The following is a 57671-nucleotide window of genomic DNA, read 5'->3' on the forward strand; positions in this document are numbered from 1 at the left end:
AGTAAAGAAACGATTCCCGCTATCCAGCCCTTTAATTTTTGTCTGCTTAACCAGATCAGACCCATTGCTAAAAATAATAAAATCATCCCCGCAAACGATACGTACATTTTAAACATGGATATGCTCATTTTATTTCACCCCTAATTTATAGAATCTGCTTAGGAACACCACATATTATACCATAAGCAATTCATATAATTATATCAAGATGTATAAGCTTGTAAAAAAAACCGGAACAGAGGGGGCCGCTCCGTTCCGGGTGACTAGATAATACCCTTGCAGACTCTATCCACGAATGCTTGTGCGATTTATTGTATGCGAGAATGCAACGTTCTGTATCCTCATCTGCCTACTGACCTAATTAATTATCGAATAAATTATTCATGGTTTGAGGATTCATTGGAACTTTATTCTTAACAATTGCTTCTACGATCTTATCCTCTTTATCCTTGGAAACAGGTTTGTTCGCTAATCTAGATAAGCGTTGGATAAGTTCGCGGACCGTTTTTTCATCAGAAAAGTCAGCGTGTTTTACGGAATCTGCCACCTGGTAAATCTCCTCAGGGGATATGTTCGCTTTTTGATTGATTTTATCGAACATGCCTTTTTGAAAATTATTCACTACATTTCCTCCTTGATTCTTTATTTCAACATAGTATATGCAAGGAGAAAGAATGCGTGTGAATCAGGAGTACAGATCCTTAAGCATCTGATCAAGTCCGGCCATCTCTTCACGCTTGTCTCTTGTCATCAATTGAGTGACCGCATCTTTAGGATTTTTATTTTCAAAAAGAATCTGGTAAATCCCTGAAGTGATCGGCATTTCAACCGCTTGTTCTTCAGCAATCTGATACGCGGCCTTAACTGTACGCACCCCTTCAACAACCATGCCCATTTCACTTAGGACATCATCAAGCTGGTGTCCTTTACCCAGCAAGTTTCCAGCACGCCAGTTCCTGCTATGGACACTTGTACACGTAACAATCAAGTCACCAACACCGGATAATCCTAAGAAACTAATCGGGTTCGCTCCTAGCGATGTTCCTAATCGGGTAATTTCAGCAAGTCCTCTTGTGATAAGGGCTGATTTAGCATTGTCACCATACCCCAACCCATCTGAGATACCTGCGCCTAGGGCGATAATATTCTTTAATGCTCCGCCTAATTCAAGCCCTAACACATCTTGACTTGTATACACTCTAAATGTATCACTATTGAATAGATTTTGAGCATGTTTACTCTTCTCTGGATTCTTCGCCGCAACTGTTACCGTTGTCGGGTGTCGCAATGCAACTTCTTCAGCATGGCTTGGACCCGATAGAACAACGATATCGTCGGAAGGATATTCCGGAAATTCTTCAACAATCATTTCCGATACGCGCTTCAATGTAACGGGCTCAATTCCTTTCGTTGCGTGAATGATCGTTGCTCCGTCCGGTAAGACATGTTGTAAAGAACGGGTCACTTCCCGGATTGCCTTTGCTGGAACAACAATTAAGACAGCCTCCGTTCCCTTCACTGCCTCATTTAAGTCAGAGAAGGCTTGGATTCCTTCAGGTAATTCTACATCTAAATATCTTTCATTGCGCTTTGTATTGTTAATCGCTTCAGCTTGCTCCGCCCGGTGGCTCCACAATCTTACGGAATGACCATTATCAGCTAAAACGATACTTAAGGCGGTCCCCCAGCTTCCTGCACCTAACACTGCAATTTTTTTCATATAACTTTCTCCTCTCTACTGACGTCTTCTTACAAAAATGTTGATCGGTGTGCCAGTATAGTCAATCGCTTCCCTAATTTTATTTTCTAAAAATCGCTTATACGAGAAATGCATTAACTCCGGATCATTAACAAAGATTACAAAGGAAGGGGGCTTCACAGAAACCTGTGTCGCATAGAGAACCTTCAAACGCTTCCCTTTAAATGTCGGAGTTGGGTTCACCGCAATTGCATCCATAATCACATCGTTCAACAAATTGGTAGGTATCCGTTTTGCATGGTTCTCACTGACCATTTTAACAACTGGAAGCAATGTGTGCAGTCGCTTTTTCGTCTCCGCAGATAAAAATACAATCGGTGCGTAATCCAAAAATTGAAACTGCGTTCGGATGTCCTCTTCGAATTTCTGCATTGCCTTTTGATCAGATTCGACGGTATCCCATTTATTAACTACAATGACAACTGCCCGTCCTTCTTCATGGGCATAACCAGCTACTCGTTTATCCTGTTCAATGATTCCAGTTTCAGCATCAATCAAGACAAGGGCAACGTCCGCCCTTTCAATCGCCTTTAAAGTCCGCAGCACACTATATTTCTCCGTCGTCTCATATACTTTCCCGCGTTTTCGCATACCTGCCGTATCGATGATGACATAGTCCTGTCCATCCCTAGTGAATGGAGTATCAACCGCATCTCGTGTCGTCCCTTCCATATTACTTACGATGACACGGTCTTCATTTAAGAGTGCATTTACTAAGGAGGACTTACCGACATTCGGCCGCCCGATTACACTGAAGTAAATCGTTTCATCATCATCTTCTGGTTCTTCTTCTGGAGGAAAATGGCGAATCACTTCATCCAGTAAATCACCAAGACCGAGACCATGGGCGCCTGAAATAGGAAAGGGCTCTCCAAATCCAAGAGAATAATATTCGTAAATAGTTTCTTGCATCTCTGGATTATCTATTTTATTCACACCTAAAACAATCGGTTTATTGGATTTAAATAATAGTTTAGCAACTTCCTCATCCGCTCCAGTGATTCCTTCTTTACCATTTACTAGAAAAATAATAACATCTGCCTCATCGATTGCAATTTCGGCTTGTTGGCGCATTTGAACAAGCAATGGTTCGTCGCCCGCTTCAATTCCTCCTGTATCGATGAGATTAAATTCTCTATTCAGCCATTCCGCTTGCGAATAGATCCGGTCTCTTGTAACACCGGGAATATCTTCTACAATTGAAATTCTTTCACCGACTAATCGGTTAAATATCGTTGATTTGCCTACATTAGGTCTTCCAACTATTGCAACTACTGATTTTCTCATGAAAGGAACTTCCCTTCTACAACATACTTTATTACTTCATTCATTCTAGCAAAATCAACTCATATAAACAATTTTTAACCGAAATCAATGTTTTACAATGATGTACAATTCCTCACTTAATGAATGAACAATTCCATCTGTTATCGCTTCTAGATTGGCAGCGAACGTTTCCATTTCCTGCTTTGATTCACAAATAAAGATTGGTGCGCCTCCATTAACTTTCGACGGGTTTGTTGTAATGACAGCAAGTACCGCTTTTTCGATATTCATCATTCATCCCTCATTTCATGATGGGCTTTTGACTCGGAAGGCATTCGGATGGCAGTTTCTAGGATTGGAACTGCACCAATAATCCTAATGGCAAGATCAATATCACGATTTTGCGGGAGAATAAACATCCCGATTCTCCCGTCATTCAAATCCCGCTTCATGATCGGGGTTAAAGCAGGTGTTCCCGAATCACGAAAAACTCCAAGGGAAACGGACACATCGTGAAGCATTGCTTGTCGCTGCCCTAAATTGGCTAGTGTCTGCACGACATTCCGGTTTTTCGGATAGATGATGAATCCGGCACCGTATTTCAATATTTCTTCACGTCTTTCTTTTAACCCAATATTCATAATATAAATATTATCAACATACAAACCCGCACCATCAAACTTCAATGGGGTATATTCGATATTAGCGATGCTTTTAATCGTTTTTCCACTCATTAGGCGTAACGATAGAAGGACGGAAACAACACCTCCAACGATCGCAATCGGAAGGCCGAAATAAATATACAATACTGTAGAAATAAGCGCCGTGAAAATACAAAGATAATTTCTGCTTTCAAATGAAATTGCGATCCCTTCAATATACGCTTTCCCACGAGGGACAAGCTCCAAGGGATCAATCTCAGTCAATGTATTCCTTTCCATATTACGTACATCCCGAAATTGCGTGGCGGCAACCGTTAGTAACGTAACTGCCGTATATTCTCGCTCAATTAAAGCAGGAACTGCAATCGCCCCTAAAGAAGCCGCAATAAATCCAAGGGAAACGTGAATGATTTTCCCGTGAAGATAGGTTGGATACTGTCTATAATCAGTTCTCAACATTAGAATCCTTGCCATCGTACCGACAAACACGCCAAATAAAATGGCATACTTATATTCGTCCATATTCTCACTCCTTGGCATTCAGTCTGCCAAAAAAGCGAGTCTGGTATACACCAAGAAAAAGGTCCTCCTTTCGCAGGAAGACCTTTCATTATTATTTATATTTGTCGAGCTGATCGCCAATAACGTCTCCAAGTTGGAATCCGGAATGGTCGTCATCTTTTTCATAATTTTTTACTTCGACTTGCTCTTTCTCCTGTTCCAATTCTTTGATACTTAAGGAAATACGTTCGTCTTCTTCGTTCACGTCAAGCACTTTAACATTTACTTGCTGACCTACTTCAAGCACTTCATCTGGTGTGCCGATATGACGGTTCGCAATCTGGGAAATGTGAACAAGTCCTTCTACTCCAGGGAATAATTCAATAAAAGCACCAAAGCTAACTAAGCGTTTAACGGTTCCTTCTAACACATCACCTTGAGAAACGCGTTCTCCGATATTTGTCCAAGGTCCTGGTAAGGTCGCTTTATGGGATAGAGAAATTCTTTCATTATCTCTGTCGACGGATAGCACTTCCACTTCAATCTTGTCACCTTCTGAAACAACATCGGAAGCTTTTTCAACATGGTAGTGAGCTAATTGGGAAATATGCACTAGTCCATCAATACCGCCGAGATCAACGAATGCACCAAACCCTGTTAGGCGTTGTACAGTTCCTTCAATTACTTGACCTTCCTCGAGGGAATCAAGAAGTTCTTTCTTTTTCTCCTCTTCTTCCTTTTCAACTACTGCACGGTGAGAGAGAATAACGCGATTTTGACTGCGGTCGAGTTCTTCTACAATCACTTCTAATGATTTACCTTCATAATCACTGAAATCTTCTACATAATATGTTTCTACGAGTGATGCGGGGATGAAACCACGTACACCTACATCAACAACAAGTCCACCCTTAACAACTTCTTTTACAACGGTTTCAAAAACTTCCTTGTTGTCATGTTTTGCTTCAAGATCTTCCCATGCTTTTTCAGCATCTACTGCCCGCTTGGACAATACTACTTCTTCATCTGTCAATTTCTTCACTTGTAGGGTAACAGAATCCCCTTCACTTACGACATCGCTTGGAAGCTCGACATGTAAGCTGGAAAGTTCACTAATTGGGACAATTCCCTCTGTTTTATAACCGATATCTACGAGAACTTGTTTTTCCTCTACTTTTACAACTGTTCCCGTAACCGTATCTCCTACATTTAATTCTGGTATTTCGTTAAATTCGTTAGTCATAACCTTAGCCCTCCTAATAGCATCATAGCGATATAAATTATTCTTTCTATAACTTCTAATAATTACATTTCTTTGTCAAGCAAAGTATTCTAATTTTGCTTATTTTTATACTTTTCCACTTCTTGTAAGATAGAGTGGACGACTTCATGGATGGAAAGGGATGTTGTATCAAGTTCAACCGCATCATCTGCCTTAACTAAGGGTGCTGTTTCACGGTTAGTGTCTATTTCATCTCTTTTCTCAATTTCAGCTTTTAATTGGTCTAAATCCGACGGGATGCCTTTTGCAATATTTTCATCATGTCGTCTTTTTGCTCTTTCATCAACAGATGCCACAAGAAATATTTTCACTTGTGCACCGGGAAGGACATGAGTACCAATATCCCGGCCATCCATCACGACACCACGGTCTTTCGCTAATTCCCGCTGCCGTTTCAGCATCTCTTGGCGCACGGCAGTAAGCTTAGCAATATAAGATACATTCGCAGATACAGGCTGGTAACGGATTTCTTCTGTCACATCTTTTCCATCCAAAATAACACGTTGTCCTGTCGAATCGTTGGCAAGTTCGATATTCGTCTCTAGTAACAAGTTTATAACCGCTGCCTCATCGGAAGGATCAACTCCATCGTTAAGCGCCTTCAACGTTAATGCACGATACATCGCACCTGTATCCACATAGATATAATTTAATTTCTCAGCTACAATTTTTGCGACCGTGCTCTTACCAGCAGCTGCCGGGCCATCAATCGCAATAGCTATATGTTCTTCCTGCATCTACAAACTTCCGTCCTCTCATAAGCATGTCTGTAATTTCTTCATAAGTATTGTAAGTAATAATCATTTCTATCTCCTGTTTATCATAGCATAATTCAATTTGGAAGGTCTACAATCTGTACTTAAGATAATTCTTTTTTTCTCATTTCCCGTTGTTTTTCAAAACAGTAACTAATGACTAATTGTTGATCCGTCGGTTTTAATCCAAGGAACTTTATTGAAGCTGTATGGATTCCGTTTCTCAGTTGCAAGAAAACGACTTGACCTGCTGTCTGTATATAATGATATTTCCCTGAGCTAAAGCTGAGTACGAGCCAGACATTAATCACTTCATGTATATCCAGTAGATCTTCCCTTGGCACGATTAATGATAAACCGCCACCGCTTATATCGGAAGTAACCGTTGTAAAAGCTTCCTCATTTTGACGATGGATAGCAACATCAATTGTTGCATCCACACGTACAAATTGTCTCCGCTGAATTCGCTCAATATCTTCTGGCTCTGGTTTACAAAGTGCTAAAGCGGGGACATTCATCTTTACTCTATCTGCCAGTGTCGTCTGAAATTGATAAACTGCTTCATCATCACCTACAAAATCAACTTTAAAAGAGGCACCTATTTGGAAAAATTTGGTCTTCCCTGTTTGTTTATGTACGGGATAATCAATAAGAAGATAGTTGTCGTTGATGTCAACAACTTTACAATAATATTCATCCGCTTGCAATCCAGGTTCTTTAAATGTTAATCCCAGCTTTGTGCCAATCTTTATCATTGGTCCTTTCATATCTTCACCACGATTCTATCTGCCTTCATGACGGAATGATTGTATATATTTATTATTACAGATTTAAGAGAAAAGGGGAAGGCTTTTTGCCTCCCCCCTTTACCTGTATTAAAAAAATATAAAATAAAGATGCAGTGGACAACTATAGTTGCTAGCAATCGCCACATCCGTTCTGGAGCTTTTTCAGGAATATTTCAATTCCTTGCCCCCGAGTTTTTCGACTTTTTCTTCTCTGCCATCCATGGCGTTAATGAAGATGCGGTACGTATCATTGTTGAATGTACCTAAGAATTCATAAGTAAGCACTTCTTCATCCACATCATTCGTAATAATCGCTAGGCCGCTTTCTTCTATTTGGACATTCGTATTAACGAATTCGCGTGCTTCTTCTTCCGTAAGTTCCGGTTCATCGATTTCTCGTTCATGATGATTACTATAATATTCGCTTGCTGTCACTCCTAAGACATCTCCATTATCTAGCGCTACTTTCACCTCTACGGAATCAGAGTAAATCCGAATGCCATCCTGATTATAATTGAACGAATACATTCCGACATTATTCAGTTCCATACTTTGATATAGTTCCATATCGTCAAAGTCAAATTGCTCCAGATATTTTTCCGCATGTTCTTGTCCATCATGCAAACTAAGCTTCTTATTTTCTACCGGACGTTCGATCAATAATGTTAACGGATAACCTCCTTTTTGAGAGAGGTCCATATAAGCGCGTTTCTCACCATTTTGATAAGATACACTGTAAATTGGAATATCGGCGCCATCTCCAGAAGGTGTAATTTCAATATTTTCTTTCGAATTGATATCGAAAATCTTTCTGCTTTTATCTAATGCTTCCTCTTCACTCAATTTTTTTCCGGGAAGATTTTCGAAGTGATCTTCTGGCTTTGTACTAACCCCGATTAAACCGGATTGGCTGTTCGCCTCAGCGTACCCCTCCACTTGCTTCTCCACAGTTTTAAACCCATCGATAATCGTGTTATCTGTTTGGTCATTGTTAACTAATGCAAGCTGAACATCCATCCACCGCAAATTATTTTCAAGTGCTAAATGCTGTACATGCCGCAATTCATCTTTAATATCATTTGCTTGTACGTAAAGATCTTCTAGAACTTTCGTTTCATCTTCAGTTAACGGGTCGTCATCCAAGTTGCGAATCGCCGTGCGGTACGTGAAATCACCAATATTCGAGAGAAACTCTTCTGTTTTATTAAATGGCAAGAGCCCGAGTGGTAATTGGGAAACATTGGAATGAGCTTCTGAAGTAATCCGCCAAATATCAACGAACTTAGGTGATAACCGTTCATGGGAGTTCATTGCCAGCACTGTTCCAATCTCATCATGCAGTAAATCCATATAATAACTAAGCTCGTGGAATGATTTTTGATAACTGTTTTCCGCCTGTATTAAAATCGCATTTTTCTCCTGGTGTTCTTGGTAGCCCCAAATGGCTGCTCCAACTAATCCGAGCGACAGAATACCAATGGTAATCCAACGAATCATACTATTCACACCTTCCTATTTACAAAAGATATGCTTACCAATTTGCTTGATCTGCGGCCTTGTCCATATCCAAGGCGAGGTTGCCGTATCCGGGTTAAAATAATAAATGGCATTGGAAGAAGGATCCCAACCATTGATTGCATCAAGCACAGCCTCTTTTGCCACTTCATTCGGTGTGAGCCAGATTTGACCATCTGCTACGGCTGTAAAAGCCCGTGGCTCAAAGATGACACCTGAGACTGTATTAGGAAAACTAGGACTCGCTACCCGGTTAAGAATTACGGCTGCAACTGCAACCTGACCTTCATATGGCTCTCCTCTTGCCTCCCCATATACCGCATTTGCCATCAATTGAATATCATTCTGTGAAAAGCCTTGCGGAACATTGACTGCGGTTGTATTATCTACCGGTACATTTTGCTCTTGTTGTTGCGCTTGGCCACCCTGTTGCTGCCCGCCTTCCGTTCCGCCGTAATGACTAAAGCGATTACCCTTGGAAATTTGTTCTTTCACATACGCTTCATTAAACTGACTCGCATTTACTAGTTTATTCTTTGTCTCCTGACCAGCGAGCCCATCAATGTTCATACCAAATTCATATTGGAAATTACGAAGAGCCCAATATGTTCCCCATCCGAAAACTCCGTCAATATTTCCGTTATAAAATCCTAAATATTGTAATCTCGCCTGTAGTTCAATAACATCATCCCCAACTGCACCATGTTGAATAACCTGGGGACTGAATGCTTGTGCCTCTTCTTTTCCGTCGAAGAATAAAGGTAATAGAAACAAACCGAAAACCATGAAAAAACTAATCTTTCTGTATCGCAAGTCTAACCCTCCTCAAAAAACGATTCGTCATGCCGAAGAATCTTTGCTTATCTTCCGCGAAATGTTAACTAAGTTATCAGAGCATAAGCGTCCGTTTACTCTCACCTTTATAAAGTGAAACTTCATTCAGTGGGGGTTTCCTTCCCTTTTACAAGCTGAAAGGTATACGAACGGTTGCACTTTGATAAAGCAATGACTTGAGGATAGCTTTTGTTGCTAATCTATTTTTATACACATTTATGAAATAAAAAGCATGTACAGCGAGGGATACTGTACATGCTTTTGTAACGACGTATTCTGTTCTTTAATTCAAATCAGGTTGATTAGCAATTTTCATGCGGTGAAGTCCGAATATCCATAAGATAATCATGAATGGAACAAGGTAGTAAATCCAATTGCTCGATACCGACTGCAAGATGTAATTATAGATTCCATGAAGTAGAAACGGGATGAAAAAAGCGAGCCCAAGATTAAATCTTGTCTTACTTACACGTGTCTTCGCTTTTCCGAAATAATAACCCATAATAACACCGAATAATGCATGCGATGATACAGGAAATATCGCTCTTGAAAAGGCATACTCAATTCCATTTGTCAGTAAATATAAGATGTTTTCCACCGAGGCGAAACCCAAACTGATTGCCACAGCATATACAATTCCATCATAATGGTCATCAAATTCGTCATGATGGTACATGGAGAACATAAAAATAAACCATTTTAAAAATTCTTCCAGTAATGCAACTTGGAAAAAGGATGTTAAGAAAATATTTAACACGAATCCTTCCTTTACAAATGCATGCTGCACAAACATAATCGGAAATACAATCAGACAGCCTAATAGAAAAGACCGTACAATTAAAGGGATTGGTTCCGTATATTCATCCTTAAGATAAAAAAAGGACATCAATGCTACAACAGGGGCAAGTCCCACAGAGAAAATAGCAATCATAGTTATAAACCTCTTTCCAAGTACAATACTTTTATCGTATCATGAAGTTATCCTATTGGAAATAGTGAAAATGTGAAGCAGGTGATTTCGTTGAAGAAAATCTTGATTATCCATACAGGTGGAACAATTTCGATGCTAGAAAATAAGGAAACTGGAGCAGTTAATGTTACAGATGAACATCCATTGACTAAACTGCAGGATCAATACAACAAATTTGCCGATGTGGATGAATTCGTTGTTTTTGACCTGCCTTCCCCACACATTACACCAAAGAACATGCTGGAACTGGCAGAGTGCATAAAACAATCCTTACCTAAATACGATGGAATTGTCATTACTCACGGAACAGATACATTGGAAGAGACGGCGTATTTCCTTGACCTTATGATCGATACTGAAAAGCCGATTATCATTACCGGTGCCATGCGATCCAGTAATGAAATCGGATCAGATGCACTCTATAATTTAATCAGTTCCCTTCGCGTTGCCTGCGCGGAACAAGCAAATGGCAAAGGTGTACTAGTTGTTATGAATGATGAAATTCATACAGCTGCAAACGTCACGAAGACCTCAACAAGCAATGTCGCAACCTTCCAAAGTCCGCAATATGGCCCAATTGGAATTGTTACGAAAGAATTGATTGTTTTCCATCACAGCATTTTAAAAAGGGAGCACTATCCTGTTACGAAAGTTGAATCTAAAGTTTTTCTTCTGAAGGCATTTGCTGGGATGGATGAGGATTTAATTCACGCGCTCCACCTAGGGAAACCGGATGGACTTGTTATTGAGGCATTTGGCCAAGGTAATTTACCAGGATCGATTATGGATGCACTTACGAAAGTTATAAATGATAATATCCCAATCATCCTCGTCTCCCGCTGTTACCAAGGAACCGTTCAGCCAACTTATGCTTATTCCGGCGGCGGTAGACAATTAAATGAAATAGGTGTAATCTTCGCTAATGGACTAACCGGCCCTAAAGCAAGAATCAAATTACTCCTTGCTTTAGAACAAACGACGAATATGGAAGAGTTGAGCAAACTATTTTCTGAACAGTAAAGGAGCTAGCAGTCGCTAGCTCCTTTATAATAGTATAAGAAACTATAAATAAAATGCTGTGATAACTTAGGTGTCTAGGGCTAGCCACGTCCAGCTCCAGCGCCCAGCAACTAGCAAACTTCACACTCCTCCAATCGATAAGTCAACATCAACTCACTTCGTTCGTTGTGTTTCCTTTATCTCATTCCGGAGTGCTCCAGTTTGTACGTTGCTAAACGGGCACTTGCGCCTTTGTGCATTATACTTTCATTGTCCGGTTCGCCGCGATCGAACGTGCAATTGCATCTCCGTGAAAACGTCCATTTTCAATAAAGATAGCATTGTTGTTAAACCCTGCCGCTACAACACCAGCTACATAGATTCCTTGTATGTTTGTTTCATACGTATCTTCATCATACGCTGGAATTCCACTCACTGGATCTGTTTCGACACCCGCGTCGTGTAAAAATTTGATATCTGGTTGGTAACCGATCATTGCGAAAACAAATTCATTATCAATACGCCGCTCGACTCCATCCACTTCATAAAAAACCGCATTTTCAGTAATTTCTTTTACATTCGCATTAAATACCATCTCGATCTCATCTTTCCTAACTAAAGAATCAAATCCCGGAAGAATCCAAGGCTTAACGCTCGAAGAATATTCCTTTCCGCGGTAAAGGACTGTCACATTTGCTCCTGCCTTATGGAGTTCGATCGCTGCATCTACTGCGGAGTTTTTCCCACCTATAATTAAAACGTCTTTATTGTAATAAGGATGTGCTTCTTTAAAGTAATGGCTAACCTTAGGCAAATCCTCACCCGGAACATTCAGACGGTTTGGTTGGTCATAATAACCTGTCGCGATAATAACAAATTTTGCTTTGTATTGTTTTTTCTCATTATGATTAGCTTCCGTATTGAGCAAAAAGCCTTTATCTTTCTTTTCAATCTTAGTAACTTCCTCGAAGGATTGAATGCGCAGCGCTTTTCTTTTTGCTACTTCTCTGTAATATACCAGTGCTTCATTTCTGACTGGCCGCTGTTTCTCGGTAATAAAAGCAATATCACCGATTTCCAGATTGTCACTGGAGCTGAAAAATGTTTGGTGTGTCGGGAATTTGTACAAGCTATTCACGACGTTTCCTTTTTCAATTAACAGAGGGTTGATACCTCTGTCTTGTAAAGCAATCGCTGCAGCCATTCCACAAGGTCCGGCTCCAACAATAATAACTTCTTCCTGTTGCATTTACTGCCACATCCTTTTCACATGCTCTAATAATATTCTACTATAATTTGCTTATCGGATAAACCAAGATGGTTAAAAACAAAAACTTATATTCTACTGAACGTCAGCAGTCTAAAAATGGTAATTGTATTTTACCCAACAGAAAAAACCCCTATCCTAAGATGATAAGAGTTTTTTTGTGATTAGCTTAATCTTATACCCAACCGCGGAACCTTGCTGCTTCGGCCATTTTACGGACCCCTATCATATAAGCAGCTAGCCGCATATCAACTTGCCTCGTTTCGGAAAGATTATAAATGTTATTAAAAGAATCAATCATAATCTCATGTAGTTTTTGATCAATTTCTTCTTCAGACCAGTAATAACCTTGGTTATTCTGTACCCATTCGAAATAGGATACTGTTACTCCACCAGCCGAAGCAAGTACGTCAGGCACTAAAAGAATATCTCGATCGGTTAAAATTTTTGTCGCTTCAGCTGTTGTAGGCCCATTGGCAGCTTCGACAATAATACTCGCTTTAATATTATGTGCATTCTCCCGAGTGATTTGATTCTCTACTGCAGCAGGAATGATAATGTCACAGTCGAGTTCAAACAACTCTTTATTCGTAATTGTATTATCGAACAGGTTGGTCACCGTGCCGAAACTGTCTCTCCTGTCAAGAAGATAGTCAATATCAAGGCCATCAGGGTCGTGCAGCGCACCGTGTGCATCCGCAATTCCCACAATCTTTGCCCCTTGATCATAAAGGAATTTCGATAGATAACTACCCGCATTTCCAAACCCTTGAATGACGATACGGGCCCCTTCAATATCAATTCCGCGTTTTTTCGCAGCTTCGTTTAGTACGATTGTAACCCCTTTTGCTGTAGCAGATTCTCTACCATGTGAACCACCAAGAACAATCGGCTTCCCGGTAATAAATCCGGGATTATTAAATTCATCAATCTTACTGTACTCATCCATCATCCAGGCCATGATCTGTGAATTCGTGAATACGTCTGGTGCCGGAATATCTTTCGTCGGTCCAACGATTTGACTGACAGCACGAACGTAACCACGACTAAGCGTTTCCAATTCACGGAAGGACATATGGCGCGGATCACAAATTATTCCACCCTTTGCTCCGCCATATGGTAAGTTGACAATACCCGCTTTCAAACTCATCCAAATAGATAAGGCTTTTACTTCTTTTTCCGTTACGTCCGGATGGAACCTGATGCCACCTTTCGTCGGGCCTACAGCATCGTTATGCTGGGCGCGATATCCAGTGAACACTTTCACCTTGCCATCATCCATACGTACCGGAATGCGAACAGTCATCATACGAAGCGGGTCTTTTAATAATTCATATACCTCATTGGAGTATCCCAACTTTTCCAAAGCCGTCATAATTACTGCTCTTGTTGAACTTAAAACATCTAGATTTTCATGATTTTCTTCGGTAGAATCTACTGCTTTATCGGCTACCATGAAATTTACCCCCTAGAATACATATATTAATAAACCTTCTACTAAGAAGTTAGTATACACTTTCACTGTAAATATGCAATTAAAATACTATGGAACACTATATTATTTGTCAGATGAAACTAGTTGTAAAAATGATTCATAATCTGTTTTACAGCCTGCTTTTCATAAATAATTTTCCCGTATTCCTTTAGACGATGGGAAGTAAGAATACTTGAATGAGAATACTCCGACATGATTGCAATGATGCTTTCTTTTTCAATCTCGGGAAGGGACTCTTCATCAAATAACATATAATAATGATCATCCAAATAATATACTTGCCCATCTTCTATTCCAAGTGGCGATAAATAGGATGCAACGTCGATTAAATCTTCAATGTCCTCAAATAAAAATATTAATTCATGGCTTTCGTCAAGTGTCACTTTCATTTCAATAAAATCTTCGTCTTCATTTTCCATATCACTCATTTGCGTCACGACTACATGCATACCTTGAGCCTGCATCATGAAAACTTGAACAAGCAGCATTCCATCAAGTTCTATATCTAATTCATCACTTGCATCATACATCATTTCACTAAATAAACTCCGGACACTAGCTGCATCGTGCCATATTTCATCACTCGTGAAACCACGCTCAATTAAATCGTCAAAAGTCAAAAATATGGTGAACTGATGACTGGATAGTCTTTCCACACGCATACAGTATCCCCCTTAAAAAATATTACTTAACAACAAAGACAACGGTCTATACATGCAGATGAAACATTGGATGTATACAATACTATATGCAATTAATCAATTTTTAGGTAGTAAGCTAATCCGTAAAGTCTGTTCCTTATTAGAGTTTATGCAACAGAGTCGTAATTTCATCCTGCCAGACATAAATTGCCGTTCCCAATCCCGCTATAACAATAATCACCGTAAAAAGAAATCGCAAGAGTGGCTTGCTTAACTTAATTTTAGTCCGTTTATTTTTCGTATGTACCTCTTTTCTCGGAGGTAAATTCAAAACATCAATCTCATTTATGGTTTGATCAGCGAACAATTCTTCATCATTTTCATTTCCTTCTTCAATATCCTGAAAAAGGGTCCTCAACTCATTCGCTTGATCTTCCTCTTTATATTCAAGCTGCGTACTCAACTTAGAAAGCACCTCACTTTTTGAAGCGAATAAATAATCCTAAAAGAAAGTCTACTATAAAATGAAGTGTAATAGTAACAAAAAGATTTTCCGTTATTAGAAAGAGGTAACCTATTAAAAGACTGATCACCAATATGGATATGAATAATACCGGTTTCCTTAAATAACGGAGATGAACGAGTGCAAATAATATACTTGCAGGTATATATCCGATTGTACTTTGGATCACACCGCGGAATAGTAGTTCCTCTGAAATTGCTACTAGTAAAGCTATACCAAAAATAAAAGAAATGGATCTGTTTCTAAAAATCCTTTCATTTATTCCGCCATCATCAACTGCAGATTCAGGCAGCAATCTAATTAATAGCAAGTCCATCCCGACGATGAATATAGCAGGTAGAACACCAAAGTAAATAACTTCCTGTGTGTCCCAAACAAATAAAGTTGTCCAATCACGAAATCGATCAAATAAAAACAAGCTTAACAAGAGAGCAATTCCAAGAAATATCCCTTGGGAAAACAATAGATTAATTTTTAGTTCCCGATCTGATAATTGTTTGATTAATTCACTTTGCTTCATGTTCTGCTCCAAGTAGTAGCTTTCGAAGTTTTCCCCTCCAATCGGTATCTTTCTGTAGACTAGGGGGTAACGCTTGAGCTTCCCATTGTTCAAGATCGATCCCACAGTTACTGCAGCACTCAAAGATTGGCGGATCATAACCCGATTGAAACTTTTTATACAACTGCTTCCGTAAGCAATCATCTGACTCAGCCCAACGAATCATCTCTTGCAACTCTTCCATTTTATACAGACTTCGTGATTGGATCCACTTGACAAGATGCTCATATACATTACGCCAATGCTCAGCTTGATAGACAACTTTCTTACCATTAATCATACCATGTTTTTCAAAATGAAACCGTAAAAATCTCCATTTTATTTCACTGATTTGAAAGAGTTCATTTAAATCATGCAGCGTTTCTTTCGTCAGTTCAATTCCTTGTTCACTCAACACTTTTAACTGTTGCATAATCATCCGGATTTCACCGGATTCTGGTAATTCATTTTCAATAATACTCTTTGGAATTGCGGCATCATAACGCCCATAGAGTAATAAACAAATACTTGGTTTTCCGTCTCGGCCTGCCCTTCCGACCTCTTGAATATATGCTTCCATTTGCGACGGAATATGATAATGAATAATTAAACGGATATTCTGCTTATTAATTCCCATTCCAAATGCACTTGTACAGCAAATTACATCAATTTGATTATTCATGAACTGTTGTTGAATCTGGATTCTATCGATTGGCTCTACGCCACCATGATAGAAAGCAACTTGAAGTTCAGGTAATTTCTCTGTTAAAATACGTGCAAGATTTTCAGCTTGGATTCTGCTCGAGAAATAAATTAAAGCAGGTCCATAATGTTTATTGAGGTATATAGTTAATAATTCAAGCTTCTCTTGATCAGAAGTTACATCTTGAATCGCAAATGTTAAATTGTTCCGATCCATTGGATAGACCCGCTTCACCATTCGGGGTCGGTCCAAGCTTTTAATAATATCCGCCTGAACAGCAGGGGTTGCTGTTGCACTTAATGCCAGCACTGGTGGATGATGCAAATTTTCAATTACCTTGCCAAGTTTTAAATAATCCGGACGGAAATCATGTCCCCATTGGGAAATACAATGGGCTTCATCGATAACGAATAAACTAATTTTAAGTTGCGACAATCGCTTGAGTAGCTGCGGCTGCTGCAATAATTCTGGAGAGATATAAAGTAATTTATAATGATGCAACTGTTCCATTACCATCTGTCTTTCGGAATAGGTGACAAAGCTATTTAACGCAACAACTCTTTTAAAGTTTTTAGCTTTCAATTCTTTTACCTGGTCGATCATCAAAGATATTAAAGGTGAAACGACAACGGTCAGACCATCCAATAACAGGGATGGCAGCTGATAACAAATCGACTTTCCAGAGCCGGTCGGTAAAATGCCAAGCACGCTTTTACCTTGCAGTACATCGGAAATAATTTCTCGTTGCCCTAGGCGGAACGAATGATATTGAAAATGTTTCTGTAATTCATTTTCCAAATGAAGGGTTTCACCCATGTCGACTTCCTCCCTCCCTCAATTTGTGATGAAAGACGAGCATTAAGCGTATTTGGAAAAAACTTATCTCTGGGTGGACATTTTCTTTAATCGTCTTCAATTTAAATGAATTCGTTTCTTGAATCGCTTGTAAAATTTCCTTCGTGTCTCTTTCCGATACATAATCCGAAAAGGGGAAAGCAGGATCATACAGTGCGATTTCAGCTAAATGATCGTAAATTGTATTAATTTTTAAGCTCCGTATGCGAGAAATCTCTTCAGGAGTAAGTCCTTGCTTGAACAAATCATATGTCTTCCCTGGTGAGCCGACTAATTTTACTGTCTGGCCAAGATCAGCAACTAGCGGGTATAGAGCGCTGTAGTCTGATTGACTTATTTCAATCTTTTGCAACAACATATGTATCATACCGACCAAGAGCAAGCGGATATCAGCTGCTTCTCTGTTATACTGGATCGCAAGTTGATCGAGACTTTTCCCGTAATGATTATATCCTGAAAATCGGTCAATGAATATTTGAGCTTCCTCTTCGGGAAAAGCAGCCAGTAACTGAACAAGTTCATCATATAATTCTTCCAAGTAACTTCTCTCATTTTCTTTAATCTGCTTATAAAATTGTCGTACAAACCGTTCAGTAGCCGGCTGATGAATAACGGGAATAAACGAGAAATTACTTTCGTTCGTATTACTTAATGTTTGAACGAGTAATAGTAATCTATTATAAAATACGTCGGCTTTATCAAAATACAGAAACCCCTGAAAATAGTGAAAGGGAATTCTGCTCTGGTGAGCGGCAAGCCACGTTTCTCCCTCAGGTAAACAGCGTACTGCTTGGCGTCCCTTTTCTTCAACAGTTTCTTCCAAGAAACCTGCTTGAATTAATGCAGTTATTTTCTCATCAAAGATTTGCTTCCTCAGCCCTCTATAAATTCCAAAGAATGCCTGGTTGGAGAAAATATGGGCATCTTGAAGGGTCTGGATGCTCCTGCTGCCTGTTAGTAAATGATAAATGCTTGATGTACTCCGCTCTTGTTTAATTTGTTTTGCTGCTGTTAAGAGTATACCGTTAAAAATCAATTATCTCACATCCATTCCTAATCATCTAATTGAAATTATTCGTGACTAGTTTTACAATAAGGAGTGTTTAATGGGGGTAAAATAAATGTATGTTATCGTGAATCAGGATACTTGTATCGCTTGTGGAAATTGCGGGGCTAATGCACCGAAGTTATTTGGATATAATGAGGAAGGGTTGTCTTTTGTTAAAATTGATGGCAATACAGGGACGAAAAAGGTAAAAAGAAGATTAAGAAACGACCTTCTATATGCTTATGAAGCTTGTCCATCTATGTCTATTCATATTAGCAAAAAGCCATTTCAAACGGACAAGTAATAGATGTTACCCAAGTCATATTATAGTAAAATTTAAAGTAACAGCCAAGTGTTTCACTAAAACTATTGAAAACTGCGAGAATCAGTTAAAATTCTCGCAGTTTTCATTTAATATCAGCGATTATATTTACAGCGGTTGGAACAGGTAGCGGTGAATTGAAGTTATAGCCTTCTAATTGATTGAACGGGAGTTGGTCAAACTGGACTTCGGTATATCCAAAGCTTTTTGCTGTTAGTAATATTGCTTCAACCATTTGAATCGTTACATCTGCTTCTTGAATAGATTCTTGTACGAACTCCACTATAACTGTTTCCCCGGCTTCTTTCACAGTGAATTCAATATCTGCATCCATCACCGGTTTAATTTGACTATCGGAGTACGACTGTTTTAGTGCATGTAATGCCTCTTCAACTGTCGAATCATTGTCCAGAGGAACAATGATATAGTTACCACCATACAAAAAATAGCTTTCCCGCTGCTTAGCGTACGTAGATAAGTCAATTGTTTGCGTCGTTTCGCTCGCGTCATTTACAAACGTTACCTCTTCAATACCATATGGAAGGAACATTTCGCCCAATAATTGTGGTAGTAATTCATTCGAATTCGAATCCTCAAGTAACTCGTTCTGCATAGTTAGGACGACTTGCTTCGTGTCGAGATCGATTGAAAACTCTGCACCCTCCAATATATAATGATCTGGTAAAAGGTCGAAAGCATTTAATATTTCATCCAACTGTGCGTAATAACTCTCCATGTCTGCTTCTTCTGGTACAAGAAAGGTTAACGGAATAACATACTCCCCTGTTGCATTATAAGTTGCAAAGTGAATGACTTCCCTGTCTGACGGTACATCGGTAAGTACCCCGCCACTAATAAGAGATATCTCCATTAGTCCCTCCCGCTCGAATGTTTCCGTACTTTCCATATTATCGTCGGAAGTATGGGACGATTCCTCTTCTATTCCGAAAATTGCACGTTCATCGGTTGCATCTGTTTCCATTGTTGTTTGTTCCGTTATGTTATGATTGACAACAAAAGGTAAGCCCAGAAGCAGAAGGAAGATCGAAAGAGCAGCAACATAAGGAATAAATCTCTTGCTCTTTCTTTGAGATTTTCCCTTGAACTGCAAAGTCAATTTTTCATATATTTCCTGTTGGGGGCGCTTGTCCTTATGCTGGGGCAGATTTTCCAATAGTTTAATTATCTTCTCATCATCTCGGTTAGTCACCCGACTCTCCCCCTTTCTTCTCTTTCGCAAACAAATTCTTCAACTTCTTTATTGCACGGTGCTGCAAGGTTTTCACATTGCTTACTGTCATATTCAGTATCTCTGCCGTTTCTTTCAGGCTATGCCCTTGTATGTAACGGAGAACAACTACTTGTTTCTGATTAATACTGCACTTATCTAGAAGGCGATACAATACTTGCATATCCTCCTGTTGGATAACGACTTCATCTGGAGCGGCCTCTGTCGTAGGGATGAATTCCGTCCATTCACCAAGATCGACTGTTTCGTTTGTATGTTTTTTCTTTCTTTTTTGCTTACGGAAGTGATCAAATACGGCATGTCTAGCTATCGAGAAAGCCCATGTTTTTTCACTGCTGTCTCCACGAAAGCGGTCATAGGATTTAATAATACGAATATATACTTCTTGAACGATATCTTCTGCCACAGTTCTGTCTTTAACCATATAGAAGACATAATTATAAATGTCCTGATGATACGTCTCATAAAAATGATTAAACAGAGCTTTCATCTGCTTCCCCCATTCCTCCTATTAGACGTCATTCCAATCAAAAACGTTTCACATTCATTTAGCGTATGTGTTTTGCTCATTCACTAATTTTAGGGTTCTAATCGACGTTCAGTTGCCCGGCGGAAAGCGAGAGGTGCCTGGACTGCGGACCTTCAGAAGTAAGTTGCACATACTACGCTGAATGAGAGTGATTAGTAGTTCTTTTTGAAAAAGCCTTTTATATTAAAATAAGGGTGTCTTGGGATGATTTGCTTTCTTTTTTAAGGTGTGAAGTCTAAATACTTTAGCGATGAAACTTGTATGTTCTAATTATAGATCATAAAAAAGGTTGGAACAAAACTTTGATGTTATGTTCCAACCTAATCTTGCCTTTTATTGCAAATCGAGGATGATTCGATCTCCACCGCTTAAGGTGTAATCTTTAGCTGGTACGTCGGATATTTCGTCGTTTACGAATAGATGCCAGCTTGTGCCTTCTTCTTCACTGATTGCGACCCGTTCAATGGAGGTCAGCTCGTCATCTTCATCTGTTTCGATATAGAACGTATCATCTAGAACTTCCAGTAAATTTGCACCATCTTCAATTTCAACTTGCTGTTCATTAATAAATTGTTCCCCATCATTGATTGAAATCGTGAGCCGGACCTCATTTTCCGGAACATCGTTCATTTCACCAGTTTCATTTGTACTAACTGTTGTTGTCGTCTCTTCATTACTGTTCCCGCATGCTGCAAGGAATAGGAGAACTGCAAAAATGATGAGAACGTTTATTAATCGTTTGTTCATTTGTAGCAACCTCACTTTGTAATCTGTTTCTTATTGGACTGGGGAATTACAAAAGTAAAAGTAGTACCTTGCAGTAACTTACTTTTCACGCGAATCGTACCTTGGTGAGCATCGATAATGTTTTTCGCAATAGCAAGTCCAAGGCCTGTCCCTTTCTTCTCTTTATTCCTTGTCCTTGATTTATCCGCTTTATAGAATCGTTCAAAGACAAACGGCAAGTCTTCTTCAGGAATACCGCTGCCATTGTCGGCAATCTCTCCAAGAAATTCTGTTTCATTCACTGTAACTTTAATATGAACATATCCTTGTTCATCAGTGTGTCGAATCGCATTATCAATCAGATTAGTGAAAACTTGTTCGACCCTGTCCGAATCAAAAGTTGCCTGATTTGTTGTGATATTCGTAGACAGTTTTACTTCTACATGATTCTCCTCGGCAACTCGTTGGAACTTCTTAATAATCCTTTCGATAAAGGGTTCTACCTCCACTGTTTCCAGGTTCAACTGAATATGTCCTGCTTCCATTCGTGCTAAATCTAATAATTCATTAACAAGTCTGCTCATTCGCAATGATTCATCATGAATGATGGCCGCAAGTTCATTTTTCTCCGATTTAGATTCTGCTACATCATCAACAATCGCTTCACTGTATCCTTGCAGCATTGCAATCGGCGTCCGCAATTCATGTGAAACATTTGCGATAAAATCTTTCCGCAGCTTATCCAGTCTCCGTTCTTCCGTCATATCTCGAATGACGGCAACTGCGCCTCGAACATAATTCTCATCGTACAATGGTGTCATCAGCATGACATAATCTCTTCCCTGTAGATGCATTTCGTGAACGACTTCTGTTTCTCCTCCGATTACTTTCTCTAAAGCCTTCCTTAATTCATCCGGTAATTTCTGTTGGTTTGCATTCGGTTCGATATTTCTTTCAAAATACCAGTCTTCGATATACTTCTCAGCTGGTGGATTGATCACAATAATATCTTCGTTACGGTTAAGCGTTATGACTCCATCAGCCATCGATTTTACAATACTTGCGAGTTGTTCCTTTTCTTGACTAACAGCATTAATATGATACTTCAGCTGTCTTCCCATCCGGTTGAATTCCCTGGCCAGATCTCCAAGCTCATCATGAGTTAAAACAGGAACTTTCGTATTAAATTCTCCTCGTGTCAAATCGGCTGCAGCTTCTCGCATTTTAATTAGCGGAGACGTTATCCGCGTTGAAAGGAATACTGCAAAGAATACAGTAAACACAATGGCAAAGCCTGCAGCAATTAAGATGATCTTCTGTGTCTCTTCCTTCGTTTGATTTACAACATCAAGGGATTGATAAATATAGACTGCACCATCATTTAAGAGTGGCTTACCAACAATTATTGCTGCCGTTGTATCGTCCGGCAGCACAATAAGTTTTTGAATTTCCCGTTCCAAGGTAATCACTTCAAGGAGATCCGGTTCATTTTCGATCCAGTCCAAATCAATAGCACTAAGTTCATTATCACTGCTCATCGACAGCCAGAAATCCCCTGTCGGATAAAGAATTGCAATCCTGCTTGCGGGATCTTTAATTAATTCGGTTGTTTCATGAATAAAACTCCGATCATCCTGCTGGTCAATGATTGTAGCAATCTTTGTAGCTGTTTCAAGCATATCCTCTTCTGCTTCATTAATATAGAAATTCTCAAAGAACTGCATGAGAAGCATAAACAGAATGAATAAAACAATAAACACAAGAAGGATAATTGTTAATGCCAATTTAATAACAATATTATTACGCCATACCATTATTCGTCCTCAACAACCTCGAATTTATAGCCGACACCCCAAACAGTAACAATCATCTTTGCAGCTTTATCTGAAACAGAACTTAACTTCTCTCTCAGTCGCTTGACATGCGTATCAACTGTACGCAGATCTCCAAAGAATTCATATTGCCATACTTCTTTCAGCAAGACTTCCCGGTTAAATACCTTATCAGGCGCTTTAGCGAGGAAACAAAGTAATTCATATTCTTTTGGTGTCAGGTTTACTTCTTCACCATCTGCGGTAACACGGTGGGCGTCATGATCAATTGTCAGATGCGGGTATACAAGAACATCTCTTGCCGAGCCATCTGCATTTGTTAATGAAGAAGAGGTCACTCTTCTTAGGATTGCTTTTACTCGTAGGACAACTTCGCGTGGACTAAATGGCTTCACAATATAATCGTCCGCCCCGACTTCAAAGCCTTGTACACGATTTGATTCTTCTCCTTTTGCTGTTAACATTATAACCGGTGTTGATTTTTGCTTTCGTAATTCCTCACATACTTCAATACCGTCCATTTCAGGCATCATGAGATCTAGGATGATACAGTCATAGTCCTCTTCCAATGCCATTTCCAAAGCTTCGTGACCATTCTCCGCTTCATCGATCTCATAATTTTCCCTTTCTAAATACATCCGAACAAGCCTGCGGATCCTTTCTTCATCATCAACTACTAAAATTCTTACATCGGTTTCCATGAATAAATTCCCCCACAATCTCTAATCTTTCATATATTCCACTAAACTCAATTATTACAAAACCCTTACATCAAATCTCTATCAATCATTATAAACGAATCTGTAATAAATGTATAAGAAAAGAGACAAATGCAGCCGAATTCTAACGATGCGGTGCATTTGTCTCTTTTTTTATTCCTGATATTTAAGCGTATGAGTGTAATCCGGCAAGGACGAGGTTCACGACAACCAAGTTAAACATAATGATACCGAAACCTACAACAGCAAGCCAACCTGATTTTTCACCGTGCCAACCACGGGATAGACGTAAGTGCAGGAAGGCAGCATAGAAGAACCATGTAACAAGTGCCCATACTTCTTTCGGATCCCAGCCCCAGAATCTGCCCCAGGCGATTTGTGCCCATATCGCAGCAAATATTAGTCCACCGAGGGTAAAGACTGGGAATCCAATTGCAACAGCACGATACATAATCTCATCAAGAAGGTCAGCTTTCACACCGCGCAGTAAAGGCTGGATTGCAGCAGCGACCCGTTTTCTTAAAATAAGTACGGTGATCCCATAGATGAGTGTACCGGTTAATAGAGACCAGATGACCGTATTAAACTTCCTGCCAGCGTCCTCTCCTTGCATCCAGGCTGGAGCTTCGAACAACGGCTCCATTACATTCTCTGAACGTAACACACCATTATTTGGAGAAACAATTGCCGGGAGGTGGTATTCTGTCTCTATAATTTGATTTCCATCTTGATATTCAAAAGTCGCTTTATAACCCGCGATATTAAATGCAGACGTGATCACGATAAAACCAATAACTATAAACAATGTATACATAACAATTTCAAGCCACGTATTCCTTTTTGTCCGCTTCGTCTGATCAATCTCCTTAATCAGGTACATTAATCCAGCAACGAAACTGATGAACAAAATACCTTGACCAATCGCTACAGTCGATACATGAATCCAGAGCCAGTAACTATTTAGTGATGGGACTAATGGAGCTACCTCTGTCGGGAACATACTCGCATAAGCAATAATTAACATTGCAATCGGTAAAGCAAATAGTCCTAAAAATCCAAGTCGATACATAAAATAAATAATAATGAATGCAAGAACCATCGCCATCCCGAGGAATGTGACAAATTCAAACATGTTTCCAAGCGGAGCATGGCCACTTGCTATCCATCTTGTAAAGAAATACGTTAATTGTGCTAAGAATCCAAGGATTGTAATAGTGATTGCAATATTGCCAGCGACTTCTTTTTTGTTTTCTTTATTACGTTTTTCACGAATTGTCGCTCCGAAAAATAGCGTCGCAATCAAATATAAGATAAAAGCAGCAAAAAGCATATTACTGCTTAAATTGACTAAATCCATCAAACACCCTCCTATAGAAGTTAGTAGACTAGACAAATAGATATACTACTTGTCTAGCTCCTGCCTATCTTCGACCATTTTTATATTCGTTTGTTCAATCGCTTTCTCTATATCTTTCGACAAGCCAAACCAGTTCTTATTCGTATGGGCAGCCAATAATACACCATCGTCTTTCGGGTGGATCCAGACTCTGCGATGTTGCCAGTACATTCCTTGAATAACACCAATCATAAAGATAGCTGCGCCAATTCCAAAGAAGATCAATGTATGGTCCACACGTAACGTCAGGCCACTGACATAATGGGTATCGAAATCCTGAATAGCAATTTTATATTCATTCTCTCCAGTTGCATCGATATTTCTACCGATACCAAGGAAACTTATTTCAGGTTCCGTTTCGTCTGGCGGGTAGACGAGCAATACAAATGCTGGATTTCTTGGATAATTTGTTTCTGAAGCCGGTGTTCCATCATCTGCTAAATAATAATCTGGATAATACTGATCAATCACTACCCTGAAATCATTATCCAGTATGTATTCTGATTCTGGATTAAATAAATCAATGGTAAAGGAATCAATCGCTTTTGCATCTTCATCATCCGTTTCATGGATTTTAAAGGTCATACTGCTGAATTCATTCTCCTGATACCCTTGTTGATATAGTGTATATCCGTCAAATTTCGCAGGTTTATTCATTTGGATGGATTCTGTTAGAATAGGTTCCAGTTCAGGTTCAGCACCTGGTATATCCTCATTTGCATCCTTATATATGACAGCATCTGTTTGGAAATTACTAGCTACCGCTCCAGTTTGTTCGATTGCATCTTTGAATCGCTCATCATCTGGATCGTGCAAGTCTAAATGAAACTTTTTGTTTTCAATATAGTATTCACCGTTTGTTCCAGGGATAACGATTGTCTCGCCTTCCCTCACCCAGACATACTCATCAGTGAACATAATCGGGGTTGTCCGTAATATTGCTGCAAGCAGAATGATAATGAGTCCGATGTGGTTGACATATGGTCCCCATCTCGAAAACCTGCCTTTTTCAGCTAAAATATGGCCGTTCTGCTCAGTTATTTTATAACGTTGTTTCTTCAATTTTTCTTTTACTTGTTCAATTTCCGCGTCACTGACTTCTTTTGATTCACTGTAAAAACGCTGTCTGTTCAGAAATGTCTCATGACGGCGCGGCTTTTGAATCTTCAGTGCTTTGTAAAGTGGTATAAAACGGTCTAGACTACAAATAACTAAGGAGACACCAATTAAACCTAATAATAGCAAGTACCACCAAGCACTGTACATTTCATGAAATCCGAGTAAATAATAGATCTTACCAATCAACCCGAATTGATCTTCATAATAGATTGCAGGGTCCCTTGATACAGCATTTTGTGGAATGAATTGTTCTTGCGGAAAAATCGTGCCAATCATAGAAGCGACAAGCGCAAGGACGATGAGCCAGACTCCTACTTTAACGGAAGAGAAGAAACCCCAGACTTTATCGACCATTGATTTCCGGTAAGTCTGTGAACGGCGTGCAGATCCTTCATATCTCATATTAAGTAATTTCTTCTGATCATTGCCGTCAATATGCTGATTCCCTTCTACCGGTTTCCCGCATGCTTCACATAGGACCGTTCCCTCCGGGTTAATATGACCGCATTCACATTTGATCTTGTTCATTTATATCCCTCACAGTTGTCTTTACCAAATCTGGAATAAACATATTTTCTGGTAAGGTAACTTTCATACCTATTAATTTGGTGTTATTTCGTTCAAATATCCTTCCAGCAGATCCAAAGTCAAAGCACCGTTCACTACTTCCTGTATCTCGCCGTCAGGGTTAATGAAAAATGTGCTCGGAATTGGACCAACTTTATATAAATCCCTAATTTCCCCATTTTTGTCATGAGGGATTGGGAATGTCAAATCATAGCGATCGATGAAACGATCAACGACAAGCTCCGTAGTATCCAGACTAACAGCTACAATTTCCACCCCTTTATCCTTATACTTTGGATAAAGTTCTTGCATATACGGCATTTCCGCTTCACAGGGTTTACACCAAGTTGCCCAGAAGTTCAACATGACACCTTTCCCCTCGTAGTCACTTAAGCGCAACGTTTCCAAATCACTATTCTTATTGATTTGCGTTAACTGAAAGTCTGGCGCCGGATCCCCTACTCGGTAAACCGTATTATCTTTTTGCAGGTTCGATACAATGGCAAAAATAAGCGCACCAACAAGCGCAGCTAAGATGACGCCCCTATATATTAACCTGTTTCTTTTTTTTTGTTTTTTTCTCTTTTTTGCTTTCTCTATACTCATCAAAATCACTCCCAGTGTATTGTACCATCATAGCGGCTTAGAGAATTAACAATTCTATGTCAAAACTGGTACAATTTACTTCGCGATATTCTTTAATTGTTTCACTTCTTTAGGGGTCAATGGTCTCGTTTCACCGGGGGATAAACCATCCAACGTCAAGAAGCCATACCTTTCTCTTTTTAATTTTTGTACAGGGTATCCGAGTGCCTCCATCATCCTTCTTACATGACGGTTCTTCCCTTCCACCAATGTTAGTTCCAGTATCATTGTATCTTTTTTTCTATCGGCAGATAATATATTATACCGAACCGCTTTTAGTAGTTCTCTATCTGCTGTTACACCCTTTCTCAGCTTTGCCAACTCTTGTTTACTCGGGATCCCTTTCAGTTTAGCTACATAAACCTTCTCCACACCATGGCTTGGATGCATAAGTGTATTGGCAAGATCCCCATCATTCGTTAAGAGAATTAAGCCGGAACTATCATAATCAAGTCTCCCGACAGGGTAAATCCTCTCTTCGACCTCCGGAAAGAAATCAAGAACAGTCTTTCTTCCTTTATCATCTTTTGCACTTGAGATGATGCCTCTTGGCTTATACAACATATAGTACACGTGCGCTTCCTTTTCAATCGGCACACCTTCTACTTCAATCTCATCTTGGGCAGAAACTTTCGTACCCAGTGTCGTAACAACTTGATTATTTACTTTCACCTTGCCACTTGCAATTAACTGCTCCGCCTTCCTCCTTGAAGTAAGCCCGCTCTGAGCAATAACTTTTTGTAATCTTTCCAGTGCCATTCTTTCATCATCCTAAAAATTATTTTTTCGCGTTTTCCGTCCATAAGGTGAAACTTCATTCAGTGGGGGTTTCCTTCCCCCCCCACTGAATGTTAGTTGAACAGAATCAGGTATTTACGGACTGTGTATCCCTACCCTTCACATATTGATTTTCCTCCATGTTTAGAAGTGGGGGTACTACAGACCGTTAATACGTGATAAAACAATAATAGCGTTTAATCTAGATTAAACGCTACAAATTAGCTTATCCAAATACAATGCTAACTATTATTATCGCAACAATTATACCAACCAGGTCCGCTAATAGTCCAACCTTAAGTGCATAACGCATCTTTTTTATTCCAACTGCACCAAAATAAATCGTAAGGATATACAGCGTCGTATCTGTACTACCCTGCATGGTCGAAGCTAATCTTCCAATAAACGAATCTGGTCCATATGTTTGAATCAATTCTGCTGTCATTCCTAGCGCCGCTGTACCTGAAATTGGTCTAATGAGTGCGAGCGGTAATACTTCCGGCGGGACTCCGATAAAAGTAAGTACCGGTGTGAGTAACCCGATCAGTGCATCCAAAGCTCCAGAACTTCTTAAAATCGTAATCGCTACAATCATACCTACCAAAAAAGGAAGTAAAGAAAATGCCAATTTGACACCTTCCTTCCCTCCTTCAACAAACAGTTCATAACTGGGCAGCTTTTTCCAAGAGGCTGTGACTAATACAATTAATAAAAAACAAGGGATGATCCATACGCTTATTGTAGTCATCCAACTCATCCTATTTCCTCCGTGACTCTTTATTATAGTAATACCGATCTATCAGAACAGCACTCGTAACACCGGCAATTGATGCAATTAAGGTTGTACCGACGATTTCAGTTGGCGAAACCGAGTTATATTGCATGCGGATGGCTATAACAGTAGTCGGAATCAACGTTAGACTCGATGTATTGATAGCAAGAAAGGTTATCATCGACCTGGATGCGGTATCAGAGTTACTCAGGTTTTTCATTTCTTGCATCGCTTTGATCCCTAATGGGGTTGCAGCGTTACCTAAGCCGAAAAAGTTCGCAGTGAAATTGGAGAGGATATACCCCATTGCCGGATGATCCTTCGGTATGTCCGGGAAAATTTTTATAATAAGAGGTCGCAATAATTTAGTGATTAGCTTAAGTATTCCCGCTGCTTCAGCTATTTTCATTACGCCAAGCCAGAAAACGAGAATGCTGATTAATCCAATCGATAACGTTACGGCTTCATTTGCACTTTCAATTATTGCTTTATTCACATCATCCATCGTACCATTCAACATCGCATAAAGGATTCCGACAATCGCCATCAGTGCCCAAATTAAATTCACCATGTTTGAATCCCTGTCACTTTACGTAATATTTCAGATAAAATAGACGAAACACTGTTTCCAGCGGTTTCTTTTACCTCTGTCTCTTTTTCAGGGCTATTTTCTGTTAACTCTTCAAATCCCCATTCAAATAAGGTGATATGATCATTCCAATCATTCCCGGCATTCAGGGTTACGACAATTAACGAATGGCCATTTTTTTCAGCTGTCGTTACAAGAGTTCTGCCGGTCTGTTTCGTATATCCGGTCTTTCCCCCTGTAGCATTCTCATAATACCCAGTCACAAGTTTATGTTTATTCCGCCAACTGTAGGAACGGTTTTCAGATAAATAACTCGTACTGCCGCTAATTTCCCGAAACTGTTTATTTTTCATCGCCTCTCTTGTTAGAAGCGCCATGTCGTAAGCGCTCGAATAATGTTCTTCATCATCCAAGCCGTGCGGGTTTGTGAAATGAGTCTGATCCATCCCTAACCACATTGCCTTTTCATTCATCAAATAGACGAATCCCTCTTCACTTTCCCCAATATGTTCAGCAATCGCGACAGCAGCATCATTTCCTGAACGCAGCATTAGCCCATAGACAAGATCTTGAATCGTAATCTTCTCCCCCTGTTCCAGATAAATAGAAGAACCTTCTGTATAAATAGCATTTCTTGAAACAGTTGCCTTCTCGTCCATTTTTCCAGATTCAATTGCAAGAATAGCTGTCATGATTTTCGTAATGCTTGCAATCGGTCTTGCTTCAAATGCATCTTTTTCAAATAAAACTTGTCCACTCTCTGCATCCATTAAGATTGCCTGTGCTGCTGATACATCTGGAGCAGCCTGTCCATGCTCAGGTAAAAAGAAAAAAAGGGAAACGCATAATATGAAGCCGAAGAATAATCGCATGCGAACTTGCCTCCTAGCATATTTCTCTATTTCATTCTATGCAGGAAGGTTTTCTATATATGACAAAGATAAACTTAATCGCGGATGTTCATTGCTCTTAACAAGCGATTGTTGACATCCTCCCAGTCCACAATATTCCACCAGGCTTCCACATAATCGGCTTTCTCTGTTTTATATTGTAAATAATAAGCATGTTCCCACATATCAAGGACAAGGAGCGGAATCATCGAAACGAGGTGATTCTGCTGATGTTTCTCAATTGATTCAATTACAAGCCGGTGGTTAACTGGATCGTACAATAATGCAGCCCAGCCCGGACCTTGGACACTTTTGGCGACATTTGTAAAACCTTCCTTAAAATGGGCGAAAGAACCAAAATCCCTATTAATCCATTGCTCTATCTGTTTGCTTGGTACTTTTGATGAGTATGGGGTCATATTTTTCCAAAAAACAGAGTGAAGCAGATGCCCTGATCCGTTGAAAGCCTGCTCTCGTAACCAATGTCTTAACATATCCGGTTCATGATTACGGTAATAAATCTCTTCTTCAGCTTTATTTAATCCATTCACATACGCTTGATGATGCACAAGATGGTGGAGCCTCATGATTTCTTCACTAATATATGGCTCCAATGCATCATAAGCATAGGGAAGCGGGGGAAGAACATGATTCGCATAATCTGCACGGATTAATTCTTTTGAAGAATCACTTAAATGACGCTGCAATTCCTCCCCTTGCTGGTGGAGCTTTATTAATTGTTCTTGTTCCACGCCATTTTCAAGAGAAGCTTGAATTTCCTCGTCCCAGTTTCCCCAAGTATTTATCGTTTCCTCCGGTAAATCTTCCATTTGTATGGTCTTCTTTACATCATCACTCCACTTTTTTAACGCTTGTAAATACAATTCATTCATATTAAAAAGCCCTCCTCCAAAGTATTTTATGAAGGGGGCTGCTAATTGTGCCTATGAACTACTCTTCTAGTTCATCATTAAATCGTTCGAAAAACAAATCAACTTCTTGATTGTTTGTATCGTCTGTCGTTTCCTGAAGTGGCGGCAATTCGTCAAGGGAAGTTAAACCAAAATAAGTCAAGAAATCTTTCGACGTTCGAAAGAGGATGGGACGTCCAATCGTTTCTTTTCTGCCCATCTCTTCAATTAATGAGCGATTAAGTAATGTCTGAACCGGTCCATCGCTCTTCACCCCTCTGATCTCATCGATTTCCGCCCGGGTGATGGGCTGCTGATAAGCGATGATTGCAAGTGTTTCAAGGGCTGCCTGTGACATTCTTGTCGAGCGGGGTGTTTCAATTAATTTCTTGAAATACGAGCTATGTTCCGGTTTCGTTGTCAGATGCAATACTCCATTTGCTTCCATGATTTTCAGTCCACGAGTTTTCTGTTCATAATCATCTTTTAATTCATCAATAAGCTCTGTTGCTACGTCTTCTGTAATATTAAGCACTTTACTTAATTGTTTAATGGTAACTCCTTCATCTCCTGTGGCAAAGAGAAGCCCTTCCGCGACAGCTTTCCGTTCTCCGATATCCACTTTCATTCCTCCATAGCATACAAATATAACACATCAAAATGCTTCGTTTGTTTACAATAAATTTGTCTATCCTTCATTAGTTCTAATAAGGCAAGAAAGGTGACGACAATATGGTTGCGGGTGCGCTCCGGAAATAATTCATCAAACCGGACGCCTTCCCTTGTTTTATTAACGATGGAAAGCACTTCTTCCATCCGCTCTTCTATTGAAATTTCGGCGCGCTGGACTTTCGTATCAAGCGGTTCACTCCATTTTTTCCTTTCTAGCATCTTACCGAGAGCACCAAGCATATCATAAATCGTAATTTCCCCTTGTACAACAGGCGGTTTTTTAGTTAGGATTTCATCAAATCCCATCGGTGGCCGTGTAAAGGTGTGAGTTGCTTCTTCTTCTTTCTTCTTGAACTTCTCAGCGGCTTCTTTGTATTTACGATATTCGATTAATCGCTGCATAAGTTCATCCCGCGGATCTTCCATATATTCTTCCACGTCTTCCGTCATTTCTTGCTTAGGTAAAAGCATTTGACTTTTAATTGCGACAAGCGTCGATGCCATAACGAGATATTCACTTGCAATATTCAACTCTAACACTTGGAAGGTATGGATATATTGCATATATTGTTTCGTTATGTCTGCTACAGGGATATCATAAATATCAATCTCATATTGCTTGATTAAGTGTAATAAGAGATCAAGCGGTCCTTCAAATTGTTCTATTTTCACCTTATAAGCTTCTTGCATCATTTGCATCCTTTCTAGAAAAGAAAAAAATATTATGTAATCTGCCCAAACATATTTGTTAGCAACACATAAGCTATATCGTAAGCAAAGTCAGAATGCTCTTCATCTGACTTTATCACCTACGCATTACGTAAAGGAGGTTTTTAGTTATGAGTGGTTACGGTGGAGGCTTTGCAGGAGGATTCGCGCTAATTGTCGTGCTGTTTATACTCTTAATTATTGTAGGGGCAGCATGGTTCTAAGTCGAATGTAGGTGATTATTCTACCCGCTTAAAATAGCAGGTATAAAAGCCAGCCCGGTTGATGGGGCTGGCTTTTACTACTCAATCGAGTCACATTTCTCATAAAACTGTCTGATTTGTTCACTTGGGTAAACAATATATTTCTCACTATATATTTCTTTTATTTCTTGTATTAAAGTTTTCCCTAGGCCTAGGTTCCGGTGGGATGGGTTGACGGACAAATCTTGAATAATCGCATTCACTTCATCCTCTATTCGAACACCAACCGTACCTAGGATGTCATCTTCCTCGTTTTTCCATAAATACAAATGCCAATCCGGATTCGTTTCATACTCTTTTATATGTTGCTGGAGCTTTTTTACATCCCTTTTTTCATCAGGCATAAAAGATAATAAGCCCATTGCAATTTTCTCCATATTTTTCTTATAGCGAATTAACATATTAATCCCTCATTAATTAACTTAAACTTATATTAAGTCATTTCAACAATGAATCATTCTAAAGCATATATATATTTATGGCATTTTAATGCTAGTTTGTCAACAAAAATCCGTTATGAAAAAATGAATGATCCTTCGTGCTCTAGAATTATTCAGCAGATACCCGCACTTCTTTCATGACATCACCATTCTGCATATTACGTGCAACTTCTAGTCCAGAAGTGATTTTTCCAAATACAGTATGGACTCCGTCTAGATGTGGTTGCGGTTCATGGACAAGGAAAAATTGGCTTGAGCCTGTGTCTTTACCAGCGTGTGCCATAGATAATGCTCCTGCTTCATGTTTGTGCGGATTACCTTCTGTTTCACACTTAATGGTCTTACCACTGCCACCAGCCCCAGTTCCTGTCGGGTCTCCTCCTTGGCTTACGAAACCAGGAATTACGCGGTGGAATGTCACCCCATCATAGAATCCTGAATTTGCGAGCTCTTCAAAGTTTTTTACCGTGTTCGGTGCAGCTTCAGGGAAGAATTCCATTTCAATTTTTTCCCCATTTTCCATTTGTATATAGCCTGTTTTAGTCATGCAAAACGCTCCTTCTATGTTTAATTCATATTCCAATCTATTTTACCATTTTCGATTATTATTGAAAAGAAATGTCATATCATTCATAGGATAAATCATTTTTTACAATGTCTTCTACGCTCTCTCTTCTTACAACGAGTCTATCCATACCATCTTCAACAAAGACTACCGCAGGCTTTGCTAAACGGTTATAATTACTTGCCATAGAAAAACCGTAAGCTCCGGTTGCAAGGACTGCAAGTACATCTCCGGGCTGGACTTCCGGAAGCGGCAAATCCCAGATAAGCATATCTCCTGATTCACATGCTTTCCCTGCAATCGATACAGTTGTTGTCGGTTCTTCCGTCGCTTTATTAGCGAGAACTGCTTCATACTGCGCCTCATAGAGGGCTGGGCGGATATTGTCAGCCATCCCACCGTCAACTGATACATAATTTCTTATATTGGGAATTTCTTTGGATGAACCAATCGTATATAAAGATACACCAGCATTTCCAACAATCGAGCGACCTGGTTCAATCCAGATCTCCGGCAGGGATATGTTTAAACGCTCACTGTTTTCTCTCACAGCTGCAACGATTTTTTCCGCGTAGATATGATATGCCAAAGGCTCATCTTCTTCTGTATAACGAATCCCGTATCCTCCACCAAGATTTAATACTTCCGGAACAAAATCTACTTGATCCAACCACTTTTCTAGTTGATCGAATAATAGATTAACAGCAACCATAAAACCTTCTGTTTCAAAAATTTGTGAACCGATATGGCAGTGTAGTCCCTTCAATTGAATATGTCCATGATTATGTAAGAGTTGAAAAGCTTCATCCGCTTGCCCGTTAATAAGATTAAAGCCAAACTTAGAGTCTTCATTCCCCGTCATAATATATTGGTGAGTATTCGACTCGATACCAGGCGTTACGCGAATAAGAACATCGATTGTTTTATTCTCTTCCCGAAGAATTTCTTCAAGCAATTGAATTTCATACAGATTATCAATGACGATACAGCCAATGTTTTCGTCAACTGCCATTTTTAATTCTTCTCTGCTTTTATTATTGCCGTGTAAGTGGATCCGCTCTGTTGGAAATCCAGCTTGAAGGGCGGTATATAGCTCCCCTTCTGAAACGACATCAAGACACAAGCCTTCCTGTTTCGCAACTTGTACCATCGCAATACTGGAAAATGCTTTACTTGCATATGCCACTTTAGCTTGGACATCTAAATCTTTGAACGTTTGGACGAAGCTTCGCGCATTTTTACGGATAATCCCCACATCATATACATATAATGGGGTTCCATATTTTTCAGCAAGCGTCAGACTATCAACGCCCCCGATCATTAAGTGCCCTGCAGCATTAACCTCAAATGGATGGTGGTCAATTATCATCTTCATCTCCCCCGTACGCTATATTGTAAAATGATACATTACTTTACCATATTAAAGAGGAAAACAAAAGCACAATGCCTTAAAAAAATTATAATTATGCACTCAACGCATCACTTTCATTCAGCGTAAGTGCAACTTTCATCTGGAAGTCCGCAGTCCAGACACCTCTCGCACCTGCTGAGCGGCTGGTGAGCCTCCTCGGGCTGCCGCCCTGCGGGGTCTCACCTATGCCTATCCTCCTGCAGGAGTCTCGAGGTGTCTGGACTGCTCAGAGGAAAGGCGTGATTTGGATTACTGTTTAATATTCCAGAAGTACAATCCTTATTATAACGGAATAATTTCTTTTTAAAATAATCCTTTAGACCAGTTCAGTTGCCCGGCGGACGGTGACTCCTACGGGAATAGCACGAGTCCAGACCTGAGCCGGAAGCGCTTTTCTTCCGAGGAGGCTGAGGCCGTGCCCGTGGAAAGCATCCGTCCGCCGGGCAACTGAACGGTAATTAGAACGCCAATAAAATGAATGCACAAAATACTTACGCTGAATGAAAGGGAACGAATTATTTGTTTTTCCCTTTCCCTTTCCCTTTTTCTAGGGGTTGCCGGTAAACATTCTTTGGATGAACAATGCCTGGTCTCCTGTTCGTGTATGGAACAGGAATACGAAAGATGATATGGAGCAATGCACTTGGATTATAAGGAATGAACGGCCAGAAGTACGGCGTTTTCAATGATTTTTGCTCTACCAAAAATAAAATCGTTAACGTAAAACCAATCATTAGTCCATTAATACCAAATAGCGCCGTTACAATCACTAGAAAATATTTAAGAATCTTATTCGCTGTCCCTAACTCATAACTAGGCGTCACATAGGAACCGATTGCTGAAATAGATACATAAAGGATGACTTCCGCACTGAACATACCAACATCAATCGCGATTTCACCAATCAATACCGCCGCAATCAAACTCATCGCAGTGGAAAGAGGCGTTGGGGTATGAACAGCTGCCATCCGCAAGAATTCAATCCCCAAATCGGCTAAAATGATTTGAAGAACGATTGGCACACTTCCTTCTTCGTTTGGACCGATAAAAGCCAGATTTTTCGGTAATAAACTCGGATCCTGGACAAACAATATCCATACGGGAAGCAGAAATATTGATAAGAATACGGCTAAGAATCTTATCCATCTTACGAAAGTACCAAATACCGGTGATTGTCTGTATTCCTCCGCATGCTGCAAATGGTGAAAATAAGTTGTAGGAAGAATAATCACACTTGGTGAAGAATCAACCGTCACTATTACATGTCCCTCTAACAAGTGATTCGCTGCTACATCCGGACGTTCGGTATAACGTACTAATGGAAAAGTATTCCACTTTCTTTTAATAATAAACTCCTCTAGTGACTTGTCGGCCATGGATAAACCGTCGACTTCAATACCTTCAATTCTTTCCTTGACTAAGTCTACAAGACCATCGCTGGCTATATCTTTAATGTAAGTGATACAGACGTCCGTTTTAGACCGTTCTCCCACTTTCATCATTTCATTACGCAAACGAGCGTCCCGCAATCTTCTTCTCGTTAAAGCAGTATTTTCTACCACATTCTCTGTATATCCATCTCTGGAACCCCGAATGACTTTTTCTGTGTCCGGCTCTTCAGGTGTTCGCCCAGGGTAATGTCTTACATCAATTGAAAATACTTGGTTATATCCATCTACAAATATGACAACCAAACCGGAAAGCATTTCATCTACTGCTTCATCCAATGTTTTCAACTTAGCTACCTGTTGATGTACTAAGCGGTTTGTAAAAATTTCGGGAAACTTCTCCTTTTCTTTCTCATTTTCATTCAAGTTAAGCATTTCTATTAATAACTCTTGAACGATGGTCGTATCACAAAGCCCGTTAACAAAATACAGTTGAACACGGCGACCAAGTATAATAACTTGCCGGTAGTCAACATCATAGGAAATATCCAGGCCTAACCTTTCCTTCATATACTTTTCATTTTTCTTAATATCTTGATATACTTTCGTTTTTACTTCCATCCCGTTCACTCCGAATTCTCGTTTAGTACGAATCTAAACCGTTACGAAATATAGCCATTGAAAAAGTGAGCCAATAATTTTACCGAACATAATCGCCATTAATAACCAAAGTAAAAAACTATCCAATTTTACTCGCTTCAGCAAAATAGGAAACACATTCAGTATTTCTGTAAGTGCAGCTGCGAGCATCCCATTAAAAATCCCATGCAATAACCCCCATAATACGAGCAGTATAACCGGCTCCTGCCAACTGCCGTTAAAGAAGGTGAGAAAAGTTCCAAATAATAAACCTAATATAATACTTGCTGTATATATTTTAATAAATGCTTCGCTTTTACTTAGCTGAATGAGGCGCGGAATGATCCTTAATACTGTAATAAAGGCAACAAAACCAGCACCAACCGTAATGCCACCACCAAAACCGATGAACGCTTGCGCGAGATTCAGACTAATTTCTTTCATCGAGCTCATTCTCATGCATCACTAAATACTGATTGAGTTCAGTTTGATAATTTGAGATTTCGATCTCAAGAGGACTAGGCTCTTCGTTAAACCGTTTATTGAACCAATGGTTGAAAAACAATAAAGTCCCGAGACCGAGACCAAGGGAATAAGGGATTTGAATCCATAATGGAAATTCATTTTCTTCACCGGTTAATATATAGTGGAGCTTCTGTTGAACTTCCTGCATGCTGACATCATAATGAAAGTTCATGATAGTCATTGCTGTACCAATAAATAAAAGCAACCAGATTAATACTGCAATAAACAAATTTGCTTTTTTCTTTTTCTTTTCTATCCGGATGACCGTTTGATCCGGTCCAACTGATTGGATATCCAGTTCAGGGAATTCTTTTATAAGTTCTTTAATAATGAGAAATACGTCAATGACAAGGATGTTGAGGTCTTTATCACTGATGCGGTAAATTGGTTTATTTTCAAGGTTCTCTTTAATCGCAAAAGGTGCTGCTATATGGGCAATATCTCTGAGATGCAGCTGCTTATTTTCATTTACATCCACATTACGCTTCATTCGCAAATAGACCGTATGAACCATAACATCATCAACCTTTACCGAGCATTTTGCTTAGTATGAGTATTTCGATTGAATTTTATCCTCCAAAAAACAATTTCAGAAATATATTCTATCGTTACAGAAATATACAACACTTTCCGCAGGGGCGAACAGAAATACCCCCAGCAAGGATCCCGATATCCATGCTGGGGGTATGTTTAGATTCCTAAGTATTCTTTTATCTCTTGTAAGAGCTTTTTTTCAATTCGTGATACTTGGACTTGGGAGATTCCTAGACGTTCTGCTACTTCCGTCTGGGTCTGGTCTTTATAATACCGCAAATAAACAATTAATCGCTCTCTTTCATCTAAATGCTGAATCGCTTCTTCCAAGGAAATTTTCTCAAACCACTTCGTATCCTCCGTTGAAATCTGATCTAGCAATGTAATCGGATCACCATCATTTTCAAAAACCGTTTCATGTATTGATTGCGGTGTTCTTGCAGCTTCTTCAGCATGAATGATTTCTTCTACGGAAAGATCCAACTCCTGCGCAAGTTCACTTACAGAAGGGGATCTGCCCAGTTCCTTCGTCAAGGCATCCTTCGCTCTCCGTATTTTATTCCCTGTTTCCTTTAACGTCCGACTCACCTTTACGCTCCCGTCATCTCGAATGAACCGCTGAATTTCACCGATAATCATCGGGACGGCGTAAGTGGAAAAACGTACGTCATAGGTTAAATCGAATTTATCGATGGATTTGATTAAACCGATACTGCCGATTTGGAATAAATCGTCCGGATCATACCCCCGATTGATAAAGCGTTGCACGACGGACCAAACGAGCCGAACATTCTGCTCCACCAAGAAATCCCTTGCTTCTTTATTGCCATTTTGGCTTTGGAAAAGTAGTTCTTTAACTTCCTCATTCGTAAGCTTATGCTTATTTGACTTTGGTTTTGTATTAAGATCCATTGGCTTTCATCCTAATTATAAACCGTTTTATTATTTATTAATTGCTTTGACATCTCTACCGTCGTACCTTCACCGGGACGGGAAACAATCTCTACTTTATCCATAAAGTTTTCCATAATCGTAAAACCCATACCTGAGCGCTCTAGTTCTGGTTTGGATGTATAGAGCGGTTCACGGGCTTCTTCAATATCGTCAATACCTAATCCTTTGTCTTCAATTCTAAGTTTAACTTCATTATCCTCTATTGAACAAAAGATTTTAATGAAATGATGAGGTTCATTCTGGTAACCATGAATAATCGCATTGGTTACCGCTTCAGAAACAACGGTCTTCATTTCTGTCATTTCCTCAACCGTAGGATCTAATGGAGCGATGAATGCTGCAACAGCTACTCTCGCAAAGGCTTCATTCTCACTAACACTCAAAAATTCCAATTGCATACTATTTTTCATGATGCCACCCCCAAGGTTTCCAAAGCATTTTCCTCATTTTCAGCAAGACGGATAATTTTAAATAACCCAGCCATTTCAAACAAGCGATTAATCGCTGGTGTAACAGAACAAACGACCATTTCACCACCAAGCTGTAATACTTCTTTATATCTGCCTAAAATAACGCCTAAACCAGAACTATCCATGAATGAGATTCCACCCAAGTTTAAAATAACATGTTTTACAGGACGACTATAAAGCATGTCTTTCCACTCTTTTCGAAGCGTTTCAGCTGTATGATGGTCCAGTTCTCCCGTCAGTCTGACAATTAGTACATCCTCCTTCACGGAAAATAAGGATTGTAATCCCAAATTAATCTCCTCCTCTTTAATTCCTTAATCTATGTTTCTTTATTCCTTCGTCTAATTCCTGCATGACGACAAAACTAGTCAGAATAACCGTTTATTCGACCCTTATTCAAAAACAGCCACTTCCTGTAAAGACCGTTTCATTAAGGTGAAAAAAGATGCCTTATGAATTGGGTGTTCTACGGTCAGCGGAGATTCAATTATAATTTCTTCACCATTTTTAATCAAAAGTGTTCCAATTCTGTCCCCTTGTTCAATTGGAAGACTGATATCGTCCATCAATTCATATTCTGTTGTTAAATCTTCAAGCTTTTGACCCTTCGTATGAATCGTGCTTATCGGGGATGCAGTGATGATATTTGTTTTTTTTCTGTCACCTTTTAGCGTAGTAATTTCGGTAATGACCTCGCCTTCTTCATAAAGCCTTTCCGTTTCAAATTGATTAAATGCATAATCAAGCATTGAGGAAACAGCAGCATTTCTCGCTTTCGAGCTCTCGTATCCTAAAACGACAGCAACAACTCGCATGTCATCCTTTTTGGCAGTTGCAGTCAAACAATATTTCGCTTCACTCGTGTACCCTGTTTTTAATCCATCCACTTCAGGGTAAAAACGGACGAGTTTGTTTGTATTGACAAGCCAGAATTCCTTATCAGTATCTTTCCGTAAGTAGTCCTCATAAATCGAAGTAAATTCTGTGATTTTTTCGTATTTTAGCAGTTCGCGTGCCATCATTGCCATATCATAAGCTGTGCTGTAATGATCATCTGCTGGTAGTCCGGAAGTGTTTTGGAAGTTGGTATTTTCTAGACCTAGGGATTTCGCTTTTTCATTCATCGCTTTCACAAAAGCTTGCTCACTTCCCGCAATCCGTTCAGCAAGTGCTACACTCGCATCGTTTGCTGATGCTATTGCAATACCTTTCAAAAGATCTGTAACCGACATTTCCTCCCCTGCCTCAAGGAAAATTTGCGATCCACCCATAGACGCAGCATTTTCACTCACACGCACCTTCTCATCGAGTGATAAGGACCCTTCATCGATCGCTTCCATGATTAATAAAAGAGTCATGATTTTCGTCATACTTGCGGGTGGTAATTTTTCATGAGGATTCTTATTAAATAAAATGGTGCCAGTGTCCTGTTCAATCAAGATTGCTGACTTGGCATCCTCCGCGAGTTCCGGCTGATTTTCCTCCTTTGAAGCTGCATGAACTGCAAGTAGTGGGGTGAAACTAGTAAATAGTAAAAACGAGATAACTGTTAGAAGAATACTGCTTTTATTCATAGATTTACCTCCAAAATATAGTATGGAACTAGGATGCCCAATTTGGAGGGTTTTATACAGTAAAAAACCCTTATTCATTTGAATGGAATAAGGGCTTAATGCGTTCAGTTAAGCTCTTGGATGATATGCTTTGTACATATCTTTCAGTCTTTTCTTCGTAACATGTGTATAGATTTGCGTGGTGGAGATGTCCTCGTGACCAAGCATTTCTTGGACGATCCGTAAATCAGCGCCATTTTCGAGCAAATGGGTGGCAAAGGAGTGGCGTAAAGTATGTGGTGTAATATTTTTCTTAATACCAGCTTCTAGTGCTTTTTTCTTGAGGATTTTCCAAAATCCTTGTCGTGATAACGGTCTTCCATGCTGGTTGACGAAAAGTGTTTGCGTACTTTGTCCTTTAACAAGCTTCGGTCTAGCGTTTTCTAAATAGTCTTCAATCGCATGGATTGCTGTATTTCCCAATGGAACGATACGTTCTTTGGATCCTTTGCCGAAGCATTGCACAAATCCCATCATAAGATGCAGATCATTTGTTTTCAGTTCAATCATTTCCGTCACCCGTAAACCTGTTGCATACAATAATTCGAGCATCGCTTTCGTTCGTAATTCTAGCGGGGTGTCATCATTTATTTCAAGAAGCTTATCAATTTCCTCTTGCGCTAAGACGTCTGGTAACGTGCGGTCGTTCTTCGGCTTTTCAATATGGAGGCTAGCATCCTGTGCGACGATTTGCTCCCTGACTAAAAATTGATGGAGTGAGCGGATAGAAGAAATATGCCGGGAAATGGTTGCAGTTGATTTCTCGTTATCCTTTAGATGATAGAGAAACTGTATAATATCGTTACGTGAAACTTCTTTCCAGTTCGTTTTAGCTGCTTCTTTCTCCAAATGTTTTATATAATTTTTTAAATCTCGCTTGTAGGAGGTCAGCGTATTTTCCGCTAGACCCCTTTCAATTTGTAAAAAATGCAAAAAATCTTCCAGTTCATTATGTAACATCGTTCTCATCCCCTATAATGTCTAATTTACTCTTTTTCAGCTCAATTGTAAATGACAGTCTGACCGAATATATGGAGTTAGACCGCAGCATTTACTTGAGTTTCTTATACACAAAAAAAGCTTCATCCCGTTTTTGGACAAAGCCGTTCTTTGCATTGTTATTGTACTTTCACTACTGATTCCTGGCATTGTTTGCAAATTCCATGAAACGTCAAACGATGATCCATCACCTGGAAACCGAAATCATTTTCAACAATTTTTTCAACATCTTCTAATAGATCATTAACAATTTCTTCAACAGAGCCGCATTCAATACAAACTAGATGGTGATGAAAATGTTTAGCGCCTTCTTTACGAAGATCATAGCGAGAGACACCATCTCCAAAATTTATTTTATCGACAATCTTCAGTTCAGATAATAACTCCAATGTTCGGTAGACAGTCGCTAAACCAATTTCAGGCGATTTTTCTTTAACTAATAAATAAACATCCTCCGCACTTAGATGATCTTCTTCTCTTTCTATTAATACCCGAACGGTTGCTTCTCGTTGCGGTGTCAATTTATAATTCTGTGCATGGAGTTGTTTTTTAATTTGTTCAATCCGATGTTCCATTCCCTGTTCGCCTCCCTCATAATCCCAACTTTATTATAGGCACCATTCGTAAGCGTGTCAAAGTATAGTCTATCACTTTATATTAATAATAATTATAAAGAAGGTTCGATTATAAGTAAAATGATTTGATTAGCGTCTCCATCAAACCACCGGAAATATAAACTTCAACGAAGGATGCGCCGATTGATACGATAATCAGGATTGAGAATATGACGATGTAATTGACAAATGGTTGCCAAAGCGAATCAACATTTCTTCTCGAAAATATTTTCCGTAAACTGAACAGCGCAAAGATCATCGCCATTGTGCCGGCAAATATATAGATTGGAATGGCAATTAAATTATGTGGGGCTATCGTTAAAGTTGAAAACAAAAGACCTTCTGAACCTAGCTGATTAACGATGAAACCAACAGAGAATCCAATGACTAAGCCTTTAATGAACAATAAAATCCAAATAACCGGCAAGCCAATCACAGAAAGACCCAGTACGAATAATAACAAAAGATATTTCAAGTGAAAATAAAAGCTATCTTTCCATACTATAAAGCGGTCCACATCTTTTTCGTCTAACGTATGATTGAAAAAACGTTCCAAATAAAAAAACAAGTCCTGTTTCTGGATAAAATTCATGCTGTTAACGAGGAGCGCACCGAAGATGATTCCCGTTAACAGCAAAATGCACATGAATAAATAGATGATAGCGTAAGTTCGTATATGGTTGGCGAACCGTAATTTAAATTCTTGCATGTGGACCCTCCTTCGCATATTTCTATAATTATGCTATGAAGGTCTATAATTAAATAGAACTTATTACTAGATTCACCCTTGAAAAAGAAGAGAGTTTAATTGCTGGAATCTGTTTCACTGGCAACAACTTTACCATATTTACCGCCACCACCTGCTGCTATTTGCAATTCTCCATTCCGGTTTGTTAATATCATCTCGGCCAGTTTAGCAGGGACGACTTCTTCCAATTCTTCTTTACTCACCCGGTGAATGATATTCATTTCTGTACCGAATGCTTTTAATAGTTTTGCGTACGTTTTCGCACCTAAAGAAGGGATGAAGTCAAGCGGAACTTGGTGTACATAGGCTGGACGTTCACGAGAATATTCATTCGTTTTTAACATATCAATCCGTTCCTTCACACCATTTATCCGCTGTAGGGAGCCGCAGTTACTGCACGGTTCATTTTTAGGCGCAGGGTTTAAACATTTTTTACAAACCGTATGATAATATTTTCCAAGAAGTGGATTCATTCCATAATTACGAACTATTTTTCTTCCTTTGACGTGATGGATTGCATAGTAAAGCTCCTTAAAACTCGGTGTTTTCATAAGTGCTTCCTGATATTCCCTCGCCATCTTCCCTAATGAATGGGCATCAGAATTCGTTAAAAATGTGTAAGGATTAAGCTCATCAATCCCGTCAACCATATACGTGTCCGAACTAAGACCTAGCTCGACTGCATCAATTAATGAGTCATCTAATACTTCCCGGAGTGACTGCTGCACCCCTTTTCCGTATAAACTCTTAAATGGGGTGAAAATATGGGCCGGAATAAACAAGCCGGATAACTCTTTTACTTTATACTGTAAATCCTTTGCAGAACCATAATACCTTTGAGAGCTAAGATTTATATTTGTCATCCGTTCCCTTAGCCAAGCTGCAAAGGCGCTCATACTTGCTAGAGTCGGGAAAAAACAAAGCACATGGATCGGTCCTTTACAATTTTCATCATAGATTTCGATCTCTGAGCCTAGAATCAATGTCACTTGTTTGAACTGGATTCCACCATCTTTCAATTCTTTAGCCTGCTTCGTATCGATCAATTCCTGAATTTCAGCTTGTACGGCAGGGGCGTGGCAATCGATCACACCAACCATATCCAATCCCTTCTTTTCATCTGCTTCCTTTAGAATATTGGATAAGGTAAGTGTCTTTGCTCCTGTAATCTTCACCGGTCGATTATGGTAATCCCTGCCGATATGAATATGCAAATCTACAAAATACGATGATAAGTTCATTACATCCTCCCAAGAGCGTGTAAGTAGAGAATGGCATAATTTGTTTTCGCATCATGAATCTTTTCTTCTTCGACGTACTGCTTCGCTTCATCCAGTGTCAATTCAATGATTTCGATAAACTCATCGTCATCTCCTTGAACTGGTGTCTCCAACTTTTCCAATGTATCCGTAATGTAAATATAGATAAGTTCATCTGCAAAGCCAGGTGATGTATAAAAAGATGTGACGAAATTCAGTTCTTTCGTCGTATAACCCGTCTCTTCCTCCAGCTCGCGTATCGCTGCTGCAAGTGGTTGTTCATTATCATCCAATTTCCCTGCCGGTATCTCTACTAATGTTTTTTCAAGCGGTTTACGATATTGTTTCACAAATACGATTTTTTTATCCTTTGTAATCGGTATAATTGCCACTGCACCAGGATGTTTGACAATCTCCCTTTTTGCTTTTTCACCATCTGGTAAAACGACATCATCGACTTGCAGATCAATTATCTTTCCTTCATATATTTTTTCTGTATGAATTGTTTTTTCTTCAATATTTTTCATTATAATCTCCTTTATTTCCTTGTATGTCTCACCATTTTATCATATATTTAATTATTAAAACTAGTAACTGATTGGCGTATGTCACGAATCTTCCTTATAATAGAGTTAACTTGAAACTAGTGAGGTGCAAGACATGAAAATGAATCAATTAGGGAAATCAGATATTTATGTATCCGAGCTTACCCTCGGTTGTATGTCTCTTGGACAAGACAAAAATAAAGCAAAAGAAATTATCAGTACCGCATTAGCACAAGGGATTAATCATCTCGATACAGCTGATTTATATGATTTCGGATTAAATGAAGAAATTATCGGAGAAATTATTAAAGATAGAAGACAAGATGTGATTCTCACTACGAAAGCTGGAAACCACTTTTCAAAAGAAACGAAGGATTGGTTCTGGGACCCATCTAAAGAATATATCATGCAGGCTGCAAAGGAAAGCTTAAAACGACTCCAGACCGATTATATTGACTTCTTCATGCTTCATGGCGGAACGATGGAGGATCCAATAGACGAAACGATTGAAGCAATGGAAGAACTGAAAAAAGCAGGATTAATCCGGGCTTACGGTATCTCCTCCATCCGTCCTAATGTAATTGATGCATATGTGAGAAAATCTTCCATCGATGGCGTCATGCTGCAATACAGCTTGCTTGACCGCCGGCCGGAAGAAAGTGTATTAAAGCAGCTGGATGATAACAATATTAGTGCAATAGCAAGAGGGCCACTAGCGAAAGGGATGCTGAGTACATATTATAAAGAAAATATTACGAAGAAAGCTGCAAAAGGTTTTCTCGATTATAACCAGACCGAGCTGCTGCAAACGGTTGAAAATATTGCCGCACTCTCTGAAGGTATGCCAATGAACGAATTGGCTTTAAAATATGTCTTACAACACCCTGCCGTGACAACAATTACCTTTGGTGCGAGTACGATAGAGCAAGTCATAGAAAATACCAAGGTTGATTTAACTACTGGATTATCTGAAGAAATGTATGAAAAATTAAAAGAACAAACAAAACGAAATATCTATGAGCAGCATCGGGTCTAAACCTACAATGTTTCGAAAGGATGGATCACTTGCAGACGATGATATTCGCTCACCGCGGAGCAAGTAACTATGCCCCGGAAAATACAATGCCCGCTTTCGAGCTCGCCTATCAGATGGAGGCGGAAGGAATTGAAACCGATGTACAATTAACAAAAGATGGCATCCCCGTTCTGATTCATGATGAAGACGTCCGGCGAACGACGAATGGAAGAGGTTTTATTATAGATCATCGATTAGAAGAACTACTAAATTTGGACGCTGGCGCTTATTTTGCACCTAAGTTCAAAGGTACCCGCATATTGACACTTGATCAATTCTTAGAGTGGGCATGTGATAAGCCGTTACACTTAAACTTAGAACTGAAAAATAATAAGATAGCCTATGAAGAAATTGAAATTAAGGTTCTTGACGCAATACGGAACTATAATGTTAAGAAGCGTACGACGATATCAAGTTTTAACCCGGAAAGCGTCAAACGGATGAGGCAACTTGATCAGACATTAGACGTTGCCCTGCTCCGTTCAAGGAAACATCCCAATCTTGTGGGGTATGCCAAGGAATTAGGAGCAAGCTCTCTGCATGTTAAACATACCTTACTCACCCCATCCTTAGTTAGGGCATGTAAAGCTGCAAACTTACAACTTCGGGTTTATACTGTAAATCGGACGATCTTAATAAAAAAATGCCTAAAACTCGCTTGTTCCGGCATCATTACCGACGTCCCGGATAAAGCACATCACATCCGGAATAATTTTAAATAAACCATCTATCACCTTCGTTCAGCGTAAGTATTTTGCTCGTTTATTTAATTTAGCGCTCTAATCGCCGTTCAGTTGCCCGGTGGAAGAATGCTTTCCGCGGGCACAGCCGAAGCCTCGACGCACAGGACGTGGCGAACTTAGTCTAACTCGGGCTGAGCACTAAGGAGTCTCCGGACTCGTGCTATTCCCGCAGGAGTCACCGTCCACCGGGCAACTGAACTGGTAGGGATGATTACTTTGAATGGAAATTATCTCCTCCCAATGAGCAAACATCGTACCTGTTAAATAATAGTGTTCTAAGTCAGGCCTTTCCTCGGAGCAGTCCAGACACCTCGAGACTCCAGCAGGAGGCTCACCAGCCGCCTGCGGAAAGCGAGAGGTGTCTGGACTGCGGACCCCCAGGAGAAAGTAGAAAGTTGCACTTACGCTGAAAGTAAAGGTATACCTAGCTGTCTAAAAATACGGAAGTTGGATTAATAAGTAAACTATTTGTTTCGGAGGAAATCGCATGGAAATTACATTTCTTGGTACTGGCGCAGGTCTTCCATCGAAAAGCAGGAACGTGTCGGCTATTGCCCTACACCTTCTGCAAGAAGAGAATCAAATCTGGTTATTTGATTGCGGAGAAGCAACCCAGCACCAAATCTTACACACTTCGATTAAACCGAGGAAAATAAATAAAATATTCATTACCCATTTACATGGCGACCATATTTTCGGTCTCCCTGGCCTGTTAAGTAGCCGCTCCTTCCAAGGAGGAGATGATGCTGTCACCATTTACGGGCCACAGGGGTTACGTGATTATATCGTAACAGCACTGCGAATCAGCAAATCCCATTTGAACTATCCGATAACGATTAAAGAAATTAAAGATGGGACGGTTATTAAAGAAGACAACTATACAATTTATGTAAAAGAACTGGATCATGGAATCCCGAGCTTCGGTTATCGAATTGTCGAAAAAGACTCCCCCGGGGAGTTACTTGTAGACAAATTACAAGCAAAAGGAATACCAGCGGGACCGTTATACGGTAAAATTAAAAGTAATGAATATATTAATACGAAAGACTATGGTATACTCTATCGCAAAGATTTCCTCGGCCCAGATAAACCTGGGAAAATCATTACGATTATGGGAGATACCCGTTATCAGGAAAGTTTTACTTCTTTTGTTGAACGGTCTGATGTGCTCATTTATGAAGCCACCTTTAACGCGGAGCAGGAAGATTTAGCTTTTCAATACTTTCACAGTACAACGAAGCAAGCCGCAACCCTAGCGAAAGAAGGGAACGTAAAACAATTAATCATGACTCATATTTCGTCACGTTACCAGTTAGCAGATTATGAGGATTTATTAAAGGAAGCTCGAGAAGTTTTTCGAGACACAGAGCTTGCAAACGATTTTTATCATCATCAAATTAGGTAATGAATGAGGGTTACACAGTAGGAGAGAGAAAAAATGAATCATATCCAAGAATTAATAGAAAATCAGCGAACCTTCTTTATCCATGGGAACACCACTGATTTTGAATACCGCAAAGAAAGTTTATTAAAATTAAGGAAAATGCTCAAAGAAAATGAAACAGAGATTTATTACGCTTTAAAACAAGATTTAAATAAATCAAAACATGAAGCCTTTGTGACAGAATTAGGCTTCTTATATTCCGAGATTGATTTTACATTGAAAAATTTAAAAACATGGATGACTCCGGAAAAAGTCCCGTCTCCATTATCACATAAAGGATCGAAATCCTATATAATGAAAGAACCATACGGGGTTGTACTAGTTATATCGCCATGGAACTATCCATTACATCTTGCACTCGCACCCGCAATTGCGGCTCTTTCGGCTGGAAATTGTGTCATTATTAAACCATCCGAACATGCAATAGCAACATCCCAATTGCTGCGTGCGCTCATACAAGATACCTTTGACCCTTCTTTAATTGACGTTGTTGAAGGTGGTGTAGAAACAACAGAAGCACTTCTGAAAGAAAGGTTTGATTATATCTTCTTCACCGGTAGTGCGAACGTTGGAAAAATAGTAATGAGAGCCGCAAGTGAACATTTAACACCGATCACGCTTGAATTAGGCGGAAAGAGTCCAGCAATTATCGATTCTGACGCCAATGTTAATCTTGCAGCTAAACGAATAACATGGGCGAAATTTACTAATGCGGGACAAACGTGTGTAGCCCCGGATTATCTCTATGTTCATGATGACGTCAAATTTAAATTTATGAAAGCACTCGTGAAACAGATTAAAGCCTTATTTGGAAAGCATCCGTTATACAATGAGGATTATACAAAAATAATTAATGAGAAACATTTCAACCGGTTAGTAAATTTTATTGATCAGGAAAAAGTTATTCATGGCGGAGGTTTTGCGCCTGACACGCGTTTAATCGAGCCGACTGTGATGGATAAAGTGACCTGGGATGATCCAATTATGCAAGAAGAAATTTTCGGGCCACTTCTCCCTGTTCTTTCCTTTTCCAATATTGAAGATGCCTTGTATACAATCAAGCGACAAGAAAAGCCGCTAGCTCTCTATTACTTTGGAGAAAATGAAAAAATTCAACAGCAGGTCATTGAGTTTATTTCCTTTGGTGGTGGGGCCATCAATGATGCTGTCTATCATTTAGGCAATCCGTTCCTGCCGTTTGGCGGTGTTGGCCAAAGTGGAATGGGAGCCTATCACGGTCAATACGGCTTTGACACATTTACCCACCAAAAAGGCATCCTTAAACAAACAACCAAATTCGACTTCCCGTTCCGTTACCCAGGAAGCAAGCTAAACACTTCAGTTGTGAAAAGAATCATGAAATAAACGGTAACTAAATAAGCTACCAACAATCCGCAGTGCAAAGGAATCGGGGCTGCGGATTTCGTTTATTTTTTAAAGTCATCGAGGAAGTCTTTTTGAAAGCTTGTTCTGAATTCGTTGGATTCATTGTCTACTTTATTAGGTAATGCCTTAAATGTGTCCTCGCCAAATTTATCTGCAAGTTGGTTTACCGTCTGCTTTAACGTCTCTTTTTTCACCGCGTCTTCATACGTAAATAAATCAAGCTGCTCCCCAACATTACGCTTATCTTCTAGATGTTGAGCGGTCACTCCTAATAGCCGGATGGGTTGCTCATTCCAATGCTGCTCGAATAACTCAACCGCTATTGGCAGGAGATCCGCCTTCTCATCGATATATGTATCCAATTTCCTGCTACGCGTAACCGTCTTCCGGTCATGATAACGAATCATAACTTGCACACTTTTCCCCACGACTTCCTTTCTCTTCATGCGGCTAATGACCTTCTCAGAAAGCTTATCAAGCAAGTAGTGAATCTCTTGAAGGTTCGTCGTGTCGTATGGTAAAGTTTGTGAATTGCCGATACTTTTGAAATCAAAAATCGCATCGGGGTCGACTTCCCGATTATCAATGCCGTTTGCACGATTGATCAATCGCTCCCCGTTGATGCCAAGCAATTGCCGTAACTCATAAACATCTGCTTCCGCCAAATCTTTAATCGTATGAATTTTAATCGCTTTTAATTTTTCCGCCGTCTTTTCCCCCACACCATACATTTCATCAATGGGAAGTGACCACAACGTTTCGGGCAACTCCCTTTTTCGGATAATGGTTATACCAAGGGGTTTCTTGAGGTCTGAACCCATCTTTGCTAAGAATTTGTTCGGGGCAATACCGATACTGCATGGCAAATCAAGTTCATTTAATATCCGCTTTTGTAAATTTCGAGCAATCTCTATAGGAGTACCTTGACCCTCCACGTCCGTCACATCTATGTAGCCTTCATCAATCGATACAGGCTGAACAAGTGGGGTAATTTCAGACATCATCCGGAAGATTTCACTTGAAGCAGCCCGGTACCGTTCAAAATTCGGCTTCAAGATGATAAGTTCTGGGCAAAGTTTCTTCGCTTGCCAAACCGTCATAGTTGTCCGAACTCCTTTTGCCCTTGCCTCATAACTGCTCGTTACGATAATCCCTTTTCGTTCTTCAGGGTTTCCTGCAATAGCGACAGGTTTTCCTTTCAGGTCCGGATTGAAGGCCATTTCAACAGATGCATAAAAACTATTCATGTCTATGTGAAAGATTACTCTTCTTCTCCCTGTTGGCTTCAGCGTAGACATGTTAACCACCCTCTACTGATTGGTTGTCACTCTCTATTATATCATAGAAAAAGCATCCATCAGGTCTGAATCAGACCTTGGATGCCTATTATAATGGTTTAATTTATCATTACTTTGTTGTTTCCATTACAATTGCTGTAATTAGTTCTGTAATTTTAATCAAATTGTCTATGGAGATTCTTTCTTTCGTCGTATGGATTTCTTCATAACCTACTGCAAGGTTCACGGTTGGAATTCCGAAACCAGCGATAATATTGGCATCACTGCCACCACCGCTTTTCAGCAGTTTACTTTCTCTACCAATCGATTTCGCGGCTCTTCTTGCCACTTCAACGACTTGGTCTCCACTTTCTTGTTTGTAGCCGGGATACATAAGCTTTATTTCTACTTCCGCTTCACCGCCAAGTTCACTCGCTGCGTGTTCAAACGCTTCTTTCATTGCTGCTGTTTGTTTATCGAGTTTCTTTTTGTCTAAGGAACGAGCTTCTGCAATAATATCTACATGATCTGCAACGATATTCGTTTGTTGTCCCCCTTCAAAACGACCGATATTTGCCGTCGTTTCTTCATCGATCCTTCCAAGCGGCATCTTAGATACTGCTTTGGCCGCAATCGTAATCGCAGAAACACCTTTTTCCGGTTCGACTCCAGCGTGCGCAGTTTTCCCTTTAACGGTTGCGAAGATCTTCGCCTGATTAGGCGCTGCGACAATAATGTCACCAACATCACCATTACTGTCAATTGCGTAACCGTAATCAGCGTGAATAAGAGAAGCGTCTAATGCTTTAGCACCTACTAGACCCGATTCTTCTCCGACTGTAATAATAAATTGAATATCTCCATGCTCCACATTTTCTTCTTTTAATAAACGAATCATTTCTAAAATTGCTGCAAGACCAGCTTTATCATCTGCGCCAAGAATGGTAGTACCGTCAGACTTAATATAGCCGTCTTCTATTACTGGCTGGATATTTTTCCCCGGTACAACGGTATCCATATGGGATGTAAAATAAATAGTATCGCCATCCGATTTGGTCCCTTTAAGTGTACAGATTAAATTTCCTGCACCGTGACCAGTCTTTTCCTTTGCATTGTCTTCTTTCACTTCAACCCCAAGTTCAGTGAATTTCTTTTTCAGTAATGCTGCAATTTCTGCTTCATATTTTGTTTCTGAATCCACTTGAACGAGCTCAAGGAATTCCTCTACTAATCTTGTTTCATTTACTGTGACCATTATTTAACCTCCAATTACTCTTATTAAATTATAGTGTGTGTTCAAAAAAGAAGCAAGGTCGGCTAAGTAGTAAGGTGGCCTTGGCAAATTCGCCCCTAACGTACTATGCGCCGAAACTCGAGGTTGCAAGAGCTCTCCGTACCGGAATAAGCTGGTGAGACATGAGAAATGCAAAAGCAAGCCACCCAGCTTATCACTTATGTGACGGATTCTATACCATTCGGCTTAAGTAGAACTTCTACATTCATGAAGTGCCCTTTAAACAAGACTTTTTGAACAACCTCTTATAAAGGTATATTTCCATGTTTTTTATGAGGACGTTCTTCCTCTTTGTTCCGCAGCATTTCTAAAGCTTGAATAAGCTTAATTCTCGTTTCCCTTGGATCAATGACGTCATCAACCATACCTAGACCTGCAGCTATGTAAGGGTTAGCGAATTTCTCGCGGTAGCTTGCAATTTTCTCTGTCCGCAAGCTTTCCGGATTTTCACTTTCAGCGATTTCCTTTGCGTATAGAATATTAACTGCTCCTTCTGGACCCATTACAGCTATTTCAGCGTTCGGCCAAGCGAAAACGAGGTCAGCACCGATTGACTTACTGTTCAATGCTACATAAGCTCCGCCAAATGCTTTTCGCGTAATCACCGTAATTTTTGGAACAGTTGCTTCTGAGTAAGCATATAAAATTTTCGCCCCATGACGTATAATACCACCATGCTCTTGTTTTACACCAGGGAAAAATCCGGTAACATCTTCAAAAGTGATAATCGGTATATTAAAGCAATCACAGAAGCGAATGAATCGGGAAGCTTTATCACTTGAATCAATATCAAGTCCACCGGCCATATATTTCGGCTGATTACAGACAAGACCAACTGCTTCACCTTTAATCCTAGCAAAGCCAACGACGATATTTTTCGCGAAATCTTGATGAATCTCAAAGAAACTATCTTCATCAACAATCGCTTCAATAACCTGCTTTACATCATACGGACGAACTGGATCAAAGGGAATGAGATCTGCTAAATTTAAACGGAGCTCTTCTTCCATTCGTTGCTCCTCATATGGCTGTCGCTTAGGCTTCTCTTCAAAATTCGCTGGAATATAGGATAATAGTTTTCTTACTGTATCAAGAGCAGCTTCTTCAGTTAGAGTTCTTATATGCGCATTTCCGCTTTTTGTATTATGGATCGAAGCTCCGCCAAGGTCCTCTGAAGATATTTTCTCTCCAGTAACCGCTTCAATCACTTTCGGTCCCGTAATGAACATTTGTGAGGTCTTCTCCACCATTATGACAAAATCAGTTATTGCAGGTGAGTAAACCGCTCCACCCGCACTTGGACCCATAATAACTGAGATTTGCGGAATAACACCTGAATAGATGGAGTTGCGATAAAACACATGCCCATAGCCGTCCAATGAAGAGACACCTTCCTGGATGCGTGCGCCGCCTGAATCGTTCAATCCGATAAACGGTACCTTTGATTTGGCTGCAAGGTCCATTACAGCCGCAATTTTTTCTCCATGCATCTCACCAAGAGCACCGCCATAAACAGTAAAGTCTTGGGCAAATAAATAGACAGGTCTTCCATCGATTTTTCCGTAGCCTGTTACAACTCCCTCTCCCTTACCGCTTGAGTTACCGTTCATGCTAAAGTCAGACGTGCGGGTTTCAATAAAGGGATTCAGTTCTACAAAACTTCCTTCATCCAGAAGATAATCAATACGTTCCCTTGCAGTCATTTTCCCTTTTTCATGCTGCCTTTTAATTCGTTCGTCCCCTCCGCCTAGTTCAACTTCCCTCCGTTTATCATACAACTCATTAATCTTATCATACATATCCATCATTCATCACTTCCTTTTGCCTGTTCGCATAACTCAACTAAGACACCATGAGCTTCTTTCGGATGAATGAAAGCGATTTGACTGTCGTTTGCACCTTGTTTCGGTTCTTCATTAATGAGGCGGATGCCTTGTTCTTTCAACCGGGAAAGCCTCACCGCTAAATCTTCCACTTCAAAAGCTATATGATGGACGCCTTCCCCGCGCTTTGTTAAAAATCCCTTAATAGGTGATTGGTCATGCAATGGTTCGAGTAATTCAATTCGTGTTTCCCCTATTTTTAAAAATGCGATTTTAACACCTTCCGACTCAACCTCTTCAATTGCTTCCACTTCAAGGCCAATTGTTTCCGTAAAAAACTGCAGTGCGTCTTTAATCTGATGAACGGCAATACCAATGTGGGCAATCCTTTTCGGAGGAACTGGCGCTTCTTCCGGTCGCAGGAGATTCTTTAAATAAACAGCCATTTCTTCTGTTGATGATCCGCTCGTGAATATTCGTTTTATACCTTTTTCAAGCAGGAATGGTATATCCTCATTCGGGATAACTCCCCCGCCAATTACCGGAATATCCCCTGCATTTCGTTTCTCCAGTTCTTCAATTACTTTGGGAAATAGTGTATTATGTGCCCCTGATAAAGAAGACAAGCCAACAACGTCAACATCCTCTTGAATAGCCGCAGTAGCAATTTGTACAGGTGACTGACGCAGCCCGGTATAGATTACTTCCATTCCGTGATCACGCATTGCCTGAGCAATGACGAGTGCTCCACGATCATGCCCATCGAGTCCAGGCTTCGCAATTAGTATTCTGATTTTCCTCATGATACCTTCCCCCTTAAAATCCTGTGTACTCACCAAACTCATCACGCAACACGTTACAGATTTCACCAATCGAGGCATAAGCTTTTACAGCATCTAATATATATGGTATCAAATTAGCCTCCTCGTCAATTGCCACCCTGCGCAGTGCTTCGAGCTTTTGGTCAACTGCTTCTTGGTTCCTCTTTTTGCGTACTTTGTGTAAATTATTGATTTGGGCCTTCTCCAACGCCTCATCAACCTTCAATAGATCAGGGTTAACCTCTTCCTCCAATTTAAATTGATTGAGTCCGACAATAATTTCTTCTTCACTTTCAATTCGTTTTTGCGTTTCATAGGCATTGTGATGAATCTCCCGTTGCATATATCCTTCTTCAATTGCTTGCACGGCCCCTCCGAATTCCTTGATCCGTTCTAAATAATCCATTACTTTTGCTTCCAGCTCATCTGTTAGCGCTTCCACATAATACGAGCCACCAAGGGGATCGACCGTATCCGCAACTCCACTTTCATGGGCAATAATCTGCTGTGTCCGTAAAGCTATTCGTGCCGATTCCTCTGTCGGTAAAGAAAGTGCTTCATCGCGTGAATTTGTATGCAGACTTTGTGTGCCTCCTAATACTGCTGCAAGGGCTTGCATGGTCACACGAACAATATTATTATCCGGTTGCTGCGCAGTCAGTGTTGAGCCGCCAGTCTGAGTATGGAAACGCAATTTCCAACTTTTCGGTTCCTTTGCCTCATAATGTTCTTTCATAATTTTTGCCCAAATTCTTCTCGCTGCCCGGAATTTAGCAATTTCTTCAAAAAAGTTATTATGAGCATTAAAGAAAAATGCCAGCCGTGGTGCGAAAGTGTCCACATCAAGACCGGATGCAATTGCAGCATCGACATAAGCCATTCCATTTGCGATTGTAAACGCCGCTTCCTGTACAGCATTTGAACCCGCTTCCCGGATATGATATCCAGAAATACTTATCGTATTGAATTTAGGCAAATGTTCTTGACAATAAGCGAAGATATCTGTAATTAGCCGCATGGATGGCTTCGGCGGGAAAATATATGTCCCCCTTGCGATATATTCCTTTAAAATATCGTTCTGAATCGTTCCAGTAAGCTTTTCAGATGATACACCCTGTTTTTCCCCTACTGCAATATACATACATAAAAGAATTGCTGCAGGAGCATTAATTGTCATGGATGTACTTACTTTGTCTAGTGGAATTTGATCTAATAAATTCTCCATATCAGCCAATGTATCAATTGCGACCCCGACTTTCCCAACTTCCCCTTCACTCATGACATCGTCTGAGTCGTAGCCTATTTGTGTAGGTAAATCAAAAGCGACAGAAAGACCTGTCTGGCCTTGTTCCAATAAGTAGCGGAATCTTTTGTTCGTCTCACTCGCAGAACCGAATCCAGCATATTGTCGCATTGTCCATAATCTGCTGCGGTACATCGTCGGCTGGATCCCGCGCAAATAAGGATATTGACCTGGATAGCCCAAGTTATAATTTGCATCCTCTGTTCCATATAAATAGTCAACCGTGATTTCAGAGGAAGTGTGAAACGTTTCTTTACGCTCCGGAAAGCGCTTTAATGTTTTCTCGACATCTTTTATCCATTTTGTTTTTTCACTCTCATGCTTTTCAGGCATATTAGTTCCCCCATTCTCCAGCAGTTCCATAGCAAAAACATTTTCTAACAATTTTTAAACTTGTCCAATGAGCAATTTCACGTTAAAATACTTAATAGTAGTAATTGTGATAAGGAGGTCAGAGAATTGTCCAAACAATCTTATACAAAAAGACAATCAAAACGTCAACGCAGGACAAAGATTATTGTATACGTAATGATTATCCTTATGTTGTTGTCAACATTCACTTACGGGTTGGCCGCCTTCGCTTTTTAATGAATCCGACTAATAAAAATGACTTACAAAGACTGGTAAATAAAACCGGTCTTTTTTAATTTCTTATTGATTCCACGTTCACATCTGAAAACTGCCCATCGCTTCCATACAGCGTAAGTGTCTGCT

Annotated in this window: 62 protein-coding genes (1 of these 62 only partly in view); 8 read left to right on the forward strand and 54 right to left on the reverse strand. The window is 39.8% G+C overall.

The genetic code is table 11. The annotated features are described in order from the left end of the window. From IEX94_RS08035 to prsW, 12 genes are all read right to left on the reverse strand, one after another. A protein-coding gene (locus IEX94_RS08035; protein ID WP_156855893.1) for a DUF2768 domain-containing protein crosses the window boundary here: on the reverse strand, positions 1-128 show its 5' portion. Its footprint begins 70 nt before the window's first position; 128 of the gene's 198 nt are visible here — the first part of the coding sequence; it begins with the start codon at positions 126-128; its stop codon lies off the left edge, out of view. A gap of 233 nt (positions 129-361) precedes the next feature. After that, positions 362-622 (reverse strand): stage VI sporulation protein F, encoded by a 261-nt coding sequence (locus IEX94_RS08040; protein WP_156855894.1) that lies wholly within the window; start codon positions 620-622, stop codon positions 362-364. Positions 623-685: 63 nt separating this feature from the next. Then, entirely contained in the window at positions 686-1720 is a 1035-nt protein-coding gene (locus IEX94_RS08045; RefSeq protein WP_188856768.1) for an NAD(P)H-dependent glycerol-3-phosphate dehydrogenase, read from the reverse strand. A 15-nt stretch (positions 1721-1735) separates the two neighbouring features. Then, positions 1736-3046 carry a ribosome biogenesis GTPase Der gene (der, locus tag IEX94_RS08050; RefSeq protein WP_188856769.1) on the reverse strand — a complete coding sequence of 437 codons (1311 nt, stop codon included), beginning with the start codon at positions 3044-3046 and terminating at the stop codon, positions 1736-1738. 84 nt (positions 3047-3130) lie between these two features. Beyond that, the gene (locus IEX94_RS08055) at positions 3131-3316 is read right to left on the reverse strand and encodes a capping complex subunit for YIEGIA (RefSeq protein WP_188856770.1); all 186 of its coding nucleotides are present in this window, start codon (positions 3314-3316) and stop codon (positions 3131-3133) included. Continuing rightward, positions 3316-4209, reverse strand: a complete 894-nt coding sequence (locus tag IEX94_RS08060; protein ID WP_188856771.1) for a YIEGIA family protein — start codon at positions 4207-4209, stop codon at positions 3316-3318. Before IEX94_RS08060 ends, IEX94_RS08055 begins: the two co-directional genes overlap by 1 nt. A gap of 91 nt (positions 4210-4300) precedes the next feature. After that, positions 4301-5431, reverse strand: coding sequence for a 30S ribosomal protein S1 (rpsA, locus tag IEX94_RS08065; protein WP_188856772.1), 1131 nt, complete (start codon positions 5429-5431; stop codon positions 4301-4303). Between the two features lie 89 nt (positions 5432-5520). Then, a complete protein-coding gene (cmk, locus tag IEX94_RS08070) occupies positions 5521-6207 on the reverse strand; it encodes a (d)CMP kinase (RefSeq protein WP_188856773.1) in 687 nt (228 codons plus the stop codon). Between the two features lie 122 nt (positions 6208-6329). Continuing rightward, a complete protein-coding gene (locus IEX94_RS08075) occupies positions 6330-6992 on the reverse strand; it encodes a flagellar brake protein (protein ID WP_229782627.1) in 663 nt (220 codons plus the stop codon). A gap of 183 nt (positions 6993-7175) precedes the next feature. Next, positions 7176-8510: a germination protein YpeB gene (gene ypeB / locus IEX94_RS08080; RefSeq protein WP_188856775.1), complete on the reverse strand. Its 1335-nt coding sequence runs from the start codon at positions 8508-8510 to the stop codon at positions 7176-7178. Positions 8511-8525: 15 nt separating this feature from the next. Beyond that, positions 8526-9314, reverse strand: coding sequence for a spore cortex-lytic enzyme (sleB, locus tag IEX94_RS08085; RefSeq protein ID WP_188856818.1), 789 nt, complete (start codon positions 9312-9314; stop codon positions 8526-8528). Between the two features lie 331 nt (positions 9315-9645). Further along, positions 9646-10293 (reverse strand): glutamic-type intramembrane protease PrsW, encoded by a 648-nt coding sequence (gene prsW, locus IEX94_RS08090; protein WP_188856776.1) that lies wholly within the window; start codon positions 10291-10293, stop codon positions 9646-9648. 90 nt (positions 10294-10383) lie between these two features. On the opposite strand from prsW, the gene IEX94_RS08095 reads away from it, so the two are divergent. Then, a complete protein-coding gene (locus IEX94_RS08095) occupies positions 10384-11352 on the forward strand; it encodes an asparaginase (RefSeq protein WP_188856777.1) in 969 nt (322 codons plus the stop codon). 238 nt (positions 11353-11590) lie between these two features. Here IEX94_RS08095 and IEX94_RS08100 read toward each other — a convergent pair whose 3' ends face one another. The 7 genes from IEX94_RS08100 to IEX94_RS08130 all read right to left on the reverse strand — a co-directional run bounded on the left by IEX94_RS08100 (position 11591) and on the right by IEX94_RS08130 (position 18389). Beyond that, on the reverse strand, positions 11591-12580 hold the full coding sequence (locus tag IEX94_RS08100) for a YpdA family putative bacillithiol disulfide reductase (protein WP_188856778.1): 990 nt from the start codon (positions 12578-12580) through the stop codon (positions 11591-11593). A 193-nt stretch (positions 12581-12773) separates the two neighbouring features. Beyond that, a complete protein-coding gene (locus IEX94_RS08105; RefSeq protein WP_188856779.1) occupies positions 12774-14054 on the reverse strand; it encodes a Glu/Leu/Phe/Val family dehydrogenase in 1281 nt (426 codons plus the stop codon). Between the two features lie 119 nt (positions 14055-14173). Next, positions 14174-14755 (reverse strand): genetic competence negative regulator, encoded by a 582-nt coding sequence (locus tag IEX94_RS08110; RefSeq protein WP_188856780.1) that lies wholly within the window; start codon positions 14753-14755, stop codon positions 14174-14176. A gap of 139 nt (positions 14756-14894) precedes the next feature. Then, the gene (locus tag IEX94_RS08115; RefSeq protein WP_188856781.1) at positions 14895-15197 is read right to left on the reverse strand and encodes a hypothetical protein; all 303 of its coding nucleotides are present in this window, start codon (positions 15195-15197) and stop codon (positions 14895-14897) included. A gap of 13 nt (positions 15198-15210) precedes the next feature. Continuing rightward, positions 15211-15777, reverse strand: coding sequence for a CPBP family intramembrane glutamic endopeptidase (locus IEX94_RS08120; protein WP_188856782.1), 567 nt, complete (start codon positions 15775-15777; stop codon positions 15211-15213). Beyond that, on the reverse strand, positions 15764-17314 hold the full coding sequence (locus IEX94_RS08125; RefSeq protein ID WP_156855909.1) for a RecQ family ATP-dependent DNA helicase: 1551 nt from the start codon (positions 17312-17314) through the stop codon (positions 15764-15766). Before IEX94_RS08125 ends, IEX94_RS08120 begins: the two co-directional genes overlap by 14 nt. Continuing rightward, the gene (locus IEX94_RS08130; RefSeq protein WP_156855910.1) at positions 17307-18389 is read right to left on the reverse strand and encodes a YpbB family protein; all 1083 of its coding nucleotides are present in this window, start codon (positions 18387-18389) and stop codon (positions 17307-17309) included. The genes IEX94_RS08125 and IEX94_RS08130 overlap by 8 nt, the downstream gene beginning before the upstream one ends. 85 nt (positions 18390-18474) lie before the next feature. On the opposite strand from IEX94_RS08130, the gene IEX94_RS08135 reads away from it, so the two are divergent. Continuing rightward, entirely contained in the window at positions 18475-18705 is a 231-nt protein-coding gene (locus IEX94_RS08135; RefSeq protein ID WP_188856783.1) for a ferredoxin, read from the forward strand. A gap of 103 nt (positions 18706-18808) precedes the next feature. On the opposite strand, the gene IEX94_RS08140 is transcribed toward IEX94_RS08135, so the two are convergent. The 15 genes from IEX94_RS08140 to IEX94_RS08210 form a co-directional block, all read right to left on the reverse strand. Next, positions 18809-19933 (reverse strand): RsiX family anti-sigma factor, encoded by a 1125-nt coding sequence (locus IEX94_RS08140; RefSeq protein WP_188856784.1) that lies wholly within the window; start codon positions 19931-19933, stop codon positions 18809-18811. After that, the gene (locus IEX94_RS08145; protein ID WP_156855913.1) at positions 19926-20462 is read right to left on the reverse strand and encodes a sigma-70 family RNA polymerase sigma factor; all 537 of its coding nucleotides are present in this window, start codon (positions 20460-20462) and stop codon (positions 19926-19928) included. The genes IEX94_RS08140 and IEX94_RS08145 overlap by 8 nt, the downstream gene beginning before the upstream one ends. A 372-nt stretch (positions 20463-20834) precedes the next feature. Continuing rightward, on the reverse strand, positions 20835-21248 hold the full coding sequence (locus IEX94_RS08150) for a DUF4430 domain-containing protein (RefSeq protein ID WP_156855914.1): 414 nt from the start codon (positions 21246-21248) through the stop codon (positions 20835-20837). 11 nt (positions 21249-21259) lie between these two features. After that, the gene (locus IEX94_RS08155) at positions 21260-23041 is read right to left on the reverse strand and encodes an ATP-binding protein (protein WP_188856785.1); all 1782 of its coding nucleotides are present in this window, start codon (positions 23039-23041) and stop codon (positions 21260-21262) included. Then, positions 23041-23760 carry a response regulator transcription factor gene (locus IEX94_RS08160; protein WP_156855916.1) on the reverse strand — a complete coding sequence of 240 codons (720 nt, stop codon included), beginning with the start codon at positions 23758-23760 and terminating at the stop codon, positions 23041-23043. The genes IEX94_RS08155 and IEX94_RS08160 overlap by 1 nt, the downstream gene beginning before the upstream one ends. A 184-nt stretch (positions 23761-23944) precedes the next feature. After that, positions 23945-25135, reverse strand: coding sequence for a c-type cytochrome biogenesis protein CcsB (gene ccsB, locus IEX94_RS08165; protein ID WP_156855917.1), 1191 nt, complete (start codon positions 25133-25135; stop codon positions 23945-23947). Between the two features lie 45 nt (positions 25136-25180). Continuing rightward, entirely contained in the window at positions 25181-26821 is a 1641-nt protein-coding gene (gene resB / locus IEX94_RS08170) for a cytochrome c biogenesis protein ResB (RefSeq protein WP_156855918.1), read from the reverse strand. Between the two features lie 72 nt (positions 26822-26893). Then, a complete protein-coding gene (gene resA, locus IEX94_RS08175) occupies positions 26894-27466 on the reverse strand; it encodes a thiol-disulfide oxidoreductase ResA (RefSeq protein ID WP_188856786.1) in 573 nt (190 codons plus the stop codon). Positions 27467-27541: 75 nt separating this feature from the next. Beyond that, positions 27542-28264: a pseudouridine synthase gene (locus IEX94_RS08180; protein WP_308425591.1), complete on the reverse strand. Its 723-nt coding sequence runs from the start codon at positions 28262-28264 to the stop codon at positions 27542-27544. A 244-nt stretch (positions 28265-28508) separates the two neighbouring features. Beyond that, the gene (locus tag IEX94_RS08185) at positions 28509-29039 is read right to left on the reverse strand and encodes a spore maturation protein (protein ID WP_156855921.1); all 531 of its coding nucleotides are present in this window, start codon (positions 29037-29039) and stop codon (positions 28509-28511) included. Between the two features lies 1 nt (position 29040). Further along, on the reverse strand, positions 29041-29625 hold the full coding sequence (locus IEX94_RS08190; protein ID WP_156855922.1) for a nucleoside recognition domain-containing protein: 585 nt from the start codon (positions 29623-29625) through the stop codon (positions 29041-29043). Further along, entirely contained in the window at positions 29619-30515 is an 897-nt protein-coding gene (locus tag IEX94_RS08195; protein WP_188856787.1) for a D-alanyl-D-alanine carboxypeptidase family protein, read from the reverse strand. The genes IEX94_RS08190 and IEX94_RS08195 overlap by 7 nt, the downstream gene beginning before the upstream one ends. A gap of 74 nt (positions 30516-30589) precedes the next feature. Beyond that, the gene (locus tag IEX94_RS08200; protein WP_188856788.1) at positions 30590-31426 is read right to left on the reverse strand and encodes a superoxide dismutase; all 837 of its coding nucleotides are present in this window, start codon (positions 31424-31426) and stop codon (positions 30590-30592) included. Positions 31427-31484: 58 nt separating this feature from the next. Continuing rightward, the gene (scpB, locus tag IEX94_RS08205; RefSeq protein WP_188856789.1) at positions 31485-32066 is read right to left on the reverse strand and encodes an SMC-Scp complex subunit ScpB; all 582 of its coding nucleotides are present in this window, start codon (positions 32064-32066) and stop codon (positions 31485-31487) included. Positions 32067-32068: 2 nt separating this feature from the next. Beyond that, a complete protein-coding gene (locus tag IEX94_RS08210) occupies positions 32069-32806 on the reverse strand; it encodes a segregation/condensation protein A (RefSeq protein WP_156855979.1) in 738 nt (245 codons plus the stop codon). Positions 32807-32955: 149 nt separating this feature from the next. Between IEX94_RS08210 and IEX94_RS08215 the strand changes: the two genes are divergently transcribed. Beyond that, positions 32956-33048, forward strand: coding sequence for a YjcZ family sporulation protein (locus tag IEX94_RS08215; RefSeq protein ID WP_156855926.1), 93 nt, complete (start codon positions 32956-32958; stop codon positions 33046-33048). 77 nt (positions 33049-33125) lie between these two features. Here the strand turns inward: IEX94_RS08215 and IEX94_RS08220 are convergent, their stop codons facing one another. The 15 genes from IEX94_RS08220 to IEX94_RS08290 form a co-directional block, all read right to left on the reverse strand. Further along, complete coding sequence (locus IEX94_RS08220) at positions 33126-33488, reverse strand: GNAT family N-acetyltransferase (RefSeq protein ID WP_156855927.1); 363 nt, start codon at positions 33486-33488, stop codon at positions 33126-33128. Positions 33489-33636: 148 nt separating this feature from the next. Beyond that, positions 33637-34074 carry a peptidylprolyl isomerase gene (locus IEX94_RS08225; protein ID WP_156855928.1) on the reverse strand — a complete coding sequence of 146 codons (438 nt, stop codon included), beginning with the start codon at positions 34072-34074 and terminating at the stop codon, positions 33637-33639. Positions 34075-34153: 79 nt separating this feature from the next. Next, positions 34154-35461 carry a diaminopimelate decarboxylase gene (gene lysA, locus IEX94_RS08230; RefSeq protein WP_156855980.1) on the reverse strand — a complete coding sequence of 436 codons (1308 nt, stop codon included), beginning with the start codon at positions 35459-35461 and terminating at the stop codon, positions 34154-34156. A gap of 557 nt (positions 35462-36018) precedes the next feature. Further along, positions 36019-37512, reverse strand: coding sequence for a spore germination protein (locus tag IEX94_RS08235; RefSeq protein ID WP_188856790.1), 1494 nt, complete (start codon positions 37510-37512; stop codon positions 36019-36021). 33 nt (positions 37513-37545) lie between these two features. Continuing rightward, positions 37546-37974, reverse strand: a complete 429-nt coding sequence (locus IEX94_RS08240) for a stage V sporulation protein AB (RefSeq protein WP_188856791.1) — start codon at positions 37972-37974, stop codon at positions 37546-37548. Beyond that, entirely contained in the window at positions 37961-38569 is a 609-nt protein-coding gene (locus IEX94_RS08245; RefSeq protein WP_188856792.1) for a stage V sporulation protein AA, read from the reverse strand. The genes IEX94_RS08240 and IEX94_RS08245 overlap by 14 nt, the downstream gene beginning before the upstream one ends. Before the next feature lie 176 nt (positions 38570-38745). Beyond that, a complete protein-coding gene (gene sigF, locus IEX94_RS08250) occupies positions 38746-39501 on the reverse strand; it encodes an RNA polymerase sporulation sigma factor SigF (RefSeq protein WP_156855932.1) in 756 nt (251 codons plus the stop codon). A gap of 11 nt (positions 39502-39512) precedes the next feature. Further along, the gene (gene spoIIAB / locus IEX94_RS08255) at positions 39513-39953 is read right to left on the reverse strand and encodes an anti-sigma F factor (RefSeq protein WP_156855933.1); all 441 of its coding nucleotides are present in this window, start codon (positions 39951-39953) and stop codon (positions 39513-39515) included. Further along, entirely contained in the window at positions 39950-40303 is a 354-nt protein-coding gene (gene spoIIAA, locus IEX94_RS08260; protein WP_229782628.1) for an anti-sigma F factor antagonist, read from the reverse strand. Before spoIIAA ends, spoIIAB begins: the two co-directional genes overlap by 4 nt. Before the next feature lie 102 nt (positions 40304-40405). Then, positions 40406-41587, reverse strand: a complete 1182-nt coding sequence (locus IEX94_RS08265) for a D-alanyl-D-alanine carboxypeptidase family protein (RefSeq protein ID WP_188856793.1) — start codon at positions 41585-41587, stop codon at positions 40406-40408. A gap of 108 nt (positions 41588-41695) precedes the next feature. Then, positions 41696-42586 carry a site-specific tyrosine recombinase XerD gene (gene xerD / locus IEX94_RS08270; protein WP_188856794.1) on the reverse strand — a complete coding sequence of 297 codons (891 nt, stop codon included), beginning with the start codon at positions 42584-42586 and terminating at the stop codon, positions 41696-41698. 158 nt (positions 42587-42744) lie between these two features. Beyond that, on the reverse strand, positions 42745-43200 hold the full coding sequence (gene fur, locus IEX94_RS08275) for a ferric iron uptake transcriptional regulator (RefSeq protein WP_156855937.1): 456 nt from the start codon (positions 43198-43200) through the stop codon (positions 42745-42747). Positions 43201-43309: 109 nt separating this feature from the next. After that, positions 43310-43948, reverse strand: coding sequence for a stage II sporulation protein M (gene spoIIM / locus IEX94_RS08280; RefSeq protein ID WP_188856795.1), 639 nt, complete (start codon positions 43946-43948; stop codon positions 43310-43312). A 95-nt stretch (positions 43949-44043) separates the two neighbouring features. Continuing rightward, entirely contained in the window at positions 44044-45228 is a 1185-nt protein-coding gene (locus IEX94_RS08285) for an endonuclease Q family protein (protein WP_188856796.1), read from the reverse strand. Next, the gene (locus IEX94_RS08290) at positions 45228-45773 is read right to left on the reverse strand and encodes an NUDIX hydrolase (RefSeq protein ID WP_188856797.1); all 546 of its coding nucleotides are present in this window, start codon (positions 45771-45773) and stop codon (positions 45228-45230) included. The genes IEX94_RS08285 and IEX94_RS08290 overlap by 1 nt, the downstream gene beginning before the upstream one ends. Before the next feature lie 133 nt (positions 45774-45906). Between IEX94_RS08290 and IEX94_RS08295 the strand changes: the two genes are divergently transcribed. The 4 genes from IEX94_RS08295 to IEX94_RS08310 all read left to right on the forward strand — a co-directional run bounded on the left by IEX94_RS08295 (position 45907) and on the right by IEX94_RS08310 (position 50418). Beyond that, positions 45907-46827: an aldo/keto reductase gene (locus IEX94_RS08295; RefSeq protein WP_188856798.1), complete on the forward strand. Its 921-nt coding sequence runs from the start codon at positions 45907-45909 to the stop codon at positions 46825-46827. A 38-nt stretch (positions 46828-46865) separates the two neighbouring features. After that, positions 46866-47588, forward strand: coding sequence for a glycerophosphodiester phosphodiesterase (locus tag IEX94_RS08300; RefSeq protein ID WP_308425592.1), 723 nt, complete (start codon positions 46866-46868; stop codon positions 47586-47588). Between the two features lie 508 nt (positions 47589-48096). Further along, positions 48097-49014 (forward strand): ribonuclease Z, encoded by a 918-nt coding sequence (gene rnz / locus IEX94_RS08305; RefSeq protein WP_188856800.1) that lies wholly within the window; start codon positions 48097-48099, stop codon positions 49012-49014. A gap of 33 nt (positions 49015-49047) precedes the next feature. Then, on the forward strand, positions 49048-50418 hold the full coding sequence (locus tag IEX94_RS08310; protein WP_188856801.1) for an aldehyde dehydrogenase: 1371 nt from the start codon (positions 49048-49050) through the stop codon (positions 50416-50418). A gap of 62 nt (positions 50419-50480) precedes the next feature. Here IEX94_RS08310 and IEX94_RS08315 read toward each other — a convergent pair whose 3' ends face one another. From IEX94_RS08315 to IEX94_RS08335, 5 genes are all read right to left on the reverse strand, one after another. Continuing rightward, positions 50481-51737, reverse strand: coding sequence for a DNA polymerase IV (locus IEX94_RS08315; RefSeq protein ID WP_373290812.1), 1257 nt, complete (start codon positions 51735-51737; stop codon positions 50481-50483). Positions 51738-51846: 109 nt separating this feature from the next. Further along, positions 51847-52971: a M20/M25/M40 family metallo-hydrolase gene (locus tag IEX94_RS08320; RefSeq protein WP_156855945.1), complete on the reverse strand. Its 1125-nt coding sequence runs from the start codon at positions 52969-52971 to the stop codon at positions 51847-51849. A 284-nt stretch (positions 52972-53255) separates the two neighbouring features. Then, on the reverse strand, positions 53256-54818 hold the full coding sequence (locus IEX94_RS08325; RefSeq protein ID WP_188856802.1) for an acyl-CoA carboxylase subunit beta: 1563 nt from the start codon (positions 54816-54818) through the stop codon (positions 53256-53258). Further along, positions 54815-55636: a methylmalonyl-CoA epimerase gene (gene mce / locus IEX94_RS08330; protein WP_156855947.1), complete on the reverse strand. Its 822-nt coding sequence runs from the start codon at positions 55634-55636 to the stop codon at positions 54815-54817. Before mce ends, IEX94_RS08325 begins: the two co-directional genes overlap by 4 nt. Before the next feature lie 13 nt (positions 55637-55649). Beyond that, positions 55650-57290, reverse strand: coding sequence for an acyl-CoA mutase large subunit family protein (locus tag IEX94_RS08335; RefSeq protein ID WP_188856803.1), 1641 nt, complete (start codon positions 57288-57290; stop codon positions 55650-55652). 126 nt (positions 57291-57416) lie between these two features. Between IEX94_RS08335 and prli42 the strand changes: the two genes are divergently transcribed. Beyond that, positions 57417-57545: a stressosome-associated protein Prli42 gene (gene prli42, locus IEX94_RS19995; RefSeq protein WP_156855949.1), complete on the forward strand. Its 129-nt coding sequence runs from the start codon at positions 57417-57419 to the stop codon at positions 57543-57545. The last annotated feature ends 126 nt before the right edge of the window (positions 57546-57671 follow it).

The organism is Oceanobacillus indicireducens, from assembly GCF_014647195.1.
GTDB classification, from domain to species: domain Bacteria; phylum Bacillota; class Bacilli; order Bacillales; family Amphibacillaceae; genus Oceanobacillus; species Oceanobacillus indicireducens.

Coding starts and splice junctions, on each gene's coding strand:
- IEX94_RS08045 (WP_188856768.1), bottom strand. CDS start 1,720: ATGAAAAAAATTGCAGTGTTAGGTGCAGGAAGCTGGGGGACCGCCTTA.
- der (WP_188856769.1), bottom strand. CDS start 3,046: ATGAGAAAATCAGTAGTTGCAATAGTTGGAAGACCTAATGTAGGCAAA.
- IEX94_RS08055 (WP_188856770.1), bottom strand. CDS start 3,316: ATGAATATCGAAAAAGCGGTACTTGCTGTCATTACAACAAACCCGTCG.
- IEX94_RS08060 (WP_188856771.1), bottom strand. CDS start 4,209: ATGGACGAATATAAGTATGCCATTTTATTTGGCGTGTTTGTCGGTACG.
- rpsA (WP_188856772.1), bottom strand. CDS start 5,431: ATGACTAACGAATTTAACGAAATACCAGAATTAAATGTAGGAGATACG.
- cmk (WP_188856773.1), bottom strand. CDS start 6,207: ATGCAGGAAGAACATATAGCTATTGCGATTGATGGCCCGGCAGCTGCT.
- IEX94_RS08075 (WP_229782627.1), bottom strand. CDS start 6,992: ATGAAAGGACCAATGATAAAGATTGGCACAAAGCTGGGATTAACATTT.
- ypeB (WP_188856775.1), bottom strand. CDS start 8,510: ATGATTCGTTGGATTACCATTGGTATTCTGTCGCTCGGATTAGTTGGA.
- sleB (WP_188856818.1), bottom strand. CDS start 9,314: ATGGTTTTCGGTTTGTTTCTATTACCTTTATTCTTCGACGGAAAAGAA.
- prsW (WP_188856776.1), bottom strand. CDS start 10,293: ATGATTGCTATTTTCTCTGTGGGACTTGCCCCTGTTGTAGCATTGATG.
- IEX94_RS08100 (WP_188856778.1), bottom strand. CDS start 12,580: ATGCAACAGGAAGAAGTTATTATTGTTGGAGCCGGACCTTGTGGAATG.
- IEX94_RS08105 (WP_188856779.1), bottom strand. CDS start 14,054: ATGGTAGCCGATAAAGCAGTAGATTCTACCGAAGAAAATCATGAAAAT.
- IEX94_RS08110 (WP_188856780.1), bottom strand. CDS start 14,755: ATGCGTGTGGAAAGACTATCCAGTCATCAGTTCACCATATTTTTGACT.
- IEX94_RS08120 (WP_188856782.1), bottom strand. CDS start 15,777: ATGAAGCAAAGTGAATTAATCAAACAATTATCAGATCGGGAACTAAAA.
- IEX94_RS08125 (WP_156855909.1), bottom strand. CDS start 17,314: ATGGGTGAAACCCTTCATTTGGAAAATGAATTACAGAAACATTTTCAA.
- IEX94_RS08135 (WP_188856783.1), top strand. CDS start 18,475: ATGTATGTTATCGTGAATCAGGATACTTGTATCGCTTGTGGAAATTGC.
- IEX94_RS08145 (WP_156855913.1), bottom strand. CDS start 20,462: ATGAAAGCTCTGTTTAATCATTTTTATGAGACGTATCATCAGGACATT.
- IEX94_RS08150 (WP_156855914.1), bottom strand. CDS start 21,248: ATGAACAAACGATTAATAAACGTTCTCATCATTTTTGCAGTTCTCCTA.
- IEX94_RS08155 (WP_188856785.1), bottom strand. CDS start 23,041: ATGGTATGGCGTAATAATATTGTTATTAAATTGGCATTAACAATTATC.
- IEX94_RS08160 (WP_156855916.1), bottom strand. CDS start 23,760: ATGGAAACCGATGTAAGAATTTTAGTAGTTGATGATGAAGAAAGGATC.
- ccsB (WP_156855917.1), bottom strand. CDS start 25,135: ATGGATTTAGTCAATTTAAGCAGTAATATGCTTTTTGCTGCTTTTATC.
- resB (WP_156855918.1), bottom strand. CDS start 26,821: ATGAACAAGATCAAATGTGAATGCGGTCATATTAACCCGGAGGGAACG.
- resA (WP_188856786.1), bottom strand. CDS start 27,466: ATGAGTATAGAGAAAGCAAAAAAGAGAAAAAAACAAAAAAAAAGAAAC.
- IEX94_RS08180 (WP_308425591.1), bottom strand. CDS start 28,264: ATGGCACTGGAAAGATTACAAAAAGTTATTGCTCAGAGCGGGCTTACT.
- IEX94_RS08185 (WP_156855921.1), bottom strand. CDS start 29,039: ATGAGTTGGATGACTACAATAAGCGTATGGATCATCCCTTGTTTTTTA.
- IEX94_RS08190 (WP_156855922.1), bottom strand. CDS start 29,625: ATGGTGAATTTAATTTGGGCACTGATGGCGATTGTCGGAATCCTTTAT.
- IEX94_RS08195 (WP_188856787.1), bottom strand. CDS start 30,515: ATGCGATTATTCTTCGGCTTCATATTATGCGTTTCCCTTTTTTTCTTT.
- IEX94_RS08200 (WP_188856788.1), bottom strand. CDS start 31,426: ATGAATGAATTGTATTTACAAGCGTTAAAAAAGTGGAGTGATGATGTA.
- IEX94_RS08210 (WP_156855979.1), bottom strand. CDS start 32,806: ATGCAAGAAGCTTATAAGGTGAAAATAGAACAATTTGAAGGACCGCTT.
- IEX94_RS08215 (WP_156855926.1), top strand. CDS start 32,956: ATGAGTGGTTACGGTGGAGGCTTTGCAGGAGGATTCGCGCTAATTGTC.
- IEX94_RS08220 (WP_156855927.1), bottom strand. CDS start 33,488: ATGTTAATTCGCTATAAGAAAAATATGGAGAAAATTGCAATGGGCTTA.
- IEX94_RS08225 (WP_156855928.1), bottom strand. CDS start 34,074: ATGACTAAAACAGGCTATATACAAATGGAAAATGGGGAAAAAATTGAA.
- lysA (WP_156855980.1), bottom strand. CDS start 35,461: ATGATAATTGACCACCATCCATTTGAGGTTAATGCTGCAGGGCACTTA.
- IEX94_RS08235 (WP_188856790.1), bottom strand. CDS start 37,512: ATGGAAGTAAAAACGAAAGTATATCAAGATATTAAGAAAAATGAAAAG.
- IEX94_RS08240 (WP_188856791.1), bottom strand. CDS start 37,974: ATGAAAGAAATTAGTCTGAATCTCGCGCAAGCGTTCATCGGTTTTGGT.
- IEX94_RS08245 (WP_188856792.1), bottom strand. CDS start 38,569: ATGGTTCATACGGTCTATTTGCGAATGAAGCGTAATGTGGATGTAAAT.
- sigF (WP_156855932.1), bottom strand. CDS start 39,501: ATGGATCTTAATACAAAACCAAAGTCAAATAAGCATAAGCTTACGAAT.
- spoIIAB (WP_156855933.1), bottom strand. CDS start 39,953: ATGAAAAATAGTATGCAATTGGAATTTTTGAGTGTTAGTGAGAATGAA.
- IEX94_RS08265 (WP_188856793.1), bottom strand. CDS start 41,587: ATGAATAAAAGCAGTATTCTTCTAACAGTTATCTCGTTTTTACTATTT.
- xerD (WP_188856794.1), bottom strand. CDS start 42,586: ATGTTACATAATGAACTGGAAGATTTTTTGCATTTTTTACAAATTGAA.
- fur (WP_156855937.1), bottom strand. CDS start 43,200: ATGGAACATCGGATTGAACAAATTAAAAAACAACTCCATGCACAGAAT.
- spoIIM (WP_188856795.1), bottom strand. CDS start 43,948: ATGCAAGAATTTAAATTACGGTTCGCCAACCATATACGAACTTACGCT.
- IEX94_RS08285 (WP_188856796.1), bottom strand. CDS start 45,228: ATGAACTTATCATCGTATTTTGTAGATTTGCATATTCATATCGGCAGG.
- IEX94_RS08290 (WP_188856797.1), bottom strand. CDS start 45,773: ATGAAAAATATTGAAGAAAAAACAATTCATACAGAAAAAATATATGAA.
- IEX94_RS08295 (WP_188856798.1), top strand. CDS start 45,907: ATGAAAATGAATCAATTAGGGAAATCAGATATTTATGTATCCGAGCTT.
- IEX94_RS08300 (WP_308425592.1), top strand. CDS start 46,866: ATGATATTCGCTCACCGCGGAGCAAGTAACTATGCCCCGGAAAATACA.
- rnz (WP_188856800.1), top strand. CDS start 48,097: ATGGAAATTACATTTCTTGGTACTGGCGCAGGTCTTCCATCGAAAAGC.
- IEX94_RS08310 (WP_188856801.1), top strand. CDS start 49,048: ATGAATCATATCCAAGAATTAATAGAAAATCAGCGAACCTTCTTTATC.
- IEX94_RS08315 (WP_373290812.1), bottom strand. CDS start 51,737: ATGTCTACGCTGAAGCCAACAGGGAGAAGAAGAGTAATCTTTCACATA.
- IEX94_RS08320 (WP_156855945.1), bottom strand. CDS start 52,971: ATGGTCACAGTAAATGAAACAAGATTAGTAGAGGAATTCCTTGAGCTC.
- IEX94_RS08325 (WP_188856802.1), bottom strand. CDS start 54,818: ATGATGGATATGTATGATAAGATTAATGAGTTGTATGATAAACGGAGG.
- mce (WP_156855947.1), bottom strand. CDS start 55,636: ATGAGGAAAATCAGAATACTAATTGCGAAGCCTGGACTCGATGGGCAT.
- IEX94_RS08335 (WP_188856803.1), bottom strand. CDS start 57,290: ATGCCTGAAAAGCATGAGAGTGAAAAAACAAAATGGATAAAAGATGTC.